This window comes from Mesorhizobium sp. CA6 (assembly GCF_020165035.1).
In the GTDB taxonomy this organism is placed as follows: Bacteria; Pseudomonadota; Alphaproteobacteria; order Rhizobiales; family Rhizobiaceae; genus Mesorhizobium.
This window is the reverse complement of record NZ_JAIUHI010000003.1, coordinates 398,068-453,127: the sequence shown is the minus strand read 5'-3', so window position 1 is coordinate 453,127 and position 55,060 is coordinate 398,068. Positions and strand designations below refer to the sequence as shown.

Here is a 55,060-nt window from a genome sequence, read left to right as displayed (position 1 = left end):
GCCGGACTTCGATACGCCCGACAACATCAAGAACGCGGCGATCGAGGCGATCCGCCGCGGCGAGACCAAATATCCGCCGGTTTCCGGCATCGTGCCGTTGCGCGAGGCGATCGCGAAAAAATTCAAGCGGGAGAACAATCTCGACTACCGGCCGGAGCAGACCATCGTCGGCACCGGCGGCAAGCAGATCCTGTTCAACGCCTTCATGGCGACGCTGAACCCGGGCGACGAGGTCGTCATCCCGCGCCCCTACTGGGTGAGCTATCCCGAAATGGTGGCGATCTGCGGCGGCACCTCGGTGTTCGCCGACACCTCGATCGACAACGGCTTCAAGCTCACGCCGCAAGTGCTGGAAAAGGCGATCACGCCGAAGACCAAATGGCTGCTGATGAACTCGCCGTCGAACCCGTCGGGCGCCGCCTACACGGAGGCCGAGCTGCGGGCGCTGGCCGACGTGCTGCTCAAGCATCCGCATGTCTGGACCTTGACCGACGACATGTATGAGCACCTGACCTATGGCGATTTCGTCTTCAAGACCATCGCCGAGGTCGAGCCGAACCTCTATGAGCGCACGCTGACCATGAACGGCGTGTCGAAAGCCTACGCCATGACCGGCTGGCGCATCGGCTACGCCGCCGGCCCGGTGCCGCTGATCAAGGCGATGGACATGATCCAGGGCCAGCAGACCTCGGGCGCCTGCACCATCGCGCAATGGGCTTCGGTCGAGGCGCTCAACGGGCCGCAGGATTTCATCGCCAGGAACAAGGCGATCTTCCAGGGCCGGCGCGACCTCGTGGTCTCGATGCTCAACCAGGCGCGGGGCATCTCCTGCCCGTCGCCGGAAGGCGCCTTCTATGTCTATCCGTCCTGCGCCCAGCTGATCGGCAAGAAGACCAAGACGGGCAAGGTGATCGACAATGACGAGGCCTTCTGCTCCGAACTGCTGGAGGCCGAAGGTGTCGCGGTGGTGTTCGGCTCGGCCTTCGGCCTCGGACCGAACTTCCGCATTTCCTACGCCACGTCGGACGCCTTGCTGGAAGAAGCCTGCACGCGCATCCAGCGCTTCACCGCGTCGCTGACCTGATCGGCCAGCCGGCAAGAAGAACCCGGCGCCGCGCCGGGTTTTTCTTGGACGCCGATCAGCCGCCATATTGCTCCTCGGAAACCTGCTCCAGCCAGTCGGCGTGGACGCCGTCCAGCGCCTCCTGCATGGCGATGTGTGTCATGGCGGTTTTCCGGCCGGCGCCATGCCAGTGTTTTTCGCCCGGCGCGAAGGAAACGACATCCCCTGCCCTGATCTCCTGCACGGGGCCGCCCCAGCTTTGCGCCAGGCCGGCGCCGGCGGTGACATAGAGTGTCTGTCCAAGCGGATGCGTGTGCCAATGGGTGCGCGCGCCGGGCTCGAAGCTGACCAGCGTCGCCCTGAGCCGCGCCGGCGCCTCTTTCTCGATGATCGGCGTCTGCAGCACCCGCCCGGTGAAATATGTCTCCGGCGCGATGATCGTCGGCACGCTGCCGCACGCAATGAGCTTCATCGTTCAGATCCTCTCGAACAAAGCGCCCCGCGCGGCGTCTCACGCGGTAGTTTCACCTCGTCGGGAGACCGTTGCAACTGGCTTTGAGCCGTTACCGGGCGGCAACCTCGATTTCTCATTCGCGCAGCGGGCGGATTGCAGCATTAGAATGTCAGAGAACCGTCACAAATAGTTGCTTTTTAACCATAAAATCGCGATCTCCACTCAGAAGCAAAGGAATAGATCCAGGCAGCGGCCAAGCTCAGCGTTTCTTAACGGCTGAGGTCCTAGCCATGTCGCGTGCTGTGGGGGCGCGGACATGAGTATCTTGGCGACAATCAAAGATCACAGCGGCCGTATCTATCGCGGCATCCAGGCGTTGCTCGTGATGAGCATCGCCACCACCGGGCTTGCGGCTTTCGCGCTGACGGAGAACGCCTCCCGCGCCGGCGCGCTCGCGGTGTCGGTGACTTCGACCTTATTGGCGCTTCTGGTGTTGATGTATATGCGCTCGAACGTCGTCCAGCGCCTGCAATCGGCGGCGGACGCCGAGGCCGAGAAGCATCGCTTCCTCACTGTCGATGCCATGACAGGCGCCATGACCCGGCGCTACTTCATCGAAGCGTTGGGCGATTGGCTGAGCGGCTCGCGCAATCGCCGCCAGGCAAGCGTGCTTTTGATCGACCTCGATCATTTCAAGCAGCTCAACGATACATTCGGCCATCAGTTCGGCGATCTGGCGCTGGCGCATCTGGTCGCGGAAGCGCAGCGCATCTTCGAGGACGGCGTCATCGGCCGGCTCGGCGGCGACGAGTTCGGCATCATGGTTCCGCATGGCGACGTCGCCAGTATCGGCAAGGACGCGCGCCGGCTGCTGCATGCGATGCGGGCCGGCAAGAGACATGAAGGCAAGATCATTCCCCTGTCGATCTCGGTGGGCGTCGCGCTCGCGCCGTTGCACGCTTCGAACGGCACTGAATTGATGCTGCTGGCCGATCTCGCGCTCTACGAGAGCAAGGCGGGCGGCCGCGGCCGCGTCACCGTTTTCGACGAGGAGATGCTGTCTGACAAACGCTATCGCCGGCTGGTGGAACGCGAGCTGCGCGCCGCAATCTATCTCGGCGAATTGGAACTGCACTACCAGCCGATCGTCGATCCCGACGGCTCGGTCGACGCACTGGAAGGATTGATCCGCTGGCGTCATCCCGTGCGCAGCTTGATCTCGCCGTCGGAATTCATCCCGATCGCCGAGCGTTCGACGCTGATCGACATGATCGGCGAATGGGTCTTCAAGCGGGCCTGCGCCGATATCGGGCATTTTCCCGGACGGCGCATCTCGATCAACGTCTCCGGCGAGCAGCTGAAGCGCGACGAGATCGTGACGATGTGCGACCGGGTCCTGCGCGAGACCGGCCGGTCCGCGTCGCAGTTCATCATCGAGATCACCGAGACGGTGGCGACGGCCGCGACGCCCGAGGTTCTCAGGCGCCTCGAGGCACTGCGCGGCCTCGGCTTCCACATCGCCCTCGACGACTTCGGCACCGGCCATTGCGGCTTCAACTACCTGAAGTCGCTGCCCATCGACAGCGTCAAGATCGATCGCTCCTATATCCGCAGCCTCGCCCACGACCAGGTGGCGCAGATCTTCGTGTCTGCGCTTGCGCAGATCGCCCGCATCCAGGACATCGCCATCGTCGCGGAAGGCGTCGAAACCGCGGAGGAATTCGCGCTTGCCCGGACGGCCGGCTGCAGCCGCTTCCAGGGCTATTTCTTCGGCAGGCCGGCGCCGCGCGACAAGGCAAGCGCGTTATGTGCCGCCGCCCGCGAACCGCTCGCCCTCACAGCCTGACAAGCAAAAATGGCGGCCTGCTGAACCCAAGCCGGCGAACGTCCTATTTTTCTTGCCCTCCCGACAAACCCGCGTGACGATGGCTTTGGGAAGAGGTGAAACCCTGAAAAATGCCGGTCGTGACGCGATCGGCCTCGGCGCCGGCGAGCCGGACTTCGATACGCCCGACAACATCAAGAACGCGGCGATCGAGGCGATCCGCCGCGGCGAGACGAAATACCCGCCGGTCTCCGGCATCACTTGTCGGCTACCACCCCAGCCGCGGCCAGAACAGGCCGGCTCGACCGCGATAGGCCTGGTAATCGCCCGCCAATGGCGTCCGCGAAAATTTCTTTTCTTCGCCCAGCGCCGCAACCACATAGAGGACGGCGATCCCGGCGACCGGCACCACCGCCCAGATCGACCAGGTCGCGATCCCCCATCCAATCCAGAAGATGATGTATGACGAGTAGAAAGGGTGGCGGATGTAGCGATAGGGGCCACCGGTCAGCAAGCTGTGCGGATTGTCGGGCGCGAAGGCGAAGTGCAGCCGCGCCTTCCGCGAGGTGACGATCGCCCACCAGAAGAGGGCAGAGCTTGCCAGTTCGACGGCGAGCCCGGCGAGCTTTGCCGGAACCGGCTGCGATTGGATCCACAGGATGGCGAGAAAGAAAAAAGTCGTAGCAATCACCGCTGCCGAAATCACCATGGCGCCTGGAAACATGGCCTGCAATTGGAAATGCGCCCGCATCGACCAGACATATTGGCCAATGGTCGCGATGCTGCAAATCGAGACAAGAAGATCGAGGAGTGGTTCCATCGTAGGGGTTTCCGCCGGTGCTGCCATCCAGCCGGTAGCCACGCCGGCCGCTTATTTCCAGGAACCCTCTCTTAACCACATGCTTAAAGAAGATATAGAGCCCCGGATGCGATGTTGGCCACCAGCCACATCCGAGGATCTAATCCAGCATGAGCGTCACTGACCGCACGACCCGTACGCCGCAGGCCGATTTGCGCCTCAGCCAGTCGTCTGGTTCCGGCATGCCCATCGTCATGATCCACGGCTCGGGCAGTTCGCGCGCCGTCTTTGCGCGTCAGTTCGACAGTCCGCTCGCCGATGCCCACCGGCTGATCGCTTTCGACCTTCCCGGCCATGGCGACTCCTCCGATGCTCGCGACCCGGCCGCAACCTATACGATCACCGGCCTAGCCCAGACCACAGCCCGCCTTCTCGATGCCCTCAACATCGGCCACGCCATCATCTTCGGCTGGTCGCTTGGCGGCCATGTAGCGATTGAACTTGCCAGCTTCCATCACGCGGTGAACGGTCTGGTGTTGACCGGGGCGCCGCCGGTGTCGAGGGGGCCGCTCGGCATGCTGCGTGGCTTTCATGCCAACTGGGACATGCTGCTCACCTCCAAGAAAGTTTACTCCGAACGCGACATCGAGCGCTTTGAGGCGTTTTGCTTCGGCGGCAGCGCAAGTCCGTCTTTCCGCGAGGCCATAAGGCGCACCGACGGCAGGCTGCGCTCGGGCGTGGCGTTCGGCATGTTTGCCGGCAAGGGCGCCGACCAGAAGCAGGTGGTCGAGAATGCCCCCTTCCCGGTCGCGGTGATCAATGGAGAGCATGACCCGCTCGTGCGGCTGAGCTACTTCGAGACAGTGGCCTACGCCTCGCTGTGGGAACGGTGCCATGTCATATCCGGCGCCGGCCATGCACCTTTCTGGGAAAAGCCGGACCTATTCAATCCGCTGCTGTCACGCTTTGCCGAGAAGGTAGTGAAGCAGAGCGCAGTCATGCCGGTGCGCCGAACCGAGGCCGGCTGAGCCTTTATTGACATCTTCCGATTCCGGCTTCTCGCGGACGGCCCAATTGGCAGGTGCCGGCTTGGCTTTTAACGGCTGCGGTCTTGCCCTCACGGGCTGACGAACAGGAAATCGCGACCTGACGAAACCCAAGCCGGCGAACGTCCTATTTTTCTTGCCCTCCCGATAAACCCGTGTGACGATGGTTTTGGGAAGAGGTGAAAACCCGCCCGCGACGGCCGAACAGGCCGGCCGCCGCTCTGCATAGGGTGCGATCGGACGCAAACCGGTTTCCACTTTTGCTGATCGCTCTCTTGGGAAACGCCTGAGTGGAGGTTCAGCCATGGGTACTCGCGCCGGAGGACGACGCACGGGACCGAAATGCATTGCCATAGTCGGTCCCTTCGCAAGCGGTAAGACGACACTTCTCGAAGCCATCCTCGCCCGCACGGGCGCCATTCCCCGCCAGTCACCAGTTTCATCGGGCAACACCGTTTCCGACCATTCGCCGGAGGCACGCGCCCACGCCATGAGCGTCGAGGCGACCTTCGCCACCACCGATTTCATGGGCGAGCAGATCACTTTCGTCGACTGTCCCGGCTCCATCGAATTCGCCTTCGAGGCCGAACCCGTGCTTGCCGCTTGCGACCTCGCGGTCGTCGTCGCCGAGGCCGATGAGAAGAAGATCCCGGCGCTGCAGCTCATCATGCGCAAGCTCGACGATCTCGCCATTCCGCGCATCCTGTTCCTCAACAAGGTCGACAAGGCGGTCGCGGGCGTGCGCGAGACGCTGAAGATGCTGCAGCCGGCAAGCACGGTACCGCTGCTGCTGCGCCAGATTCCGGTGCGCAAGGACGGCATCGTCATCGGCTCGATCGATCTGGCGCTGGAACGCGCCTACATCTATCGCGAATACGCCGAGAGCCAGGTTGCCGAGATCCCGAACGACGACAAGGCGCGCGAGCTGGAAGCCCGTTTCTCCATGCTGGAGACGCTCGCCGATCATGACGATCACCTGATGGAGCAGTTGCTGGAGGAGATCGAGCCGCCGAAGGACGCTATCTTCGACGATCTCTCGGCCGATCTGCGCGTCGGCGCGGTGACGCCGGTGCTGATCGGCACGGCCGAGAAGGGCAACGGCGTGCTGCGCCTGTTGAAAGCCATCCGCCATGACGCGCCGGATGTCGAGGCGACGCGGACGCGCCTTGGCGCGCCGGACGGCCAGACGGTAGTGCAGGTGATGAAGACCATTCACACCGCGCATGGCGGCAAGCTTTCGGTGTCGCGCGTGCTCTCGGGCCAACTGGCCGACGCAGCCGAGCTCTTCCTTTCCAACGGCGACACGGCGAAGGTTTCCGGCATCTACAGGATGCTCGGCAAGGACCAGTCGAAGCTGACATCCGCCAAGGCGGGCGACACGGTTGCGCTTGGCAAGCTCGACAACGTCAAGACCGGCCAGACGCTGAGCTCGGCCAAGGGCGGCATCCGGCCATTGGTCACGCTGGAGCCGCCGCAGCCGGTCTTCGCCTTCGCGCTTCGCCCCAAGGAGCGCAAGGACGAGGTCAAGATGTCGGCGGCGATCCAGCGGCTTGCCGAAGAAGATCCATCGCTCAGCCTGCGCCACAACCAGGACTCCGCCGAAACCGTCCTGTCGGGTCACGGCGAGATGCATCTGCGCGTGGTGCGCGAGCGCCTCGAAGGCAAGAACCAGATCCCGATCGAGGGCCATACCCCGGCGGTGCCTTACCGGGAGACGATCCGCAAATCGGCGCAACAGCGCGGCCGCCACAAGAAGCAGTCCGGCGGCCACGGCCAGTTCGGCGACGTGGTGATCGAGATCAAGCCGCTACCGCGCGGGTCCGGCTTCCAGTTCTCCGACACCATCACCGGCGGCGTGGTGCCGAAAACCTACATCCAATCGGTGGAGACCGGCATTCGCGACTATCTGAAGACAGGCCCGCTCGGCTTTCCGGTCGTCGATGTCGCCGTCAATCTGTCGGATGGTTCCTACCACGCGGTCGATTCCTCCGACATGGCCTTCCAGATGGCGGCGAAGCTCGCGATGAAGGAAGGGATGGCCGCCTGTTCGCCGGTCCTGCTTGAGCCGATCATGAAGGTCGAGATCGTCACGCCCTCCGACGCGACCTCCAAGATCATCGCGCTGATCCCGCAGCGGCGCGGCCAGATCCTCGGCTATGACGCAAGGCCCGACTGGCCCGGCTGGGACGTCGTCGAGGCGACCATGCCGCAGGCCGAAATCGGCGATCTGATCATCGAGCTGCGCTCGGCGACCGCCGGCGTCGCCAGCTACAAGGCCACTTTCGATCACATGGCCGAGCTCACCGGCCGGCTGGCCGACGAAGCGATGAACGCCAACGGTAAAGCGGCCTAGAGCAATTCCGGGAAAAGTGTGAGCGGTTTTCCGTCCGGAATTGCGTAAGAACAAGGAGATAGTGCGGTTCGCCATTTCCGTGAAACGGTGAAACGCACGAGCAGGTCGACCTGCTGGCAGGCTTCTGTTGGAGATATGAAAGCGGCGTCCGGATGATCCGGACGCCGTTCCTATTGCGGACCGTTCTCCTGGGAGGCAACGGCTGGTCCGCCGCATCCGTAAAAAGGTTCGGACGCGGTGCTTGCCTGAGCCCGGTCTTTCGAGTGATGCCCCCATCTCCCGAACCGACCAACCGCGTCCTATCGTCTACTTAAACGATAGAGTGGGTCTGCGACATGTTACCCGATGTTACATGTCACTGTTACGCGGTGGATTCAGTCGTTTTCTTGCCAGCTCGAAGGCATGCGGGCAACAAAAAAGCCGGATCAATAAAGATCCGGCTGAGTTTGATTGGAAGTGCCGATTAAGGCTAACCTCCAGAGGGGAACACTCGAGGGCGCTAATGGGAGGAGAACGCGCCCCGGAGATGCGACTATATATGTGCTCATCATGCCCAAGAAACAAGCATCTATTTTGCAACACACGCATGCAAAAAGACGCAGGCTGTGGTCCAACCTGTTCCTCGAAGCCATAGGACCAGAAAAGTCGCCGATTCCGACGCGTTTCCGGCGCTAAAGCGACTGCTTAAAAGCAAACCGAGCCGATTTTGCTCAGAAATATGCGAGTCGGCGAAATGATGTCGATTTCGGCAGGCCGAGTTTATTTTTACGGCAGGAGACTGATGATGCGAACTTTTTCAGCAATCGCCGGCAGCGCGCTGTTCCTGGTCGCAGCGCCGGGCGTCGTCGCCGGCTTGGCGCCGTGGCTGCTGACCGACCATTATCGCAAACCTCTGTCGGCCCTGCCGGGCTTCGTGGCTGTGGGCTCGATTCTTGTGATCGGAGCGGCCGCCATCCTGCTTCATGCCTTCGCCCGCTTTGCCCTCGAGGGCCTGGGCACGCCCGCTCCCGTGGCTCCGACCGAGAAACTGGTCGTCGGCGGCGTCTACCGCCATGTGCGCAATCCCATGTATGTGGCGGTGTTGTCGATCATCCTTGGCCAGGCGCTGATCTTTTCGAGTTGGGCGGTGCTGGTCTACGGCCTCATCGCCGCGGCGGCGATGATCTCCTTCGTCAAGCTCTATGAAGAGCCGACGCTCGCCAACCGCTATGGCGAAGAATACGAGGTCTACCGCCGCGCCGTGCCCGGCTGGCTGCCGCGCCTGAAACCCTGGCGCGGATAAGCCGCCCTTTCCGAGAGGGGTGCCGATATTCAGGTCAGGCCGAGTCGAGAACGGTAGGCTCCGAGAACCGGAACGGAGCGTACTTCAGTACGTGAGTACCGGAAGCGCAGGAGCCTGCCGTTCGCAGGCCGGCCTCACCTGAATATTCAGTAAGACCAGCTGCGCGCCTTGGCGATGATAAAGTCGCGAAACACGTGCAGCTTCGCCTGGTTCTTCATCGCGTCGGGATAGGCGAAATAGGTGTCGAAGGACGGCACCTCGGTCTCCGGCAGCAGCTGCACCAGGTTCGTGTCCTTGTTGATCACGTAGTCCGGCAGCATGGCGATGCCGGCGCCGCCCTGCACTGCCCGCTTGATCGACAGGATGTCGTTGATCTGCAGCGTCGGCACCCGCTGCCCGCCCTCGAAATCGCCGACCGTCTCCAGCCAGTTCAGCTCCGACAGATGCGAGGGCACCGGCAGGCCGAAAGTGACGATGCGGTGGTTCCTGAGCTCGGCGATCGAGGCCGGCCTGCCGAACTTGGCGATATAGGACGGCGCCGCATAGAGGTGGAAATGCACCGTGAACAGCCGGCGCTGGATAAGGTCGGGCTGCTGTGGCTGGCGCAGCCGGATCGCGCAATCGGCCTGGCGCATGGTGAGATCGAGCTCCTCATTGGCCAGGATCAGCTGCAGGCTGATCTCGGGATAGAGCTCAATGAATTCCTGCACGCGCTCGGTCAGCCAGCCGGCGCCCAGGCCGACCGTGGTCGTCACCCTGAGCACGCCCGACGGCCGATCCTTGGTTTCGGTCAGCCGCGTCTTGATGGTTTCCAGCTTCATCAGCACGTCATGCGCCGTGCGGAACAGCATCTCGCCCTGCTCGGTCAGCACCAGGCCGCGCGCATGGCGGTGGAACAGTGCAACGCCGACGTCGTGCTCAAGCGCGCTGACCTGCCGCGAAATGGCCGATTGCGACAGATGCAGCGTCTCGGCGGCATGGGTGAACGACCCAGCCTCCGCCGCTGCGTGAAAAACGCGTAGCTTGTCCCAGTCCAGCGCCATGATTCCCCTCGCGTTGCCTTTGGCGTCTGAATGAAAAATCAGGCTTTTAAACGGCTCTTTCAGCCGATTGTCATTCCGCCGCTTCGCGGTGAACCTCGATGCCCGCCAGATATTTTTCCGCCTCGAGCGCCGCCATGCAGCCAAGCCCGGCCGCCGTCACCGCCTGCCGGTAGACGTCGTCGGTGACGTCGCCGGCGGCGAACACGCCGGGCACGTCGGTGCGGGTGGAATCAGGCGCCGTCCACAGGTAGCCGTTCGGCTTCTGCTTCAGCTTGCCCGCGAAGAGCTCGACCGCCGGCGCATGGCCGATCGCAACGAACACGCCGTCGACCGGCAGCTTCGATTCCTCGCCGGTCACCACGTTGCGCAGCGTCAGGCCCTCGACTGAGGGCGGCAGCGGCGCCTTGCCCGGCCGTCCGGTGATCTCGTCGACGACCGTGTCCCAGATGACGCGGACATTGTCCTTCTTGAGCAGTCGCTCGCGCAGGATGCGCTCGGCGCGGAAATCGCCGCGCCGGTGGATGACGGTGACGCTCTTGGCGAGGTTCGACAGATAGAGCGCCTCCTCGACCGCCGAATTGCCGCCGCCAACCACCGCGACGTCCTTGCCGCGATAGAAGAAGCCGTCGCAGGTGGCGCAGGCCGAAACGCCGAACCCCATGAAGGTCTGCTCCGACGGGATGCCCAGCCATTTCGCCTGCGCGCCGGTGGCGATGATCAAGGCGTCCGCGGTGTAGACGGTGCCGGAATCGCCTGTGGCGCGGAACGGCCGCACATTGAGATCGACCTCGGTGATGATGTCGTTGATGATGTCGGTGCCGACATGCTCGGCCTGCTTGAGCATCTGCTCCATCAGCCAGGGACCCTGGATCGGATCGGCGAAGCCCGGATAGTTTTCCACGTCGGTGGTGATCATCAATTGGCCGCCCTGCTGCAGGCCGGCGACCAGCATCGGCTTCAGCATGGCGCGCGCGGCATAGACCGCCGCCGTGTAGCCGGCCGGGCCGGAACCGATGATGAGAACGGGCGCATGTTTGGTGTTCATGAAAGTCCCCTGCGGCGCGCAGCCGTGGTTTGTCGCGGCTAATGTAAGTGTTGCCCGTGAGACCAGCAAGGCAAGTTGGCTTTCGTCCCCGGAAAGCTTCGTTCCTCGCATATCGGGCATATCGCCGCCCCTCACCGATGCATGTAATCCGGAGGTATGCGCGGCTCTGGCATCACCGCATGCATCAAAAGAAGGAGAAAATCATCGTAAAGGGATGGCCTCCCAGGCGAAACCAAATTACAAAATCGCGAAAGATTCTTGCGCGAAAGCCGTCCATGCCGCTCAAAGCCGATCTCGATGCCATCGACTGGAAGATCCTGCGCGAGCTGCAGGGTGACGGCCGCATGACCAATGTCGAATTGTCCAACCGGGTCGGCATTTCGGCGCCGCCCTGCCTGCGCCGTGTCAGGCGGCTGGAAGAGGCCGGCTTCATCCGCGGCTACCGCGCCCTCCTGAATGCGCCGGCGCTCGGCATGGATGTCGTCGCCTTCTGCCTGATCGGCTTGCATCATCAGGCCGATGCCGAGCTGAAGACCTTCGCCGAGCGCACGCGCGGCTGGCCGATCGTGCGCGACGCCTGGATGGTTTCGGGCGAATCCGATTTCCTGCTGCATTGCGTGGCGAGCGACCTCGGCACCTTCCAGACCTTCGTCATCGAGGAACTGGCTTCGGCCCCGAATGTGGACACCGTGCGTACGGCCTTGACCATCCGCCGCGTCAAGGATGAAGGGCTGGTGGCTTTTCCAACTTAATGTGCCGGCTTCCAGAAATTCGCCCGCGCGAACAAGGCCTTAGCACCGGGTTTTGAATCAATCCGCGATCAGAGCGACCGTATCGCGGCAAGCAGTCCCTCAAGGTCCGTGGTGTCGCGGAACCGCGAAACCGAAAGCCCGCTTATCATCGAGGCTTCGCCGTCGACGAGCCAGCCACGTATGAGGCCGGCGCGCCGACCAGCTTCCATGTCGGCCGGCTTGTCGCCGACGATCAGCGATCGCTTTAGGTCGAGGCCGAGGCGGCGCCCCGCCTCGAGCAGCATGCCCGGATTGGGCTTGCGCATCGGGTGATCGGTAATGGCGAGAGGACCTGAACCGGCTTCGTGGTAGGCGCAAGCCAGCACCATGTCGACAAACGCGTTTTGCTCGGCCAGCAGCTCGAGCACGCGCCCGTTGACCCGCGCGAACGCGTCCCAGCCGAAATAGCCGCGCGCGATGCCGGACTGGTTGGTGACGACAACGACCGGAATACCGTGCTCGTTCGCGGCCTCGATGACCGGCGCGATGCCGTCGCGCAGCACCATGGTCGCCGGAACGTCTGGATAGCCGGTATCGACATTGATGGTGCCGTCGCGATCGAGGAACAGCGCCGGCCGGCCGGCCGGAAACGTCCTGTCACCGACCCGCTCGACCCAAAGGCCCGGCCCGGCCAGTGGAAAGCCGTCGCTTTCAGCCATTGCTGAGACGCGCTTCGACAGCCTCGCACAGATGGTGATAGAGGCACAAATGCCCCTGCTGAATGATCGGCGTCGAGGTCGACGGCACGTTGAGCAGGATATCCGTCAGCGGCTTGAGCTTGCCGCCGGTCTCGCCGGTGAGGCTGATAACCGTCATGCCCATCGCCCGCGCCTGCTCGGCGGCGGCAAGGATGCTCGGCGAATTGCCGCTGGTGGAAATGGCGAGCAGCACCGCGCCTTCCGATCCATGCGCCTCGACCTGGCGCGAGAACACGGTGTCGAAGCCGTAGTCGTTGCCCCAGGCGGTCAGCACCGCGGCGTTGGCCGGCAGCGCGATGACGTTATAGGCCTTGCGCTCCTTCAGGAAGCGGCCGACCAGCTCGCCGGCGATGTGGATGGCGTCGCTGGCCGAGCCGCCATTGCCGCAGATCAGCAGCGCCTTGCCTTGCGACAGCGCCGTCACCACGGTGCTCACCGCGCGTTCCATCTCGTCGGTGAGGTCGCGCTCGACCATCGCCGATATCGCCGCCGCGGAGCGGACCAGGTAGTCGTTCAAATCTGACATGAGATCCTCAGTTTGCGGCACGCAGCTTGCCGATCGTGTTCGTCGTGCTCTTGCCGGCGACGAGATCGACCAGCACCACGCGCCCGCCCGCCTTCTGCACCACGTCGGCGCCGACCACGGTCTCGACCGTGTAATCCGCGCCCTTGACCAGAATGTCCGGCAAAAGCGCCTCGATGAGCTTCAGCGGCGTGTCCTCCTCGAAGACGACGACGGCGTCGACAGAGGCAAGTGCCGCCAGCACGCAGGCGCGGTCATGCTGGTTGTTGACCGGGCGCCCCGGCCCTTTCAGCCGGTGCACCGAGGCGTCGCTGTTGAGACCGAGCACCAGCCGGTCGCACTGGCTGCGCGCGGCATGCAGCAGGCTGACATGGCCGGCATGCAGGATGTCGAAGCAGCCATTGGTGAAGCCGACGGTCAGCCCCTCTTCCTTCCAGGCAGCGACCATCCTGGCCGCGGCATTGAAATCGAGGATGGCATCGGTATGAGCCGTCGGCCCGTGCGAGCGGAACAGCGCGCCGGATAGCTCCTCGACGTTGAGCCGCGCCGTGCCGCGCTTGCCGACCACGACACCGCCGGCCGCGTTGGCGATGACCGCCGCATGCACCCGGTCGGCGCCGGCGGCGAGCGACAGCGCGAAACTCGCGATGACCGTGTCGCCGGCACCGGAGACGTCGAAGACTTCGCGCGCCTGGGTGGAGATGTGGCGGGCGTCCTCGGCGGAGACCACGCTCATGCCCTTCTCGCTGCGCGTGGCGACGATGAACTCGAAATCATGCGTGGCGATCAGGTCGCGCGCCGCCGCCACGATCTCGTCATCGCCGAAGACCTTGCGCCCGACCGCCTCGCCAAGCTCCTTGCGGTTCGGCGTCACAGCCGTGGCGCCGGCATAGCGCGCATAGTCGCGTCCCTTCGGATCGACCAGCACCGGCTTGCCGGCATCGCGGCAGATTGCGATCAGCTCGCCGGCGACGCCGTCGAGCAGGATGCCCTTGCCGTAATCGGAGAGGATGACGATGTCGGCGCGGCCAAACGCCGCCTGGAAATGATCGATGAGCTTCGCCCGCTCGGCCCCGGTGAGCGGCTTGATCTCTTCCTCGTCGAACCGCAGCACCTGCTGGTTGAGCGCGCTGAAGCGGCTTTTCGACGAGGTCATGCGGTCCTGGCGCTGCAGGAGCCCGTCGGTATCGACGCCGATCTCGCTGAGCATGCGCATCAGATTGTCGCCGGCCTGGTCGGCACCGATCACCGAAACGGGAATGGCGGCCGCGCCCAACGAAACGATGTTGGAGACGACATTGCCGGCGCCGCCGATGTTCAACGCCTCGCCCTTTCCACGCAGCACGGGAATGGGAGCTTCCGGCGAGATGCGCTCGATCACCCCGCTGACGAAACGGTCCAGGATGAAATCGCCCACCACCAGCACGGTGACGTCGCCGAACCGGGCGATGGTGCGATGCAAAGGTTCCGGAGAAGGCAGATGGTGCTTGATCATCTCGCTCGAGCTATGCCTGAAGACGGCCGGACTTGATTAGATTTCAGCGCCGGAATTGTGGCGCGGGCTGTTCAAAGCGATGCCGATATACCGCAATTCGGGCGAGCGCAACGGCAGCCCGGCGCGGACCTTAGCCGGAGCCGGGTTGGCAATCAGCTTCTCTGCAGGGCGACGTGGACGCCGAGGCCGACCAGCACGGCGCCGCCCGCGCGCTGCATCAGGCGCTGCGCGCGGCCCGAGCGCCGCAACCGGGCGATCATCGCGCCGGCAAGGAATACGCACATGACGTCGGCGGAGGAGAACATCAGGTTGACGATGGTTCCAAGCACGACGAACTGCAGCCAGACCGGAAACGCCGCCGAAGCATCGATGAATTGCGGCAGGAACGCCATGAAGAAGATCGCCGTTTTCGGATTGAGCACCTCGACGGTGATGCTTTCGAAGAAAGCGCGACGGGCCGATTTCCGCTCGATCAAGGGCAATTCCGTCTCGCCGTCCGCGCGCTTGCGGAAGAGAGACACGCCGAGCCAGATCAGATAGAGCGCGCCGACGAGCTTGACCGCAAGATAGAGCGGCGGCACCGCGTGAAACAGGACGGACAGTCCTGCGGCGGCCGCGAAGACATGCACATAGCCGCCGAGATGGATGCCGAGAGCCGCCGTCAGCCCCGACCAGCGGCCGCGCGCCATTGTCTGCGCAGCGGCGTAGAGCATGGCGGGGCCAGGGATATAGGCGAAGACCGCGGTGGTGGCGAAAAAAGCGATGAGCAGTTCGGTCGACGGCATCTTGTCCCTCATGATCCGGTCGCAGCCTGTTCAGTCCGCACGCGGGATGGCTTTGGATTGACCTTTGCGGACAACCGCAATGAAAGCAGCCATGACTTTCTTGTGGAATGACGGACTGAACGCGCCGATGCGCGCGCCCGGCTCGAAATAGGCTGACGATTCCAGGATATCGTGATTGTATTCGTCGACTATGACCCAAAGAGGAATAGGGTCAAGGCCGGCGCGGCGGCGTTCGATTTCCGGAACGGAAACGGCAACACGATCGCGACCCGGTTGCGTAGAGGTGATTGCGAGGATGAAGAGGTTCGTGCCGCCGGCTTTCCCGGGAAGGACGGCCACGAAGGCAACGGGCCGTCTCTTGCGGCCTTCGGTCTCGCCGTCTCCATGCTGCCGATACCAAAGATATGGATATCGCCAGACGTCGGCGGCAGCCGGCTTAATCACGATCCAACTCCGCAGCGTACTCCTCAAGCATCTCGACATGGTCTGACGGAGCATCCTTGGCAGCGTAAGCGCGACGGCTGTCGTTGGCAAAGCGAGCCTCGTAGGCCTCGATGCTCATTAGGACATATCTCGGCTTGTTGTGACGGGTAATGGAGACAGGCTGCTGGCTCGCGGCCGCAAGCACGTCACCGAGATTTTGTTTCAGATCAGTAGACGGGTATTGCTTCATGAAGTCCTCCATCTTGTACAAAATAGGCAAAACAGACGAAATAGACAAGCTCAACGACCTAAGACGGGACGATGCCTGCTTTGTCGACAGCCCGACTGGCCTCCCCTATAAGAGCCGGAATCGCAAGCAGCAGAGGCCATCATGATCATCGTCACGGGCGGCGCCGGCATGATCGGCTCCAACATCGTCGCCGCTCTCAATGCCGAGGGCCATGACGACATCGTCGTCGTCGACGATCTCACCGACGGCCACAAGATCGCCAACCTTGCCGACCTTCGCATCGCCGACTATTTCGACAAGGACGATTTTCTCGCCCGGCTCGAGGACGGCGCGCTCGGTCGCATCGAAGCCGTCTTCCATCAAGGCGCCTGCTCGACCACCACAGAGTGGAACGGCAAGTTCATGATGGAGGTGAACTACGCCTATTCGAAACGGCTGCTGCATGCCTGCCTGAAGCTGCGCGTGCCCTTCCTCTACGCCTCGTCGGCTTCGGTCTATGGCGGCGGCAGCGAGTTTCGCGAAGAGCCCGAGTTCGAGCGTCCCCTCAACGTCTATGCCTATTCGAAGAAGTTGTTCGACGACTACGTCCGCCGCAACGTCTTCGATACCGATCATTCGCAAGTGGCGGGCCTGCGCTATTTCAATGTCTATGGGCCGCGCGAGGCGCATAAGGGCGCCATGGCCTCGGTCGCCTTCCATCTGTTCAACCAGGTCGAGCGTGGCGAAAACCCGAAGCTGTTCGGCGCCTATGGCGACTTCGGACCCGGCGAGCAGAGCCGCGACTTCATTCATGTCGGCGATGTGGCCGACGTCAATCTGTGGCTGTGGAAGCGCGGCGCGAGCGGCATCTTCAATTGCGGCACCGGCCGCGCCCAGCCGTTCCGGGCGATTGCCGAGACGGTGATCGACACCCTGGGCAAGGGCGAGATTGAATTCATCCCCTTCCCCGACCATCTCAAGGGCAGCTACCAGAGTTTCACGCAGGCTGATATGTCCCGCTTGCGCGCGGCCGGCTACAATGGCCAATTCCGCACAGTCGAAACCGGCGTCAGGGACTATGTCGAATGGCTGAAGGCCCAACGATCCTCGTGATCGGCCCACGCTGGGTGGGCGACATGGTCATGGCGCAGTGCCTGTTTGCGGCGCTGAAGGAAAAACATCCGAACGCGGCCATCGACGTGCTGGCGCCGGCATGGGCGGCCCCGCTGGTCAAGCGCATGCCCGAGATACGCAGCCAGATCGACTTTCCGTTGATGCCGGGAGCGCTCGAGTTCCGCAGCCGCAGGCGCTTCGGCCGCCTGCTGCGCGGCCGCTACGACATGGCCTATGTGCTGCCGGGGAGCTGGAAATCGGCGCTGATCCCGTTCTTCGCCCGCATCCCACATCGCGTCGGCAATCTGCGCGAGATGCGCTACGGCCTGCTGACGGATGTCGTGCCGCTGCCGGAAGCGCTAAAACGGCGCACCGCACGCGCCTATTTCGGCCTCGCGCGCGGCGGCACTTTTCGCGCGCCGCGTCTTACCGTCGACAAGGCCAATCAGGCCGATCTGCTGGCGCGCCTCGGGCTGACCGGGAAGAAATTCGTGGCGCTCATGCCCGGCGCCGAATTCGGCCCGGCAAAACGCTGGCCGAGCGATCGCTATGCTGGGCTGGCCCGGGACATGATGGCCAAGGGTTTGAGCGTCGCGCTGCTCGGCTCGAAGAACGATGCCGACGTGACCGGCGAGATTGCAGCCCTTGCGCCAGGCGCAATCGACCTTGCCGGCAAGACGCGGCTGGAGGATGCCATCGACCTGATCGCAGCGGCGAAGCTTGCGGTCTCGAACGACAGCGGGCTGATGCATGTCGCCGCCGCCGTCGGCACGCCGATCGTTGCCGTCTATGGTTCGACCTCGCCGGAAAACACGCCGCCGCTCAGCGAGCGCTCCGAGCTGATCTGGCTGCATCTGTCCTGCTCGCCCTGCCATAAGAAGGTCTGCCCGCTTGGCCATCTCAACTGCCTGAACACGCTCGATGTCGCGCGCGTCACCGCCGCGGCCGACCGCTTGCTCAAGGTTCCGGCAGCGGCATGAAAGTGCTGATCGTCAAGACATCGTCAATGGGCGATGTCATCCACACTTTTCCCGCCATCGAGGACGCGGTGCGCCATCGTCCTGATGTCAGTTTCGATTGGTGCGTGGAGGAGCCGTTTGTCGGTATCGTGGCTCTGCATCCGGCGATCGGCACCATTCACAAGGTGGCGGTCCGGCGCTGGCGCAAGCGGCTTCTCGACGGAGCCACGTGGCGCGAGATGACCGGACTGCGCGGAGCGCTCCGCGCCTCCCGCTACGATCTGGTCATCGATGCGCAGGGCTTATTGAAATCGGCCTTGGTCGCGATCCAGGCCGGCGCGCCGATTGCCGGCTTCGATCGGGCGAGCGCCCGCGAGCCGTCGGCGACGCTGTTTTATCGACACAGATATGCGGTGCCGCGCGACCTGCACGCCATCGAGCGCACCAGACGGCTGTTCGGGCTGGCGCTTGGCTATCAGCCCGACCTGTCGACGCTTCGCTCAGGCATCGTGCCGCCGGCGGGCAATCTCCCTAGCATCAAAGGCAGAGCCGCCTTCCTGCTGCACGGCACCAGCCGCGAGGACAAGAAATGGCCGATCGAGGACTGGATCGAAACCGCGCGCCGATTGACCGACCGGCAGTTCACACCAGTGGTCACTTGGTCGAATGAGGCGGAAAAGAATGTGGCGGAAGCCGTTGCCAGTGCGGTGCGAGGGACGGTGCTGGTTGCGAAATCGCCGCTCGCGGATGTCGCCGCGATCCTTGGCCGCGCGGCGCTGGTCATCGGCGCCGACACCGGCCTCACCCACCTCGCCAGCGCCTTCGGCCGGCCGACGGTCGCCATTTTCCTGGCGACGGAGCCAGGTCTCACCGGCCCGCGCGGGCCTTTCGCATCGACCTTGCTTGCGCCTGCGGGCGGCAGGGTCACGCCGGCTGAGGTGATGGTGGAGGCTGAGCGGCTGCTGGCGCTCAGTTCAAAGGCGCCAGCGTGAGGACTTTTTCAGAATTCGCTCTGGCGAGTCGAATGGCGTAGTTTTCGAGAACCGGAGCGGAGCGTACTTAAAGTACGTGAGCACCGGAAGCGCAGAAAACTACGCTAGTCGGCCGCCAGAGTAGAATTATCAAAAGGTCCTCAGATAAACTGCACCTGGACGATCTCGTACCCTCGGGCGCCGCCCGGAGCATTGACCTCGATCGCGTCGCCGACTTCTTTGCCGATCAGCGCACGCGCGATCGGCGATGAAATCGAGATACGGCCCGACTTCACGTCCGCTTCCTGGTCGCCGACGATCTGATAGGTCTTCTTTTCCTCGGTGTCCTCGTCGACGAGCACGACGGTCGCGCCGAACTTGACCTTGTCGCCGCTGAGCTTGGAGACGTCGATGACCTCGGCACGCGCGATCAGATCCTCGAGCTCGTTGATACGGCCTTCATTGAGGCTCTGCGACTCTTTCGCCGCGTGATACTCGGCATTTTCGGACAGGTCGCCATGCGAGCGCGCTTCGGAAATCGCCTCGATGATGCGAGGCCGTTCCTCCTGCTGGCGCCAGCGAAGCTCTTCCTTCAATGACGCGAACCCCTCGCCTGTCATCGGGACCTTGATCATAGCCTGACCTTTCTGCCGCCACCCCCGTTTTCGGGAGGGACCTTGTCAATAGGTACAAAAAGAAAACGGTCCGGCAGCCTCGGGCTAACGGAACCGTCTCACCACAATTTCCCTGAATATAGCGATCTTTGCGCGATTTTCACGCCCAAAAATTGAAGTTCGGCAAAATGATCACCGCTTTCGCGGGTCCGGGCTGACGGCGAGCAATAAAAAACCGGCTGCGATTGCCCGCAGCCGGTTCGAGAGGCTTCGAGCCCTGTTCAGCTCCTCAGGAAATGATCGATCTGCTCGGACAGCATGCCGTATTCGCGCGAGCCCTTGCCGGTCCGCTTTTCGATTTCCTGGAGCTGCTGCTGCGCGCCGGCGAGATCGCCGATCTGCAGATGCGCCTCGCCGAGATATTCGCGCACCAGCGTGTAATTCGGGTCGATCCGCAGCGCTTCCTCGTAATAGCCGAGGCCGACCGTGACGCGGCCCGAATGGCGGTGCGAATAGCCGAGATAATTGAGGATGCGCGGATCCTGCTTGTTGGCGGCGAGCGTCAGCACCGAAATCGCTTCGTCATAGCGTCCGGCCATCGCCAGATCGTGACCGGCCTCGTAGATGCTGTCGTCGTCCAGCATGCCATATTGCGGCTTTACGCATTTGTTCTTCTTCTTGTCCCAGACCTCGCCCTTCTTGCAGGTGGTGGTCGTCTGGCCACCGCTACTGCCGCCTTCACCAGCCGCAAAAGCCGGCGCAACGAACAGCGGCAGCGCCGCAATAGCCATGACCTGAACAAGCAAACGTCTGCGCATCGAAGCCTCCGTGAGTGTGACAATGCCAGATTAACGCCGCCTTGGCGCGGTTTCATCCCGAAATGCGGGCGACTACCGAACTATTTTGAACGGGCCGGACAGAAGCCGATAGCTGCGGACGTGACGCGCGCTTTAATTCCGCTATCATCGGACCAAGCGCATCACGTGGAGAAGGACCGTGCAGCAGCGCCTCGAGAAGGAGTGGGAACTTTCGATCGATCCGGACACGGTGCGCCTGTTCATCCTCAAGGCGAAGGCGCTGAGTGCTGCCGTCAACGAGGACTATGATGACGGCGCTGAGCACGAGGTCGAGTTCGACGGCGACACACATGACAGCCACCATCATGACGGCCTTGTCGAGGAAGCCTCGGAAGACCTGACCGGGGAAGAATTGCGCGAGCTGATCAACGATCTCAATATCGACGAAGCGGCCGAGCTCATCGCGCTCGCCTGGGTCGGGCGCGGTGACTATGAGGCATCCGAATGGACGGACGCGGTGGCCGCCGCCAGGGAGCGCCCCAGGAAGCGCGTGGCCAAATATCTGCTCGGGCTGCCGATGCTTGCCGACTGGCTGGAGGAAGGCCTTGAAGCCATCGGCGCGTAACGCGCCGGTAACCGATTGTGATCGGCAAGGCAGCCGATACAGGCAACTTCGCACCGCGACCGCCGTTTCCGGGCGATGGCAACGCTGAGCCTTTCACGACTTTGCAGATTGGCGCTGCCTGTGGCGGCTGCGATGTTGCTGGTTACGCCGGCCATAGCCAAGCATCATCATCGGCATAAAAGACACCTGCCGCCGGCCAGCCAGAGCGCCGCTCCGGCTCCGGAAACGCCGCCGGCGACCCCGGTTCCAGGGTCGCGTCCGCAAGACCTGGAGAACGGCACTGAGAAGTCCGGGCAAGGCAAGCCGCGCGCGGACGGCAGCGACGACTTCCTCAACCAGCAGAAATCGCATCCGAAATGGGACGCCCGTCCGCCGCGTTCGAAGAGCGCTCAATCCGCGCCGCGAACGGAAGCCGAGCCGCAGACGCCGGATGTTATGCCGACGCCCCCGCAGAAGCCCACCGAACTGGAGCCGGAGCCGCCCGAAACCGCGCCGCAGCCAGCGGAGAAACCCGAACCGCCGGGCGAGGAAAAGATGCTTCCCGATCCGCGCTCGGCCGACATGCCGGCCGAAACGATGCCGGCGGAAGAAACCGCGTGCCGCGAGCGGCTGAAGGTGCTGGGCGTCGAGTTCGAGGAGCACAAGGCCGAGCACGATGCGGAAATCGGCTGCTCGATCCCCTATCCGATAATTCTGAAAACGCTCGGCAAGTCCATCGGCATCAGTCCCGGCACCGAGCTCAACTGCCAGATGGCCGAGGCGGCGGCGCGCTTCATGGCCGAAATCGTCCAGCCCACGGCAAAGGCCGAGCTCGGCGCCGATTTGAAGTCGATCGACCAGGGCTCGGCCTTTGTCTGCCGGCCGCGCAACGGCACCCGCAAACTGTCCGAACACGCCTTCGGCAACGCGCTCGATATCGCCAGCTTCACCTTGTCGGACGGGAGGAAGATCGAGGTCGGGCCGACGCCGCCGGAGAAGGACGCAAAATTCCTCGACGCGGTGCGCAAGGCTGCCTGCGGGCCGTTCAAGACGGTGCTCGGACCAGGCGCCGATCCCGACCACGCGCTGCATTTCCATCTGGACCTGGAACCGCGCCGCCACGGCGGAACCTTCTGCCAGTAGGTGAATTCCGGAAGTCTTGCCCGTGCCAAGCCAAGCACAGCGCCGCAATTCCGCCCCATGCGTGAATGCCGGCGCTGATCTTTCCTTTACTGTTGGCGGTTAATCTTGTGCCATTCGGGGACAAGGACGCCTTTCAATGGCTCGAAGACTTGGCGCTATGCTGGCAGCGGCGCGACGGAGCAAGCGTGCGCGCATCACGATCGCCGGGCTGGCCGCGGGCGTCGCCATGGCGGCGATATCGGCCTGCACGACCGGCGACGTCTTTGCGCTGCAGCCGGCCGTCGATGTCGGCAGCCAGACGGCAGCCGTGCCGCAGCCCGATGCGCCGCAATATTCCGGCATGCAGCGTCTTGTTCCGTCCAACCCCTATATGACGCAGGCCGCCTATCCGCGCATGGACGAGCCGATGTCGTCTCTCGAGCAGATGCCGGCCAGCGAGATCGACTGCCGCAACGAGCTGAAGCGGATGGGTGTCGTCTATCAGGATGTCCAGCCTATCCATGAGGGCCAGTGCGGCATCGATTATCCGGTAAAAATCTCGGCCATCGGCAATGTCGCCATGACGCCCGCGGCGACGCTGACCTGCAACATGGCCGCAACCTTTGCCGCCTGGACGAAGAACGAGCTGCAGCCTGCTGCCCGCTGGCGCTATTTCTCCGGCGTCAAGGCGATCCACCAGGGTTCCAGCTATTCCTGCCGCAACATCGCCGGCGAAGGCGTGCTGTCCGAGCACGGCAAGGGCAACGCCCTCGACGTCATGAGCATCGAGCTCAACAATGGCGACGACATCGACGTCCGCAAGCCCGGCCTGTTCGCCTTCCGCACGCGCGGCTTCCTCAACAATGTGCGCGCCGACGGTTGCGAGTATTTCACCACGGTGCTCGGCCCCGGCTACAATTACGACCACCGCAACCATTTCCATTTCGACATCAAGAACCGCAAAAGCGGTTACCGCGCCTGCCGCTAGTCTAGATTAGCCTTGGGCTTCGGTGGCAGCGATGATCTGCCGGGCGACCAGATCCTGGATATGCCAAAGATTTCTGTCGCGGATCCCGCTTTCCTCCAGCTTGGCGACCGTCCGGAAAAGATATTGCGCCGAGGAGCCCCAATGCCCGGCGGCGCGCGCCAGCGTGTGCGCAACCTGCTCCAACGCCAGCCTGCCGGCATAAGCCCTGCCCTCGGGCGCGGCGACAAAAGCCAGCGCACGCAATGGCCCGTCCCTGGTCCGGAGCTTGATCCAGCATGGCACGTTGGTCGGCGGGTTCGCATCTATTTCGCGACGAAGCAGATGGACGATCTGCCCCTGATGGTCCTCCGCCGGCAGCCGATAGGCGATGCCGTTGCAGCTGCCTCCCCGGTCGAGCGCCATCATCAGCGCCGGCAATTCACGCGTTCCGCGCCAGCGTGTCAGCTTCAGGCAAAATGAACGGTGCCAACCCAGTGCCGTCGCCTGACGCTGCTCTTCATAGATGAACTCTGGATTCCAGATCAGCGAGCCATAGGCAAAGACCCAAAGCGTCTCAGGCCGATATTGCGCAAGCAGCTGTTCGGCCAGACCGTCAAATTCAGCGTCGCTATGCTCGCTTGTTCCGGGCTCGGGACCGGGATCCGGCTCCATGCGCTCGACCCTCGCGACAAGCTCGGCAGTCAGCGCCATTTTCCCGCGGCCTGTCTTTGTCGGTTCCATTCGCTGCACCCCGGTCAAGCGATAATCGATGGTAGACGGTCTCCAGATCGCTGGCCATTGATTTCCCGTGATTGTCGCGCAACACATGCCACACGGGATCGAGCGGCGTTCATGAGCCACAGAAGTTTGAGACGACGCGCGGTGATCTGGATCGCGGCTTTCTGCGCCTTCTACGTGATGCTCGCCTATCTCGCCGCGCCGGAATTCTGGACCTGGCGGGAGCGCGGCTTCCGTACCCGGCCCTTCGAGATGGTGACGCATACGCCGCAGGGCATTCCCGGCGATCCGATCAATGTCGGCCTGATCGGCACCGAGAAGGAAGTTGTCCACGCCTTCGCGGTCGCGGGCTGGGACACGGCCGATGCCGTGACGCTGCGGACCGCGATCGACATCGGCGAAAGCGTCTTGTTTTCCCGCCCCTACCCCGATGCGCCGATGAGCCGCCTTCTGTTCGAGGGCCGAGCCCAGGACCTGGCCTTCGAGAAGCCGGTCGGCGACAGCGCCGACCGGCGCCACCACGTCCGCTTCTGGCAGACTGACACGGTGGGCGACGGCCGCCCGCTCTGGCTGGGCGCCGCGAGCTTCGACCGCGGCGTCGGCCTCAGCCACGATACCGGCGCCGTCACCCACCATATCGGCCCCGACATCGACGCGGAGCGCGACTTCCTGATCGGCGATCTGAAGGCCGCCGACCTGCTGGCCTCCACCAGCGAGATATCCGGGATCGGCGCCACCAAGGCCGGACGCAATGGCGGCGGCGATCCCTATTTCACCGACGGCATGGCCATTATCGGCGTTCTGAAGACGCAGCAGTGACGGCGCACCCGTCCCGCGCGCGCTGACGCCGAAGGTGCGCGTCGTGGTCGACGCGCTTGTCGGGCATTTTTCGTCGCCGCTTTGGGATGCCGCCTGAACAGCGCGCCTGTCATGTTCCAAAAATACCAGCGGGCTATTTTCGAACGCACTGCAGCAATGCTATTGACCGCCCATGCTATATGTTGAAATCGCCGTCGTGGCCGTCCTCATTCTGGTGAACGGCCTCTTGTCGATGTCGGAGCTAGCCATCGTCTCGTCGCGGCCCGCCCGCCTCAAGGCGATGATCGACCGCAACGTCAGGGGCGCCGGCCGCGCGCTGGCGCTCGGCTCTAACCCCGGCAAATTCCTGTCCTCGGTGCAGATCGGCATCACCCTGGTCGGCGTTCTCTCCGGCGCCTTTTCGGGCGCCACGCTCGGCGAAAGGCTGGCGCAATATCTGGCGTCGACCGGCATCCGCGAAAACATCGCCGATCCTGTCGGCGTCGGCATCGTCGTCGCCTTGATCACCTATGCCTCGCTCATCGTCGGCGAGCTGGTGCCGAAGCAGATCGCGCTCAAGGATCCGGAGCGCGTCGCCGTCAGAGCCGCGCCGGCAATGACCATCCTCGCCACCTTCTCGGCGCCGCTCGTCTTCCTGCTCGACCTCTCGGGCCGCGCGGTGCTTTGGCTGCTTGGGCAGGCCGGCGAGACCGAAGAGAAGGTCACCGACGAGGAGATCAAGATGCTGGTCGCCGAGGCCGAGCATCACGGCACCATCGAATCCGATGAGCGCCGCATGATCGCAGGCGTCATGCGCCTCGGCGACCGCGCCGTGCGCGCCGTCATGACGCCGCGCACCGAGGTCGACTGGCTGAACCTGCAGTCAGACGACACGGCGGTCAAAAAACTTCTGATGGATACCCAGCACTCGCGGCTGCCCGTCGGCGACGGCAATGTCGACGCCATGGTCGGCGTCATCCAGACGCGCGACGTGCTGGCCGCCCTTCTGGCCGGCAGGGTGCTGGATCCGCGCCAGCATGTGCGCGCCGCCCCCATCGTGCATGATCAGGCCGACGCGCTCGATGTCCTGCAGAAGCTGAGGGAATCGGACGTGCCGATGGCCCTCGTTCACGACGAATACGGCCATTTCGAAGGCATCGTCACCCCGGCCGACATCCTGGAAGCCATCACCGGCGTGTTCCGCTCCGACCTCGAAGCCGGCGAGGAGGAAAACGCCGTCAAGCGCGAGGACGGCTCCTGGCTGCTCGCCGGCTACATGCAGGCCGACGAGATGGCCGAGGTGCTTGGCATCGACCTTCCCGAAAACCGCGACTACGAAACCGTCGCCGGCTATGTGCTGTCGCATCTGCATCATCTGCCGACCACCGGCGAATGCGTCGACGCGCAAGGCTGGCGTTTCGAGGTGGTCGACCTCGACGGCCGCCGCATCGACAAGCTGATCGCCACCCGCCTGCCCGAGGGCCACCGCCCTGTGGCGCGCTGAGGACGAAATTTATGTGGTAACCAACTCGCCGTCAGCTTTGCGGCGGGAGGCGCCCAGTCTGCTTTTCGGCAGGCCCACCAACAAGCTGCCGCCCCCGACCGTACAGGGTCGCCGGATAGAGAAGGCGCAGATAGCGTTTCGATCATTCCGTCTCATCCGCCGATATAGGCCGCCAATTCGTCAGGGGTTCCCTTGGGAAAGGCCTGCTTCAAATAGTCGAGGAACGCCGATACGCGGACGCTGAGCAAGCGTCGGGACGGATAGAGCGTCCATAGGGCGATGTCCGGGCCGTCGACATCGCCCCAATGCACCAGCGTTCCAGCAGCCAGATCGTGACTTACGAGCGAGATCGGCAAACGTCCGGCGCCGACGCCCGCCCGGACGGCATCGCGGAACATCAGGAGCGACGAAAGGCGAAGGACTGGCTCAATCGCGATGCGTGATCGTCCGGTCGGCGTCACGATGTCCCAGGCGGCAACGCGCTCGCCGGATTCCCGCACGACGGCCGGAACGGCGAGATCGTCGGTCGGTCTGGCGAGGCCCGGACTCGCGACCACCACCAGCCGGTCGCGCAGGAACACCCGTCCGACAAGACTTTCATCGGGCTCAGGATTGACCCGGATCACCAGATCGTACCCCTCCTCGATCATATCGACGGCCCGGTCTTCCGTCGTGACCTCGAGCCGGATTTCCGGATATTTCAGCGCGAACCCGGCGGCCAGCTTCCCCATCGCAGTTTGGGAGAAGAGCAGCGGTGCGCTGATCCGCAGCCTGCCCCGCGGCGTGTGTCCGCCCGAAGCGATCGCCGTCGCGGTTTCGTCCAGTTCGGTCAGCAACGCTCCCGTCCGCTCGAAGAGCGCCCGTCCTTCCTCGGTGAGCTTCAGCGCGCGCGCCCCGCGCTCGAACAGACGCAAGTCGAGGGCGGCCTCCAGTTCCGCGACCCGGCGAGACAGGGTCGCCTTCGGGCGCCCCGCGGCGCGCGCCGCCCTTCCAAACCCTCCGTGCCGGGCAACCAGATTGAAATCAGCGAGGGCGAGAAGGTCCATCTGTTCCAACATTGAGACGCTGTGTCCAAATATAGCGCCTATCGGTTCGAATGTGGATCACTCATTTACGGGATGTCCTTTGACCCAAACCCGGAGTGAACCCCATGACCATTCTCGTTACCGGCGCGACCGGCAATGTCGGCAGCCAAGTCGTCAACCAACTCGTCAAGCGCGGCGCCGATGTCCGTGCGCTTGTCCGCGACCCTTCGAAGGCGAACTTCCCTGCGAACGTCGCCGTGGTGCAGGGCGACCTGATCGACGTCGATTCCCTGCGCAGCGCCTTCTCGGGCGTTTCCACCCTATTTCTGCTCAATGCCGTGGTGCCCGACGAATTCACCCAGGCGCTGATCGCGCTCAACTTGGCCCGCGAGGCAGGCATCGAACGCATCGTCTACCTGTCGGTGATCCACGGTGAGCTTTACGCGAACGTGCCGCACTTCGCCGGCAAGCTCGCGGTCGAGCGGATGATCGAGCAGATGGGCGTCAACGCCACCATCCTTCGTCCGGCCTATTTCATGAACAACGAGTTCATGATCAAGGACGTGATCCTCAGCTATGGCGTCTATCCGATGCCGATCGGCAGCAAAGGCTTGGCAATGGTCGACGCGCGCGACATAGCCGAGGTCGCGGCGATCGAGTTGCTTCGCCGCGAGCAGACCGAAATTGCCCTCCCGCTCGACCGGATCAACCTCGTCGGTCCCAACACCCTGACCGGCACGGATGTCGCCGGCATCTGGACCGAGGTCCTGGGCCGCCAGATCGCCTATCCCGGCGAAGACCTGGCAGGCTTCGAACAGAACCTGCGGCAGTTCATGCCGGGTTGGATGGCATTCGACATGCGCCTGATGGGCGAGCGCTTCATCAGCGAGGGCATGATTCCCGACGCTGGCGACGTCGACCGCCTGACCAAGCTGCTGGGCCGTCCGCTACGCACCTATCGCGACTTCGCCGCAGAAATCGCTGCCTCGGCCTGACGCCGGCGGCAGCCTGCCACCCCAACATCAATCCCAAGGACACCATTATGATCTACTCAACCGCCACCGTCCCGGTGAACCCGGAAGGCGCGACCAGGCTGACCCGTGCACAAGCCTGGGCTGGCCTGGAGCTCAAGGCCCGCGACGCCCGCGAATTCCTGCCGCCCGGCCTCTGCACCCGCTGCGATGTCGTGGAAGAAAGCGAGACGCATTTCGTGCGCGAAGCAACCATCGCGGGTGCAGATCTGCGCGAGATCATCACGCTTGAACCGGAGAGCAAAGTCACATTCTTCCAGGCCACCGGGCCGCGCGAGGGCGCGATCATCAACGAACTGTTCGAGGGCGCCGACGGCACGCTCCATCTGCGCTTCTACTGCTATCTCGGCCGGCGCGGCAAAGAGCCGAACGGCCCAGAGGAGCAGGCCGAACAGGCGCAGTTCGACGGCGACCAGGGCTACAAGGCTGCCCTGCTGTCCACACTGAAGCGCACCCGCGAGTTGCTCATGGAGGGCCGGCTCTGACCATCACCCATGAACATCAACCAGGGACCTTCTCTCGTCGGCTTGGCTATTCTCGGACGAAGGTGTCGAGGCTGATGCCGAAGGCACGCCAGGTTCCTATCTGCTTGCGGGAAGCGGTTTCGCCCTCCTTGCCGGTGATGGTGCTGCCGGCCACTGTCAGCCACATCGTCTCCAGCTTGCCGTCCCGCAAAATGCCGGTGTAGCTCACGGCGGCGGGGCCGGCCGTACCCTCGCCGGCGGCCGTTACTCCAATCACGTCGCCATGCGCGATGCCGGATATCGGCACGGTCTGTCCATAGAAGCTGCTGTCTTCGAGCGCCGTGCGAAACGTGCCTTCAATCCGGCCGCCGTCCTCGCCGGTGATGTCGAGGACGGACCCATACTGATTGCGCCATCTGCCAAGCCAAGGCATTCCGCCCCTCCCACGACTGTGCTGTCTTTTTCTTCGGTGGATTCGGGCCTGCATCTAACGCGCCGTTCCGAGCGGTCAACAGTGCGGCGGCAAAGGGATCAGCCTGGGATCCAGAAGACAGACAGCTCCGCAAATCGAAAGGGGCAGCGCTGGCGCCGCCCCTTTCCCATTGGGAGGACAATGTCGATCGACCGCTCAGGCGGCCTGGGCTTCGCCGGCGATCGCATCGGCGGCGCGAGCCGCTTTCAGCACCCTTGCCCACCAGGCGACGTCGTTGACCAGGGCGGCGGCGGACTGGTTCAGGTGCTCGAGATCTTCGAGCTTCTTCTCGCCCTGGCGAACCGCAAGGAAATCGCCCCAGGCGATGTGCACCGCCGACTTGACCGGCGCCATCTGCAGCTCGACGGCGATCAGCCGAAGGTGCTCGATCGCGCGCGAGCCGCCGACGCTGCCATAGCCGACAAAGCCGGCCGGCTTCTTGTTCCACTCATTGGCGGCGTAATCGATGGCGTTCTTCAGCACAGCGGTCGGGGCGTGATTGTATTCGGCGGCGGTGAAGATGAAGCCGTCGAACTCGGCGACCTTCTTCTGCCAGCGCTGCGCCACTTCATTCTGCGACGGCGCCCAGGCGGAGGAAGCGACCTCGTCGAAGAAAGGCAGCGGCCAGTCGCGCAGATCGACGATCTCGACATCGATATCGGCGTGCGACTTGGCGATCTTGGCGATCCACTGCGTCGGCACGTCGGCGAAGCGGGCGGCGCGCGTCGAACCGACGACAATGGCGATTTTGGGCTTGGACATAAGGGGCTCTCCTTGCGGGAATTTCTGGTATCGTTTGGATACCGGCGCTATATGTGATACTGACAAATCGGCGCGCAAGGAGGCACTTCTTTGTTACTGAGGCACCCGCACAACACCGAGGACTGCCGGGCCGTGTCGGAAATCCTGCAACGGGTCGGCGACAAATGGACGGTGCTCGTGGTCGGCAAGCTCGGCGGCGGACCAATGCGCTTCAACGAATTGCGCGCCGCCGTTGGCGGAATTTCGCAAAAGATGCTGACCACCACCTTGCGCGGTTTGGAGCGTGACGGCTTCGTCACGCGCAAAGTGTTTCCGACCATTCCGCCGCGTGTCGATTACGAGCTCACCCAACTCGGTCACGAGCTGCTCGTGCCGGTCGGCGCGCTCGGCGAATGGGCGCGCAAGAACACCAATCGGGTCCGCGAAGCACGCGCGAAATTTGACGGCCTAGAGGCCTGAAACCCTTGAAGTTCAAGGATTTCTGAACCATTGGATGAGCCATGCGGCTGGGCGCAGGGCCCGTCCCACCTTCCGGTTTAATGGATCCGCTGCGGCCCCGCAGTCAGCCTCGCCGGCGTCTCCGCGCAACCGGCTCGCCAAAGAGATCCGTCTTTAGCCGGCAACGGATCAGGCGCTTGGGGCAGTGCTGTCGCAGCACGCGGTCGAGCAGCTCTCCCGCTGCGCGGCCTTCTTGTCGATCGCCTTCGGGCCCCGCATGCAGGCGACGTGTGGAAGGCCTTTGCTGACCTCCACATAGGCAGTTATCCCGAGCAGGCAGACCAAGGCAATAAGAGCTGCCACGAGCCAGCCGTTCAGCATATGTTGACGCATTGTCTTTCCCTCGCGCCTACAAGGTGGGGGGTGAAGGCAACCATTGGATGTCGCGAAGCGAATCTCCCGAGCAGGCGTTGTTACAAAGCGGCAAGTCTGGGGAGAATCAGTATCCCGCCGGAGCGTCAGCTCTCGGCCAGAACCGGCTTCGGCTTGCCCTCGCCGTCGAGCGCCACCATGACGAAATCGGCATGGGTGACCTTCTCCATCAAGTCGGAAAGGTAGCGCTGCGCCCAGGCTTCGACCTTGAGCACCATCGAGGTGCGGCCGACGCGCTCGACATGGGTGTAGATGCAGAGCGTGTCGCCGATCTTCATCGGCTTGGCGAAGGACATCTCCTTGACTGCGGCGGTGACCACGCGGCCCTTGGCGCGCTCGGCGGCGCGGATGCCGCAGGCAAGGTCCATCTGCGCCATCACCCAGCCGCCGAAGATGTCGCCGGCCGCATTGGCGTCGGACGGCATGGCGAGCGTGCGCAAGGTCAGATCGCCAATGGGTTTTCCGTCCGCGTAATGCACCATGGCAAAATCCTCAAAGGGCAGCTTATGTTGCGTATCAATGCGACCACCATGTCGCAAGCTCTGGTAAAAGCGAAATGTGCCCCACTGCGCCGGTCGCTTTTTTCACAAGCCATGCCGGAAGCCACGGCGACGCCGCAAGCCCGCAATGTCTAGGGTAAGCCCAATGTTGCGGAGCCCGCTTTTCCATCATGCAGACTTATGATTTCATCGTCGTCGGCTCGGGTTCGGCCGGCTCGGTCGTTGCCGACAAATTGTCGGCGTCGGGCCGCTTCTCCGTGTTGGTGCTGGAGGCCGGCGGAACCGACCGGCGCTTCTATGTCCAGATGCCGCTCGGCTACGGCAAGACCTTCTTCGACCCGGCTGTCAACTGGAACTACAAGGCCGATCCGGATCCGGGTCTCAGCAACAATGCCGACCATTGGCCACGCGGCAAGCTGCTTGGCGGCTCGAGCTCGATCAACGCCATGGTCTATATCAGGGGCGCGCGCGAGGATTTCGATGCCTGGGCCGCCGCAGGCAATCCCGGCTGGGCCTATGACGACCTCCTGCCATCCTTCAAGGCGCTGGAAGACAATGCGGCGGGCGCCGACCAGTGGCGCGGCGTCGGTGGCCCCTTGCACATCACCGACTGCACGAACGCGGTGCATCCGCTGACCAAGCGCTATCTTGCCGCCGCACAGCAGGCCGGGCTGCCGCTCAATCCGGACTTCAACGGCGCCTCCCAGGAAGGCGTCGGCGTCTATCAGATCACGACGAAGAACGGACGCCGCATGTCGGCCGCCCGCGCCTTCCTGCGGCCGGCGATGAAACGCGGCAATGTCCGTGTCGAAACCAACGCCCTGGCGACGAAAATCCTGTTCGAGGGCAAACGCGCCGTCGGCATCGAATACGAGCAGAACGGGCAGAAGAAGACGGCTCGCGCGGGCCGCGAGGTGATCCTGTCGGGCGGCTCGATCAACTCGCCGCAGTTGCTGCAGCTGTCCGGTATCGGCCCTGCGGCATTGCTGGCCGACCTCGGCATCCCGGTCGTCCATGCCAACGACAATATCGGCGCCAATCTGCAGGACCATGTCGGCATCAACTACACCTTCAAGGGCAAGCTGCCGACGCTCAACCAGATCCTGCGCCCGTGGTGGGGCAAGCTGCTGGTCGGCATGCAATACATCCTCTTGTGCTCCGGTCCGCTGTCGCTGTCGATGAACAATGCCGGCGGCTTCTTCCGCACCGACCCGTCGATGACGCGGCCGAACATGCAGCTCTATTTCCAGGCCTTCTCCACCGTCATCCCGAAGAGCGGCGAGCGCCCCATCCTGACGCCCGACCCCTGGCCGGGCTTCTCGATCGGCCTGTCCAATTGCCGGCCCTCGAGCCGCGGCGAGATCATGATCCGCTCGAAGGATCCGCGCGACTATCCAAGGATCACGCCGAACGCCTATTCGACCAATGCCGATGTCGACGAGATGCTGGCGGCGGTGAAGTTCGTGCGCAAGATCGCCTCGATGCCGGCCATGGCCGAGATCATCGAGGAAGAGGTGCTGCCCGGCCCCTCGATCCAGTCGGACGCCGACCTGATCCAGGATTTCAGGAAACGCTCCGGCACCGTCTATCACCCGGTCTCGACCTGCCGCATGGGACCGGACCCCGCGCGCGCCGTCGTCGACCCGCGGCTTCGGGTGCATGGGTTGGACGGCCTGCGCGTCATCGACGCTTCGATTTTCCCCGACAACATCACGGGCAACACCAACGCCGCCGCGATCCTGACCGGATGGAAAGGCGCCGACCTGGTTCTGGAGGATCACAAATGAAAATCACCGACGTGAAGACCTGGGTTGTCGGCAACCCGCCGCCCGGCATCGGCGGCAAGTATTTCATCTTCGTCAAGCTCACCACCGATGGCGGCGTGGTCGGCTATGGCGAGGCTTACAACGCCACCTTCTCCGCGCATGTCACCGCGACGATGATCGAGGACATGGCCGAGCGCTATCTCGTCGGCCGCGATCCGCACGACATCGAGAATTTCTTCCGCCGCGCCTATTCCTCCGGCTTCACCCAGCGCCCCGACGTTTCCGGCATGGGCTGCTTCTCGGCGCTCGAAATGGCCTGCTGGGACATCGTCGGCAAGGAGGCCGGCAAGCCGGTCTACAAGCTGCTCGGCGGCCAGGTGCACGAGACCCTGCGCTCCTACACCTACCTCTATCCGCACACCGGCAGCGTCCATTCGGAAGATGCGCGCGGCAAGAACGTCTACAATGACCCCGATATGGCGGCCGCCTGTGCGCTCGAATATGTCGAGCAGGGTTTTAATGCCGTGAAGCTCGATCCGGCCGGCCCCTACACCGCCTATGACGGCCATCAGCCGCGCTTGATCGACATCGACCTGTCGGCGCGCATGGTCAAGGCGATCCGCGAAGCAGTCGGTAACAGGGCGGATATCCTGTTTGGCACGCATGGCCAGTTCACCGCCTCGGGCGCGCTGCGCCTCGCCCGCGCCATCGAGCCCTACGATCCGCTGTGGTTCGAGGAGCCGGTGCCGCCTGATATGCCCGAGGTGATGGCGCAAGTCGCCCGCCAGACCTCCATCCCGATAGCAACCGGCGAGCGGCTGACGACGAAGTTCGAGTTCGCCCGCGTCATCGAGAACCGCGCCGCGACCATCCTGCAGCCGGATCTCGGCCGCTCCGGCGGCATTCTCGAGACGAAGAAGATCGCCGCCATGGCCGAGGCCTACCACATCCAGGTCGCGCCGCACTGCTACTGCGGCCCGATCGTCGGCGCCGCCAACATCCAGCTCGCGGTGACGCTGCCCAACTTCCTCATCCTGGAATCGCTCAAGCAGTGGGACGGTTTCCACGCCACGCTGCTCAAAAAGAAAATCGAATGGCAGGACGGCAACGTCATCCCCTCGAAAGAGCCCGGCCTCGGCGTCGAGCTCGACGAGGCGGTCTGCGAGGCCCATCCCTATAGCGGCAAGGAGCTGCATCTGCAGATGATGCAGACGCCGCTGATGCCGTGACCCTCGCTTACGCCTTCGTCGGCCTTGGCCATCTCGGCGGCAACCTTGCCGCCAGCCTGCTGCGCAACGGCTTTGCCGTCACCGTCTTCGACCGCGACCCGGGGGCGGTCGAGCGCCTTGTCGCGCTCGGCGCCACGGCGGCGGCGAGTCCGGCGGAAGCCGCTGCCCGCGCCGGCAACGCGATCACCTGCCTGCCCTCGCCGAAGGTCAGCGAAACTGTGCTCGCCGGCCCCGACGGATTGCTCCAGGGCCTGCCCGCGGGCGGCACCTGGATCGAGATGTCGACCAATGGCCGTGACGAGATTTTACGACTCGCCGCGCTGGCATCGGCACAAGGCATCGAGACGCTCGAATGCCCGGTGACCGGCGGCGTGCATCTGGCCGCAGTGGGCAGGATCACGGCGCTCGTCGGCGGCGATGCGGCGCTCTACGAACGCCATCGTCCGGCCATCGAGGCGATGTGCGCGAAATCCTTCCTGATGGGCCCGGTCGGCTCGGCGGCGGTGATCAAGGTCATCACCAATATGCTCGCCTTCATTCATCTCGTCGCTGCCGGCGAAGCGTTGATGCTGGCGAAGCAGGGCGGGCTCGATCTCGCCCAGGCCTACCACGCCATCGTCGCCTCTTCCGGTAACAGCTTCGTCCACGAAACCGAAAGCCAGCTCGTGCTCAACGGCTCCTACGACATCGGCTTCACCATGGACCTGGCACTGAAGGACCTCGGCTTCGCGCTTGCCATGGCCAGGGATTTCGGCGCGCCGCTCGATCTTGCCACCCGCGTCCACGCGATTTTCGAAGAGGGTAAGCGCGCCTATGGCGGTGGTGCCTGGTCGACACAGATCGTCAAGCTGCTTGAGGATGAAGTCGGCGTGGAGCTTCGCGCGCCGGGCTTTCCGGCGAAGCTCGAACTGTAACCCGGCAGAAATTAGCCAGCTGTTTCAATTGCCTGACCGCACCGGCTGAATCGGCCCCTTAGCCGGCTGATTCAACCTCTCAGCGTCAGCGCGCCGGGCAGGATCTCGAACGTCGCCGGAATTCGGCCTGGCGACTCGCCGTCTATGTCGACCAGCGCGCCGTTGTTCTCGGCATCGCCGAGCGGCTCGACCAGCACCTTGCGGCCACGCAGGATGGTGATTGCCGGATGGTTGCGGTGGCGCCCGCCGTAGAGCAGGCGGAGGTCGCGGATCAGCCCAAGCTTGCCGACGGCCCGCAGGATGATGATATCGAACTGGCCGTCGGCGAGCTCGGCGTCCGGCGCTATCATCATGCCGCCGCCGAAGAATTTGCCGTTGGCCACCGCCACCAGCGCCATGCGCGCCTCGACCGGCTCGCCGTCGTCGATGGTGATCCTGACATCCTGAAAACGGTAGCGGATGAACTCCAGCACGGTGCGCCAGAAGAACAGCGCCTTGGCCGAGACCCTGCCCTTGCGCTTGTCCGCATTGACGGCGCGATCCGTCGCGCCGGACAGGCCGAGGCTGGCGATGTTGATGAAGTGGCGGCTGGCCAGCGCGCCGTGGTCGTCGATGTAGCAGATGCGGCCGGCGTCGATTTTTCGCGCATTGGAATCGGCGATCCGCTTCAGCGCGGCATCGATGCCGCGCGGCAAGTCGAGCCCGCGCGCGAAGTCGATGCCGGTACCACAGGGCAGAAGGCCAAGCGCGGCTTCCTGGCCGGTCTCATCTTGTGCCTGCAGCAACCCGTCGGCCACCTCGCTTGCGGTGCCGTCGCCGCCTGCCGCGATCACCAGGTCGCACCCGCTGGCGGCGAGATCGATCGCCAGCCGCTCTGCGTCGCCGCTGGCCTGAGTTTCCCGCAAGTCGAAATCGCCGAAATTCCTGTTGAGCGATGCCGCGGCCTCCGCCCAATGCCGCTTGAGCCTGCCGCCGCCGGCAATCGGATTGAGAACCACCCCGACTTTCAAGTCGACCTCCCCCGAGGCAAGTCGCGCAACTAGTACCCAAAGTCTTTTGCCGACATTGAAACGCGGACCGGGCGCCGGAGCAAGGCTCCAACGTCGAGCGGTCACAGAAAAGCGGGGCAGGCTGTCTAAGCGGTTCGGCCGCCGGATTCCGCGGCTTTTGCCATTGGTCCCCGATAATCCCGCTATCCACAGGCGCGCCGGCATTCCCTGGAACCCTTGCCCGGCGTACATTCAACCCATCTCAGGCGGCTACCGAACGCCCAGCCGAAAGGCAAAAGCGCAAGGCGGATTTCCTGAGGCCCGTACGGCCCAGAACGAGAGCAGGCTCGCCTGTTTGAGGGACGGATGCCGAGACCTACGGGTGCCGCGGAAAGCGTGCCAACGCCGACGGCGGACCGATGCTGCCATGAAGGCCGGTGAAAACCTTCGATGGCACGCTGGGCGAAGCCCGCAAGGGTGGAGATCGGCGTGGTCTGGAACGGGAGCTGCCCTTCGGGCGGCGACTGGCAGGACCGTCAAAATCAAGGCTGGCCTGGCGCGACGACTTTACGGAAGTTGCTGCCTTGACTGGTTCCTGATCTGACAGGGAGGCGCTGGGAGAAATCCCAGCGCCGACTGTCTTTTTGGCCCGCCGCACAGGCTACCGCGCCTCCCGGGCCGTCCGCCGCGGATGCTTTCCGGCCATAGTCGCCGGCCAAGCAACCTTCCGTAACGCATCGACACGCACAATCCACAATCGCGGCCAAATCCCGCCTTGTTCCCGGGCGATTGATCGGTTTGGGAACATTTAAAGGGACAAGACCGTGATCAAGACCGCCCTTGTCGCCATGACCATTGTCGGCTGCGACTGCGACGCCAAGCTCTGCGAATATATCGGCGAGACGCCGGCCAAGTGGGCGACGCTCGCCGACTGCGAAGCGGCGATGAAGAGCCAGATGCTGCACCAGCGCAATTTCGACTATCCGCTGGTTTCAGGCATCTGCCGCGTCAAGGGCTCGGCCGCTTCCTCCGAGCTTGCCGAGAAAGCTTCCAGGCCGGATCTGAAACCCAGGAACCGCGTTGTCGAAACCATCGCCCCGCTGCCGCCCGAGCTCGACCATCGCCCGAGCGCTCCGGTCGGCGGAACGGTGACCGCCAGCGAAACGGAATCGGCAAAGCCCGTGGCCTTCGACGGGTCGGTCGATGGCGGCCGCGCCGTGCTTTACCGCACCAAGGCCGGCTATGCCGTGGTCAAGACCGACCTCAGCCGCGCTGCCGGCGCAACGGTGGACGTGGCGAAGCGCTCGGCAAGCTGGCTGGCCGGATTGACCGGGCTGTAAGTCTGCCCAAGGTTCAGGTCGGCCCGAACAGCCATTCCCTTATCATTGCCCGATGACAATAGGGCCGCTTCGCAACCGCAGACCGGATTGATCAAGCCGACACATTGCCCGAAGATAACGCACAGGATATTGGCCTTCACCGGGGGGTGTCATGACAATTGCCGTTCGTATCGCGTTATCCCTGCTGCTGGCGCTCGCTCCCTTGCATGCCAGGGCGGAAGGCGACGACAAGGCTATGGTGATCGCATCCGACGACGCCGAGATGGCGGCGGCGGTCGAGAAGGCGCGATCCAGCCTGGATGAATTCCTGAACCTGTCCGACGCTCCGCCGCCGGGAACCGACAGGTTCAAGCTGAAGGTGATGATCGTCGACGGCAAGGCGACGGAGCATTTCTGGGTCATTCCCTTCAAGCGGACGGCCAACGGCTTCGTCGGGATATTGGCGAACGAGCCGGAAATCGTCCGCAACGTCGTCCTTGGCCAGAACATCGAATTCACCAGGGACGACATCTCCGACTGGGGCTACACCAGGAACGGCCGCCAGGTCGGCAGCTTCACCGTCTGCGTGATGCTCAAGAAGATGTCGAAGAAGGAGGCCGAGTACATGCGCGCCCAATACGGCTTCGATTGCTGAGGTCTATCGCCCACTTCCCGCCATGGGAAAAATCGCCACCAGTCGGGCCGCGACCCGCTGCTTGAGCACTCCATCCAGAACTTCGATCGGCAGCAGCCGCTCATGGTTGCCTGCACGCAGCCGCACGAAGAAATGCAGCCTATAGGCAGCGATCCTACCCCGCGTGGCCGGATCGGCGCTGACATCGACGACGAATATCGAGCCGATGCGTGCCGGCCATGGCAGTCTGGCGAGCGCAGTGCCGAGGAAATCGCCAAGGCCGTAGGCGATCACGCTGTCGCCGATGCGCTCGATGGGCTGCACGACATGCGCGTGATGCCCCGCGATCAGCCGGACGCCGCGATCCGCCAGCCGTCTCGCCAGCGCCCGCGTCGCAGGTCGTGGAAAATGCCGGAACTCCCAGTCCCAGTGCGGCACGGCGCAGATGAGATCGATGCCGGATGCAGCGTCGCTCGGCCATTCGGCGGCATGCATCGAGATGCGTTCTTCGAACGGCGCGGCATCCGTGTTGCGCCAGAGCGTGAAAGCCGCAAAGCCGATCGTCAGCGGTCCGGCCGCATGACGCTGGAGGGGCCCGCCGGCAACCGTGCCGATGGTCCGGACCCCGAGCCGGTTCAGCGCAGCGAGCGTTTCGTCGAAACCGGCGATGCCCTGATCGAGCACGTGGTTGTTGGCCAGGGACAGAACGAGCCTGTCGCGCGCGATGCCGGCGGCTGCGAGCGCATCGGCCAGGAAATGCTCGCTCATCGCATGATGCGTGCCGAGCCGCGTGCCTATGACCGCGCGTGCTCGTTCGACGATCGGACTTTCGCAATTGCCGATCACGAGGTCGGCGGATGAAAGCAGCGTCGTGATTGCCGGATCGCAATCCGGCGCATCGCGATTGGCGACTGCCGAAATATCGCCGACGAACGCCAGCCGCACCTTCCGTGTGGGCTGCGGATCGAGCAACGTCGCCGCGGGCGCCGCGAAGCCGCTTCTGTCGCCGGCAAGCGACGGTCTCAGCAGGCGCGGCAGCCATGACAGTTTATAGGCAAGCGGATAGTTCGACACGGGCCCATCCAGTTTCGCCCTGTGTAGACTGTCTGATGGATCGGTTGAAGCGGGTTGCTGGCGATCCCGCGGCGGGCATCTCGGACTGACCGAAATCCGTGTATGCTCACGACGTGGAGCAGTGGAGAGCGATGACGATGCGTAGAGTGATCCTTGCAGCAGCCTTGTTTGCATTCCTGCCGGCGTCCGTTGCCTGGGCGGAGATGCCGGACGCGGCCAAGTCCATGTTCGAGGCCAAGAGCGTGAGCGACCGGAACACGGCGCTGTCGACGTTGGAGGCGGCAGCGGCCAAGGACCCAGCCTCAGCCTATGCGGCCGGCGCCGGCGAATTCTTCACTGCGCTCGAGCTCCTCGCCGGCGGCCTGCATCGCCACGGTTTCGAGAGCCCGAGATCCTTCATGCTGCCGCTGATGCGGTTGCCGGTGCCCGACAATCCCCACCCGCAGCCGCTGACCTACGAAGAATTCCGCGCCATCCTGGTCGCCTTCCGTGACCGGCTGGAGAAATCCGCCGTCACGCTTGGCTCCGTGCCAAAGGATGCCGATATCGGCATGATTGTCGACCTCACCCATGTCGGCATCGACCTCAATGAAGATGGCAAGCTCGCGCCCGACGAAAGCATCACCGCCATCATGGCGTCGCTCTCACGCGGCAGCGTCGAACCGAGCGATGCCGCGCCTTCGCTCACCTTCCGCTTCGACCGCGCCGACGGTTTTTGGCTGCAAGGCTATGCCGAGTTCCTGATGGCGCAGGCCGATTTCTGGCTGGCGCATGATTTCCGCAATGCCTTTGACGGCTCGTTCCACATGCTGTTCCCGCGCGCGAAACTGCCATTGCAGGATACGCTCGTGCCGCTGGACGGCGGCATGAGCGGCAACATGTTCGCCTCGGAATGGCGCTTCGCCGACTTCATCTCGCTGGTGCATCTCGTCAACTGGCCGGTGGTCGAGCCGGAACGTCGGCAAGCCGCGCGGCGCCACCTGCTGGAGATGATCCAGCTGTCGCGCGAGGACTGGAAATCGATCCTGGCCGAGACCGACAATGACCGTGAATGGCTGCCGGGACCGCAGCAGAAGGGCGTCAACCCGCTGACCGGCCTCGAGGTCGGCGAGGAACAGGTGCAGGCCTGGCTCGCCACGCTGACGATAGCCGAGGATCTTCTCGAAGGCCGCGCGCTGCTGCCGCATTTCCGCATTACCGGGAAGGGCATCAACATGAAGCGCTTCTTCGACGAGCCAAAACCTTTTGACCTGGTTCTTTCGATCACCGGTCCCGGCATCGCGCCCTATCTCGAAAGCGGCAAGATCCTCACCAGCGACGATTTCGACCAGATCCAGCGCCAGTTCAGCGGCGCCGGTTTTTTGACCTTTGCGCTGTGGTTCAATTGAGGCCCGCGGTCTTAGGTTCCTCGCCCCCATGAAATGGGGGAGAGGTGGCTCGGCGAAGCCGAGACGGAGAGGGGGGCGCCGGTCCGGGCGGCGAAAAGCGCTTTGAAAAGAAGGCCTTGCGCCTTACGAAACCCCTCTCCGTCCGCTTCGCGGACACCTCTCCCCCGCCTCTGGCGGGGGCGAGGAACCGAACCTTCGAGGTCGACGCCGTCCCCCCGGCTATCGTCAGAAAATTGCGCCCTGATAAAGCACCGCTTGCGCCTCTTCCGGCGCGAAGCGCCGCGCCAGGGTGCGGAAGGCGCTGTGGACGCCGTCGCGGTCGAGGTTGCAGCTTCTGAGATGGCGGACGGCCAGTGTCGGATCGAATTCGGTGCGCCCGTGCAGGACCCGCTGATTATCGAAGACCAGCACCTCGCCGGGCTGCAGTTGATGCCGGAACTGGTTCGCCGGATCGCAGATCAGCCGGGTCAGCTCGGCAAGCGCCTCGATCAGCCCGTCGATCTCATCGACAGCGCCCGTCTGCGGCGCCAGGCAGCGATCGTTGAAGCGTATGCCGGTGACGGCGCCGCTCGCGTCGAGGCTGATGACATGCGCCTCGGCGCTGAAGAACACGTCGCCGGCATGCTCGCGATGGAATATCACGCCATGCCGCGCGAGCAGGTCGAACAGATCCGGACTGTTTGTGCGCATCCGTCCGGCAATTTGAAAACCGTCGACCATCAACGAGGTGCCGCCGCTGCCGACGCCGGTCCTGATGGCATGGAAGAAGATGAAGCCCGGCGGCGAATAGCGGAACGGCTCGTCCGTGTGCGGAATTTGCGCGCGCGCCGTTTCTCCGGCCACCCGCGCGTCGGGCCGCGAGATCAGATCGAAAACCTTGCCGTAGCTGGTCTCGCGCACCGGCCCGTAGCGGCCGGCGACGCGCAGCGTCGCCTCCGGCTCGGCCGGGACGCCGGTTAGCATGGCGATACCATGGTCGCGCAAGGCGCGCAGCGACTGGAAAAGCGCCGCGTCATCCTCCACCACGGCGTCGAAGGCGAAGCGCCCAAGCCGCGCGCCGAGATCGCTATTCCACAGTTCCGGCTGAAAGCGTGGAGCGCCGAAGTCGCCGCCGCGTCCGGCATGGGCCGCCAGAAAGTCCGCCGCGAAGCGCGAGACATGGCCGTCCTGCCAGACCATGTCCATCGTCCCATCCGTCGAGATCTCGATCGAGGTCGCGCGGGTATCGGCCGGAACATCGGCAGGCGTCAGCCAGCGCTTTCCGGAAGCGGTGTCGCCGCATATCCCGCATTCGCAGGCAAGCCGCAGCCAGCGCATCGACAGCCGGCCGGCGCTGCCGTCATCGAATTCCACGGCCATGCGCGGTCCTTCATTGCGCATCGACCGCAAGGAGCGCGTCGCGAGTGCCTGGCCGGCGGGGACGGACTGAGTCTGCATATCGAGCATGGCGACGGCTTTCCTGGATTGAGTTGGCTTCAACAACGGTAGGGCGCTCGCGGCTTTTCTTGCAAACGAGTTTGTTTTCGCAAGTTTTGAGCTATTCTCAATCCATGGCGTTTCTTCGCGACCTCCCGCTGTCGGCCTTGCGTGCGCTTGCAGCCGCCGCGCGCACAGGCAGCCTGACGCGCGCCGCCGACGAGCTCGGCGTCACGCCGGGCGCCGTCGGCCATCAGTTGCGGCAGCTGGAGGACCGGCTTGGCGTCAAGCTGGTCAGGCGCGAGGGCAACGGCATCGCGCTCACACGCATCGCCGAGACGGCGCTGCCAGACATCGACCGCGGCTTCGACGCGCTGGCCTCCGGACTGCGGCGGCTGCGTTTCGAGCGCCGTGCCGATACCTTCACCATCGCCGCCGATCCGTCCTTCGCCTCGCTTTGGCTGGCGCCGCGCCTTGGCAATGTCCGCGCGGCTCTCGGCAGACTGGACGTGCGCATCGTCGTGTCGATCGCGTTGGATTCGATGCTGGAGAAAGGCATCGACCTCGCCATCAGTTACCGCAACAGCACGGCCAGGGATCTCGCATCGGCCGATCTTTTCACCGAAAGGGTGGTCCCGGCCTGTGCCCCGGCGCTGATCCGCAACCGCACAGATCAAGACAGCGCCGAAGTGCTCGACCGCCTGCCCCTCCTCCACATCGACCAGACGATGGGCGACGACGTCTACCCCACATGGGCAAACTGGTTCGCCGCCGCCCGCCGCCAACGCAAGAACATCGACCACGGACCGCGATTCCCCTTGACCGTGCTGGCCGCGCATGCCGCGATTTCCGGCATGGGCGCGCTGCTTGCCAGCGAACTGGTGCTGAGGGAGCATTTCCGCTCCGGCCAGCTCGTCGAGATTGCCCGCGAGGTTCCGGCATTGACCATCAAGCGCCGCCTGGTCTGGCCGGTTGACGGGCCGAAGGCCCACCGCGCCGCCGCCGTCGCCGCGGCGCTTGCCGCAATCGCAGACGCTCCCAGGCCAATCGGATCATGACCCCTTTCCTGACAGCCTTCTGTCAGCAGCGTCCGCGCTCGGCCGGAGCCCTTTCACTCCGCTCTTTCCATTTCGGCCGAGTCCTCCCATATTCGGGCCATGGCCAGACATCCTGACAAGAAGACGCCTTCGCAAGACGGCGCGCCGAAGCGGCGCAGCCCGCTGACCGAATTCCTCGATGCCGCCGAGCCGCTGGAGCCCGGCGGCTTCGCGGAAGCGCCGCAGGCCGACTTTTCCGGCGCGCCGCTGACCGGCTCGATCTCCGATTGGGCCGGGCAGATCGAACGTGAAGCTGAAAAGCAGCCGAAGGCAAAAGCGCCGAAGAAGATACCCGAGCGCTCGTCGGCGCCCGGCCGCACCGCGCGCGGCACCTCGATGGGCGGCGCTGCCTCGGCGAAGGAGCGCGCGGCCGCTGGCCTCAACCCTGTGGCCGGCCTCGACATCAGCCTGGAGGATGCCGAGTCGGTTTCGTCCGGCGGCGTCACCGCGACGGTCGCGGCGCTGTCGGCGCTGATCGAATCCGGCAATCCGCTGCACAAGGACGGCCAGCTGTGGACGCCGCACCGTCCGGCCCGCCCGGAAAAGTCTGAGGGCGGCATCGCCATCAAGATGGTCTCGGATTTCGAGCCCGCCGGAGATCAGCCGACAGCCATCAAGGACCTCGTCGAAGGCGTCGAGCGGAACGACCGCACCCAGGTGCTGCTCGGCGTCACCGGCTCGGGCAAGACCTTCACCATGGCCAAGGTGATCGAGGAGACGCAGCGCCCTGCTTTGATCCTGGCGCCGAACAAGACGCTTGCCGCGCAGCTCTATGCCGAGTTCAAAAAATTCTTCCCCGAGAACGCGGTCGAGTATTTCGTCTCCTATTACGACTATTACCAGCCGGAAGCCTACGTCCCGCGCACGGACACCTATATCGAGAAGGAATCCTCGATCAACGAACAGATCGACCGCATGCGCCACTCGGCGACCCGCTCGCTGTTGGAACGCGACGACGTTATCATCGTCGCCTCGGTGTCCTGCATCTATGGTATCGGCTCGGTCGAGACCTACACGGCGATGACGTTCCAGATGCAGGTCGGCGACCGGCTCGACCAGCGCTCGCTTCTCGCCGACCTCGTCGCCCAGCAGTACAAGCGCCAGGACATCAACTTCGTGCGCGGCTCGTTTCGCGTGCGCGGCGACACCATCGAGATCTTCCCCGCCCACCTGGAAGACCGCGCCTGGCGCATCTCGATGTTCGGCGACGAGATCGAACAGATCACCGAGTTCGATCCGCTCACCGGCCAGAAGACCGGCGAGCTGAAGAGCGTCAAGATCTACGCCAACTCGCACTATGTGACGCCGCGCCCGACCTTGAATCAAGCCATCAAGTCGATCAAGGAGGAGCTCAAGCATCGCCTGCAAGAGCTTGAAAAGGCTGGCCGTTTGCTGGAGGCGCAGCGGCTGGAGCAGCGCACGCGCTTCGATCTGGAGATGCTGGAGGCGACCGGCTCCTGCGCCGGCATCGAGAACTATTCGCGTTACCTGACCGGACGCCAGCCCGGCGATCCGCCGCCGACCTTGTTTGAATATGTGCCCGACAATGCGCTGATCTTCATCGACGAAAGCCATGTCACCGTGCCGCAGATCGGCGGCATGTATCGCGGCGACTTCCGCCGCAAGGCGACGCTGGCCGAGTATGGTTTCCGCCTGCCGTCCTGCATGGACAACCGGCCGCTGCGCTTCGAGGAATGGGACGCCATGCGCCCGCTGTCGGTGGCGGTTTCGGCGACACCCGGCGCCTGGGAACTCGAGCAGTCCGGCGGCGTCTTCGCCGAGCAGGTCATCCGCCCGACTGGCCTGATCGATCCGCCGGTCGAGGTGCGCCCGGCCAAGAGCCAGGTCGACGATGTTGTCGGCGAGATCCGCGACACGACCCGGGCCGGCTATCGCACGCTGGTCACCGTACTGACCAAGCGCATGGCCGAGGACCTCACCGAATATTTGCATGAGAACGGCATCCGCGTCCGCTACATGCATTCTGACATCGACACGTTGGAGCGCATCGAGATCCTGCGCGATTTGCGCCTCGGCGCCTTCGACGTGCTGGTCGGCATCAACCTATTGCGCGAGGGCCTCGACATTCCCGAATGCGGCTTCGTCGCCATTCTCGATGCCGACAAGGAAGGTTTCCTGCGTTCGGAAACCTCGCTGATCCAGACCATTGGCCGCGCCGCCCGCAACGTCGACGGCAAGGTCATCCTCTACGCCGACCAGATCACCGGCTCGATGGAACGGGCGATGGCCGAGACCAACCGCCGCCGCGAGAAGCAGATGGAGTGGAACGCCGCCAACGGCATCACACCGGAATCGGTCAAGTCGCGCATCGCCGACATCCTCGACTCGGTCTACGAGAAGGACCATGTCCGCGCCGACATCTCGCAGTTCACCGACGACGCCGGGGCGATGATCGGCAACAATCTGAAGACGCACCTCGAGGCGCTGGACAAGCAGATGCGCGACGCCGCCGCCAATCTCGATTTCGAGAAGGCGGCTCGCGTCCGCGACGAGATCAAGCGGCTGCGCGAGATGGAGCTTGCCATCTCCGACGACCCGCTGGCGCGCGAGGTGGAAGGCCAAAGCCCTGCCTCAGGCCGCGAAAAGGGCAAGCACAATAAGGGCGTGGCCAAGCATCGCACGGTCGAGGAACAGGAGCGCTTCCGCAAGCTCGATGAGGCACGTGCCGCCGAGGAGGCGGCAAAGGCTGCCCGGCCCAACCTCTTCCGCAAGCCGCATCTGGACGAGATGGGCGCGGATGGCGCCGTGCCGGTGAAGAAGCCGCTCTTCGCCAAGCCGTCGATCGACGACATGGGGCCCGGCACCGACATGACGACCCCGGCCGGCGCAGTGTCGCGTTCGCTGTTCAAGAAGCAGAGCGCGCAGGAAGCGCACGGTTCCGATTTCGGCATTCCCGGCGAGCCGACAAAGCCCCTGTTCAGGAAGAACTCGCTCGACGAGATGACCGTGCGCCGCACGGAGAAACCGGTCGAGGGCAAGAAGCCGGCGAAGCCGCAGCCAACGCCTCCTCCGGCGGGGGAGATGTCCGGCAGGACGGGCGCGAAGGAACGAGACGACAAGCCGATCGTCCGCCAGCGAGCCGGCATCGGCTCCTACGAGGACCCTGGCGACGAGCGGCGTCAAAAACGCCGGCCGGGCAAGACCGGCCGGCCGGGGCAGTAGCATCTTTTCCTTCTCCCCTTGTGGAAGAAGGTGTCGCCGAATGCGACGGATGAGGGGTGCTCCAGCTTGGCGACACCGTTTGTCCAGCGAAGAGGTCGCGGCCGTCTCACTCCGCTGGAACACCCCCTCATCCGTCTCGGCGCTACGCGCCGATCCACCTTCTCCCACAAAGGGGAGAAGGGAAGTGCGGACCACTTGCCTCCGCCCCTCCCCCGGTGTACCCAATTCTCAACTCGAACATCTGGAAAGGAGGGCTGCGTGAACTACTGCCACCACCGTCAGCGCGGCCCTGTCTGTGCCCTGCGAGCTCGCTTGCAGGGCTGACCAGGACGGTCCGGGTTTTCCCGCTTCGATTTTTGGTCTGCCCTTCGTGGTGCCGCTGAACCTGGCCTGATGGCCTAGGGGCGCACCGTCAAAGTGCATTGAGCCGGATTTTCCGGACAGACCAGAGAAATCGACATGGCCCTGATCAGCCTCAAATCCCTCGGCGTCACCATGAGTGCGCCGCTCTTCTCCAACCTCGACCTCATCATCGGCTCCGGCGACCGGCTCGGCATCGTCGCGGCCAATGGCCGTGGCAAATCCACACTTCTCAAATGCCTGGCCGGCGCGTTCGAACCCACCACCGGCGACATCACCTGGTCGCGCGGCCTGCGCGTCGGCCATGTCGAGCAATCCATCCCTGACGCATTCCTCGGCCGCAGCTTCCATGACGTCGTCGCCGATGCCTTGCCGCCCGAACAGCGCGACAGCGAGTTCTGGCGCGTCGACGTCGTGCTGGATTCGCTCGAGGTGCCGGAAGACATGCGCGGCCGGCCGATGCGCGCTCTGAGCGGCGGCTGGCAGCGTCTGGCGCTGATCGCCCGCGTCTGGGTCACCGATCCCGACGTGCTTCTGCTCGACGAGCCGACCAATCATCTCGACCTCGCCAGGATCAGCCAGCTGGAAACATGGCTCAATGCGCTGCCACGCGATGTGCCGGTCATCATCGCCAGCCACGACCGTGCCTTCCTCGACGCGGCCATCAACCGTACCCTGTTCCTGCGCCCGGAAGAATCGCCGGTGTTCGCGCTGCCTTATTCGCGCGCCAGGCAGGCGCTCGACGAGCTCGATGCCTCGACGGCGCGCAAGTTCGGGCGCGACATGAAGATCGCCCAGCAGTTGCGCAAGCAGGCCGCCAAGTTGAACAATATCGGCATCAATTCCGGCAGCGACCTTTTGACGGTGAAGACCAGGCAGCTCAAGGAACGTGCCGAGAAGCTGGAGGACGCCGCCATACAAGCGCATCGCGAGCGTTCGGCCGGCGCGATCAAGCTGGCCAACCGCGGCACCCACGCCAAGGTGCTGATCACGCTGGAGGACGCGGCGGTCGAAACCCCTGACGGCACGCTGTTGTTCAGGACCGGCAAGCGCCACATCTGCCAAGGCGATCGCATCGTGCTGCTTGGCCGCAACGGCGTCGGCAAAACGCGCTTCATCGCAATGATCCGCGGCGCCATCGCCGAGCCGGGATCGGTCGCGAACATCAAGGTGACGCCGTCGACCGTGCTCGGTTACAGCGATCAGGCGCTGTCGGGCATCGATGGCGACGACACGCCGCTGGCGATGGTCTCGCGCCGCTTCGAGGTCGGCGAGCAGCGCGCCCGCTCGCTGCTCGCCGGCGCCGGCGTCGCGATCGAGATGCAGGAGAGGAACATCGGCGCTCTGTCCGGCGGACAGAGATCGAGGCTGATGATGCTGGTGCTCAGGCTCATCCATCCCAATTTCTATCTGCTCGACGAGCCGACCAACCATCTCGACATCGACGGCCAGGAAGCATTGGAGGACGAATTGTTGAAGCATCAGGCGAGCTGCCTGCTTGCCTCGCATGATCGCTCCTTCATCCGCGCCGTCGGCAATCGCTTCTGGCTGATCGACAAGCGGCGGCTGACCGAGGTCGACGACCCGGAAGCCTTCTTCCGCTTGGTCGCCGAGATGCCGAGCTGAGACGATACCTCTGTTGGGCCGGCGCTGCCGGCCCGACAGGCGTTGCTGCCGGCTCGGCGATACTTTTCCACCTGCTAAAAAAAGCGCATGCTGAACTGCTTAGCCATGGAGGGAATGGGCCATGCGTGCAGTGGAAATCGTCAGCAATCTCTATCAGGCCTATGTGGATCGCGACATCGAGGGCGCCTTGTCTCGGTGCGCTGAAGATGTCGTGTTCCGCTGGATTGCCGATCCCCGGCAATCGCGTCATGCCGGCACCGCGCACGGCAAGCAGGAATTCCTCGCCAGGCTGCTGGCGCTCGATGACGACTTCGAGTACCGGCATTTTGTCCCGGTCGAGCTCATCGACGGCGGCGACAAGGTGGCCGCGCAGGTCGAGATCCACATGACGCGCCGCGCCACCGGCGAGGAGCTCATCATGCGCACCGCCAATTTCTGGACGGTCCGCGACGGCGAGATCATCGAGATGGTGGAATATTACGACACCGCGCTGGCCGCGTCGGTGCTCTGAAAAAAAAATCGAGGGCGACCTGTCGGATCGCCGATTGCCGCCTCGTCCTTGGGATGCCGACACGATGATGCCGGCATCAACCAGGGAGAGACATCATGTCGGTACTGTCATCCATCGGCCGTCTTGCCAACCGCTACGTCCAGGCGCGCGCCCGTCATCGCAGCGAGCGCATCCTGCTGTCGCTGCCGGCCGAGCTGCGCAAGGACATCGGCTTTCCGGAGATTTTCGAAACGCGCGAAAGCCGCCGCGCCGCCACCTTCTCGGCGAAGGTCATATAAGTCGCTTTCGATGCGATCGTTTTGCAGCCGCGCTTGTCGCCCGAGCTGTTTGGGCCAGCTACTCAAAAAAATAATTCGCGGGCCATGTAGGATCGCCGCCGCCTCATCCGTCCTGGGGTCGCAAAACCGGATCAACCCGTGAAGAGGAACACGAGAATGAACGACCAGACCCCGCCCCGCGCCAAGGTCCTTGGCGGATTGACTCCCTACCTGCAGGTCGACGGCGCTATCAAGGCCGCCGAGTTCTACAAGAAGGCTTTCGGCGCGGAGGAAGTGTTCGCCTATCCGCCTGACGACAAGGGCCGCACCATGCACATCCATCTCTACGTCAACGGCTCGACGCTGATGCTGGGCGATGCCTATCCCGAGCACGGTCATCCGCACCAGGCGGCGCAAGGCTATACGCTGCAGTTGCATCTCGGCAGCGACGACATCGATGCCTGGTGGCAGCGCGCGGTGGATGCCGGCTGCGAGGTCGTCACGCCGCTGCAGGTGATGTTCTGGGGCGACCGCTGGGGCCAGGTGAAAGACCCCTTCGGCGTCGCCTGGGCGATGAACGCGCCGGTGAAGTGAGCCCGTCTACCTCCCCCCTTGTGGGAGAGGTTGGATTGCCCCGAATTGCCCTTCGCAAATCGACTGGCGATCCGGGTGAGGGTAGTTAGCGCCAAGCTGGAGCACCCCTCATCCGTCTCGGCGCTGCGCGCCGATCCACCTTCTCCCACAGGGGAAGAGACGCCACAAAGAGGAGTTCAGCATGTCCTATGTCGATGGTTTCGTGCTTGCCGTGCCGAAGGCAAATCTCGATGCGTACAAGAAGATGGCCGAGAACGCCGGCGCCATCTGGATGGAGCACGGCGCGCTCGCCTATGTCGAATGCGTCGGCGACGACGTCCCCTATGGCGAGCTGACCTCGTTCCCGCGCGCCGTGCAGGCGAAGGACGACGAGGTCGTCATCTTCTCCTGGGTCGTCTACGAGTCCAGGCAGAGCCGCGACGCGGTCATGGCCAAGGTGATGGCCGATGAGCGTCTCAAGATGGACTGGTCCGCCATGCCGTTCGACGGCAAGCGCATGATCTTCGGCGGCTTCCAGCCATTCATCCAGCTTTGAGGAGCGACGGAACGCCAGTGTCGGCTGATCGCAATCCGTTGCGATTGGCCGAGACGCTCGTCAGGTCGTCATCCACGGGCGGAGCAAGGAGCGAAGCGACGCGACGCAGACCCGAGGATCCATTCCGTTACCTATGAGCTTTGCAGCGAAGCAAAACGACCTCTGTTCTGCGCCGCCTTTAACCTTCGCGCGAGGTCACGGAATGGATCCTCGGGTCTACGCGTCCGCTTCGCTCCCGCTCCGCCCGAGGATGACGAAGTTCGGGCGCTTCGGCCAATCGCTAACGCGTGTGCTAGTTCAGCCGATCAAGCAGCGGCTTCAGCCGCTCCCCATACCTCTTCCACAGATCGACCGAGCCCTGATACATCGGCTGGCGCACCTGCGCGGCGGAAGCGGTGCGCACCGGCCGGTCCGTCTCGTGGAAGGACAGCACCTTGTCGTCCCAGGGCAGGCCGAGATACGCCATCAGCGCCCGCGACTGCCCTTCCTGGTCGGCGACGAAATCCTCATAGCGCACATCATGCACGACGCCTGGCAGCACCTTGTGCCAATGCGCCATGATATCGGTGTAGAGGTTATGGAAATCGGCGAGCTCGCCGAGGTCGTAGCCGTAGCGGTGGCTGTCGCCGCGGAAATGCACCTTGAAGATTGACAGGCACGTGGCCGCCGCATCGCGCGCGCAATGGACGATCTTGGCCTTCGGCAGCATCATGTGCAGGAAGCCGACCAGCAGGAAGTTGCCCGGCATCTTGTCGGTGACATGGCGGTAGCCCGGATAGCGGCTATGCAGCATGTCGAGATAGGCCTGGCCGGCCTCGGCGAAGGCCTTGTCGGGCATATCGGCGATACCAGCGGGGAAGCCGCCCGGCATGCTCATCGGAAACTGCTTGCCGACGGCCGTCTTCAGGATGTTCAACTCGCCCGCGCCAAAGACCGTCGGGTGGCTGGCGATGATCTGCTCGACCAGCGTGGTGCCGGAGCGCGGCATGCCGACGACGAAAATCGGCGTGTCGTCGGAAATGCCGCTTGGCCTGCGCTTCTCGAAGAAGGCTGTGTCGAAGGCCGCCTTCATCGCCTCGAATTCGCCGCGCGTGCGCGCGGGATCGTAGTCGATCGCCTTGCGGCGGATGGCATTGCCCTCGGCGAAATAGTCGAAGGCGCGACCGTAATCCTTGAGGTCGTCATTGACCTTGCCCAGGCCGAAGGAGAGCTGCATGCGCGCGAGGCTGCCTTGCGGCGCCTTGGCGTGCTCGGCCTCCATGCCGGAAAGCTCCTTGTCGCGCTCGGTCTGGCGCTTGACCTGCGAGAGCAGCAGCCAGGCTTTCGACATGTTCGGGGCGATCGCCAACGCCTGGCGGGCGAAATCGGCCGCCTCGCCGAGCTTGCCCTTCTCCATCATCGCGACGCCAAGCCCGTAGAGCAACTCGGCGTCCTTCGGCCGGATCGACAGCGCCTCGCTAAACAGCTTGATCGCCTCATCCAGCCGACCGGCCTCCTGCATCGTCTCGGCAAGGCCGATGCGCGCGCGGACATGGAACGGGTTGCGGCCGATGGTGCCGCGATAGATCTCCTCAGCCGCGTCGAGCTGTCCGAGCTGCTTCAGCGACGAGCCGAGATTGTCGCGCGCGGCCAGTTGGTCCGGCCGGATATCCACCGCGCCGCGGAAGAAATCGATCGCGGCGGCGACGCGCCCGAGATCGCGCATGACCGTGCCCATATTGTTGAGGAAGTCGGCATTCTGGGGCTGCAGCGTCACCGACTGCTCGATGAGATCGAGCCCTTCCTCGCTCCTGCCGGTCTGGTGCAGCAGCAGCCCGAGGAAATGCAGCGCGGCGGCATGGTTCGGCTGCTGCCCCAAGACCTGCCGGTAGAGGCCCTCAGCCTCCTGGCGCCGGCCGGCCTGGTGCAGTTGCAGCGCCTTTTGCACATAAGGATCGAGCAGGCTCGCCGAGCCACCTGGCCTGCCACCGGCGTTTGCCGCTCTTCTGCGATCTTTGTTAATGGGAAACCTGCCGTATTTGTTGGTCCGCCGGACCTAAGCCATGCGGGCAAGAGATTCAAGACAAACGTCAGCGCGCCTCGCGGTGTCTATCTTGCGAATGGACACGGCGGTCTGCTCAGCACGGCCCGTCGCCGACGATGCGATAGTCCGCCGCGCGCGCCTCGCAGGCGTTCGGGAAGGTGCGCATCTGCCCATGGCGTCTGGCGCAGACCGGCGCGTATTCGCGCGTGCAGAAGGCTTGTTCGCCACCACCGCCACCGCCGTCGAGGCAAGGACCGCCCCGCACGATGCGGTAGCCTTCCCTTTCAGCCAGGCAGGCATTGGCAAAGGTCTGCCGGTCGCCGCCGCGCCGGGCGCAGACCGGTTGGTACTGCATGGTGCAGAGCTGCGGATGCGGCCGGGACGGCAGCGGGCGCGGCCCATCGTCGACGACGACGGTGCAGGCTGCCAGCAGCGCCGACAGCGTGAAAACGACAACGCCCTGCCATGACACCGCAAGAAGCCGCATATACCCCTCCTCCATCCCGACGCGTGATGCCGGCTCGCGGTATCCTCGCATCCTGCGCGTTAAACGCAACCATCGTTTGTGGAGCCACGGAACGGTCGTCGCCACCTACATTCTGGCCCATGCTTGGCCCGCCTCTGGCCGATGACCGGTGATAGGGCCGGGTCTATCGAGGCCTAGCGTTGGACGCGCCGCTGGCCGCCCGCGAGCGTCGTCTTGCAACCATCACGTTTCCGTGTAATAAAAATCATGTTCGGGCATTTGCGACCCGGAGAGCGGAACGTTTTGGACGACCTTTCCCCGATAAGTGTGAATCTCTGACAACCCCGTTTTTCGGCGGGGGGTTTGACCATGCGCGAATGCATGACCGCCGAAGCAACCACCGGGATTTGCCCAAGGCGCGAGGCAGCGGGCAAACCACCAAGACTGACACGGGTGAAGGAGTTTTCCCCAATGGCCCAGACCGGTACTGTAAAGTTCTTCAATGCCACCAAAGGCTTCGGCTTTATCACGCCGGATGGTGGCGCCAAGGACGTGTTCGTCCACATTTCCGCGATCGAGGCCTCTGGCCTGCGCACGCTGGTCGACGGCCAGAAGGTCACCTTCGACGTCGAGCCGGACCGCATGGGCAAGGGCCCGAAGGCGGTCAACCTGCGCGCCGCCTGATCCGCCGAAACAGCCTATCGTTGCGGATGCAATGGTGCGGCAGGATCATGAACCGGCTTCAGGACAGGCTTGAATTTGCGAAGGCGCGACCGAAAAGGTTGCGCCTTTTTTGCGCGCAAATGCTTGGATCGGCAGGCGAAAACTTTCTCTTGCCGATAGCGCTAAAATAAAGGACAAATTTCCTCTCGGGCAGTTTGCCGGCCCGAGACTTGACTTGATGGGATCAAAGGAGTTTCCCATGCCGCAGACCGGCACCGTCAAATTCTTCAACCATGCCAAGGGCTTCGGCTTCATCACGCCCGATGATGGCGCGAAGGATGTCTTCGTCCACATCTCGGCTGTGCAGGCGTCGGGCCTTCCCGGTCTTGAGGATGGGCAGAAAGTGACATTCGACACCGAGCCGGACAAGCGCGGCAAGGGTCCGAAGGCCGTCAATCTGTCGGTCGGCTAAGCCGGCTCGCGACGGATCCGACGGAAGCTTTTCAGGCGGGACCGCTCCCGCCCCGGAACGGATTGTGCCCAGGTCCGGAAACGTCGCCGGCTTCGAAAATCGCCAAGCCTCGCAAACCGCCGAGGCTCGAAAAATCCCCAGGCCTCGAAAAATCGTTTACGCCGATTTCCGTTCAGCCTCCGTTCAGCCACGGTCTTCTATTAACCTTTGCTAAAGCCGGTCCGTATCCCCCGAAAAACGCGCGGGCCGGCGCGAAGGAGACCGAAAATGAACCGTTTTCTCAGGACCGCCATCCTCAGTGTTGGCATTGCCGCGACCACCTTGGCCACCTTCTCGGCGGCCAATGCGGACGACTGGCGCTGGCACCATCATCGTCATCATGGCGGTGACGCCCTCGCCGCCGGCGTTGTCGGCCTCGCGGCCGGCGCTCTGATCGGCAGCGCGCTCAGCAACCCCGGGCCGCGCTATTACGAACCGGCCTATGGTGACGATTATTATGTCTACCGGCCGGTGCGCCGCTACTATGTTCAGCAGCCGCGCGTCGTCTATGCCGACCGCTACGCCGAGCCGTGGACCCGCGGCTGGTACGAGTATTGCTCGGACCGCTACCGCAGCTTCAATTCGCGGACCGGCACTTTCACCGGCAGTGACGGCGCTCAGCATTTCTGCGTAGCCAACTGACCGATCGAACATCGCCTGGGTTCCCTGCCCAAGAAAAGCGCCGCTCCCCGCGGCGCTTTTCTTTTGAAGGTCAGGTCAGAAACGGATTGGTCCGCCGCTCGTCGCCAAGGCGGCTACCCGGGCCATGGCCGCAGATGAAACCTATGTCGTCGCCTAGCGGCAGAAGCTTGTCCTTGATTGAGGCGATCAGCGCTGCGTGGTCGCCGCCGGGCAGATCGGTGCGCCCGATCGAGCCGCGGAACAGCACGTCGCCGACATGCGCGAATTTGGCTGCCCGGTTGTAGTAGACGACATGGCCCGGCGCATGTCCCGGGCAATGCAGCACTTCGAACACATGGTTGCCGAACGACACCGTTTCGCCTTCGGTGAGAAAACGGTCCGGCACGCAATTGCGCACCGGATCGGTGAGGCCGAAACGTTTGGCCTGGTTCTCGAGATTGGCAAGCAGCGGCTTGTCGGCCTCATGTGGGCCGATAATGTCGATGCCCAGCGCGTCCTTCAGGTCCATCGCGCCGCCGGCATGGTCGATATGACCATGCGTGATCCAAATTGCGCCGGCGGTGATGGCATTGTCCTTCAGCGCCGACAGTATCTGGTCGACATCGCCGCCGGGATCGACCACGACGCCCGACCTGTCGTCCATGTCGAAGAGAATGGTGCAGTTCTGCTGGAAGGGCGTGACCGGCACGATACCGGCA

Annotated in this window: 57 protein-coding genes and 1 pseudogene (2 of these 58 running past the window's edge); 34 read left to right on the top strand and 24 right to left on the bottom strand. The window is 63.9% G+C overall.

All coding sequences use genetic code 11. From position 1 onward, the window contains the following. Positions 1-1,084: the 3' portion of a pyridoxal phosphate-dependent aminotransferase gene (locus tag LB526_RS06640; protein WP_140838564.1), read on the top strand. 119 nt of this gene lie to the left of the window's left edge; only the last 1,084 of its 1,203 coding nucleotides appear in the window; the start codon falls outside the window, past its left edge; the stop codon is at positions 1,082-1,084. Between the two features lie 55 nt (positions 1,085-1,139). Here LB526_RS06640 and LB526_RS06635 read toward each other — a convergent pair whose 3' ends face one another. Then, the gene (locus LB526_RS06635; RefSeq protein ID WP_224531327.1) at positions 1,140-1,535 is read right to left on the bottom strand and encodes a cupin domain-containing protein; all 396 of its coding nucleotides are present in this window, start codon (positions 1,533-1,535) and stop codon (positions 1,140-1,142) included. A 298-nt stretch (positions 1,536-1,833) separates the two neighbouring features. On the opposite strand from LB526_RS06635, the gene LB526_RS06630 reads away from it, so the two are divergent. Further along, complete coding sequence (locus LB526_RS06630; RefSeq protein ID WP_224626903.1) at positions 1,834-3,363, top strand: putative bifunctional diguanylate cyclase/phosphodiesterase; 1,530 nt, start codon at positions 1,834-1,836, stop codon at positions 3,361-3,363. A gap of 79 nt (positions 3,364-3,442) precedes the next feature. Next, positions 3,443-3,601: pseudogene (locus LB526_RS06625) on the top strand (aspartate transaminase); the annotation flags it as partial. 9 nt (positions 3,602-3,610) lie between these two features. On the opposite strand, the gene LB526_RS06620 reads toward LB526_RS06625, so the two are convergent. Next, positions 3,611-4,189, bottom strand: coding sequence for a methyltransferase family protein (locus LB526_RS06620; RefSeq protein WP_224551624.1), 579 nt, complete (start codon positions 4,187-4,189; stop codon positions 3,611-3,613). A 122-nt stretch (positions 4,190-4,311) separates the two neighbouring features. Between LB526_RS06620 and LB526_RS06615 the strand changes: the two genes are divergently transcribed. The 3 genes from LB526_RS06615 (at position 4,312) to LB526_RS06605 (ending at position 8,822) form a co-directional block, all read left to right on the top strand. Further along, entirely contained in the window at positions 4,312-5,169 is an 858-nt protein-coding gene (locus tag LB526_RS06615; RefSeq protein WP_224626902.1) for an alpha/beta fold hydrolase, read from the top strand. Positions 5,170-5,491: 322 nt separating this feature from the next. After that, on the top strand, positions 5,492-7,540 hold the full coding sequence (locus LB526_RS06610) for an elongation factor G (RefSeq protein ID WP_224626900.1): 2,049 nt from the start codon (positions 5,492-5,494) through the stop codon (positions 7,538-7,540). Positions 7,541-8,324: 784 nt separating this feature from the next. After that, positions 8,325-8,822 carry a methyltransferase family protein gene (locus tag LB526_RS06605; RefSeq protein WP_224626898.1) on the top strand — a complete coding sequence of 166 codons (498 nt, stop codon included), beginning with the start codon at positions 8,325-8,327 and terminating at the stop codon, positions 8,820-8,822. 146 nt (positions 8,823-8,968) lie between these two features. On the opposite strand, the gene LB526_RS06600 is transcribed toward LB526_RS06605, so the two are convergent. After that, entirely contained in the window at positions 8,969-9,865 is an 897-nt protein-coding gene (locus LB526_RS06600; RefSeq protein ID WP_095766582.1) for a LysR family transcriptional regulator, read from the bottom strand. Between the two features lie 70 nt (positions 9,866-9,935). After that, a complete protein-coding gene (gene trxB, locus LB526_RS06595; protein ID WP_224626895.1) occupies positions 9,936-10,910 on the bottom strand; it encodes a thioredoxin-disulfide reductase in 975 nt (324 codons plus the stop codon). Between the two features lie 275 nt (positions 10,911-11,185). Here trxB and LB526_RS06590 point away from each other — a divergent pair, with 275 nt between their 5' ends. Beyond that, positions 11,186-11,662, top strand: coding sequence for an Lrp/AsnC family transcriptional regulator (locus LB526_RS06590; RefSeq protein ID WP_224626892.1), 477 nt, complete (start codon positions 11,186-11,188; stop codon positions 11,660-11,662). 68 nt (positions 11,663-11,730) lie between these two features. On the opposite strand, the gene LB526_RS06585 is transcribed toward LB526_RS06590, so the two are convergent. The 6 genes from LB526_RS06585 to LB526_RS06560 form a co-directional block, all read right to left on the bottom strand. Beyond that, positions 11,731-12,360, bottom strand: a complete 630-nt coding sequence (locus LB526_RS06585) for a D-glycero-alpha-D-manno-heptose-1,7-bisphosphate 7-phosphatase (protein WP_224626890.1) — start codon at positions 12,358-12,360, stop codon at positions 11,731-11,733. After that, positions 12,353-12,925, bottom strand: coding sequence for an SIS domain-containing protein (locus LB526_RS06580; protein WP_224543137.1), 573 nt, complete (start codon positions 12,923-12,925; stop codon positions 12,353-12,355). The genes LB526_RS06585 and LB526_RS06580 overlap by 8 nt, the downstream gene beginning before the upstream one ends. A 7-nt stretch (positions 12,926-12,932) precedes the next feature. After that, the gene (gene rfaE1 / locus LB526_RS06575) at positions 12,933-14,417 is read right to left on the bottom strand and encodes a D-glycero-beta-D-manno-heptose-7-phosphate kinase (protein WP_224626889.1); all 1,485 of its coding nucleotides are present in this window, start codon (positions 14,415-14,417) and stop codon (positions 12,933-12,935) included. A 152-nt stretch (positions 14,418-14,569) separates the two neighbouring features. Continuing rightward, entirely contained in the window at positions 14,570-15,202 is a 633-nt protein-coding gene (locus LB526_RS06570; RefSeq protein ID WP_224626945.1) for a LysE family translocator, read from the bottom strand. 30 nt (positions 15,203-15,232) lie between these two features. Continuing rightward, the gene (locus LB526_RS06565) at positions 15,233-15,646 is read right to left on the bottom strand and encodes a hypothetical protein (RefSeq protein ID WP_318012559.1); all 414 of its coding nucleotides are present in this window, start codon (positions 15,644-15,646) and stop codon (positions 15,233-15,235) included. After that, complete coding sequence (locus LB526_RS06560) at positions 15,639-15,875, bottom strand: type II toxin-antitoxin system Phd/YefM family antitoxin (RefSeq protein ID WP_217575619.1); 237 nt, start codon at positions 15,873-15,875, stop codon at positions 15,639-15,641. The genes LB526_RS06565 and LB526_RS06560 overlap by 8 nt, the downstream gene beginning before the upstream one ends. A 141-nt stretch (positions 15,876-16,016) precedes the next feature. Between LB526_RS06560 and rfaD the strand changes: the two genes are divergently transcribed. The 3 genes from rfaD to waaC are packed head-to-tail and all read left to right on the top strand — an operon-like array spanning position 16,017 to position 18,918. Further along, positions 16,017-16,967, top strand: a complete 951-nt coding sequence (gene rfaD, locus LB526_RS06555) for an ADP-glyceromanno-heptose 6-epimerase (RefSeq protein ID WP_224626885.1) — start codon at positions 16,017-16,019, stop codon at positions 16,965-16,967. Then, complete coding sequence (gene waaF, locus LB526_RS06550; RefSeq protein ID WP_224626883.1) at positions 16,940-17,947, top strand: lipopolysaccharide heptosyltransferase II; 1,008 nt, start codon at positions 16,940-16,942, stop codon at positions 17,945-17,947. The genes rfaD and waaF overlap by 28 nt, the downstream gene beginning before the upstream one ends. Then, on the top strand, positions 17,944-18,918 hold the full coding sequence (gene waaC, locus LB526_RS06545) for a lipopolysaccharide heptosyltransferase I (RefSeq protein WP_224626881.1): 975 nt from the start codon (positions 17,944-17,946) through the stop codon (positions 18,916-18,918). Before waaF ends, waaC begins: the two co-directional genes overlap by 4 nt. 140 nt (positions 18,919-19,058) lie before the next feature. Here the strand turns inward: waaC and greA are convergent, their stop codons facing one another. Together greA and LB526_RS06535 are read right to left on the bottom strand one after the other, a co-directional pair. Further along, a complete protein-coding gene (gene greA / locus LB526_RS06540; RefSeq protein ID WP_095766573.1) occupies positions 19,059-19,532 on the bottom strand; it encodes a transcription elongation factor GreA in 474 nt (157 codons plus the stop codon). Between the two features lie 260 nt (positions 19,533-19,792). Further along, complete coding sequence (locus LB526_RS06535) at positions 19,793-20,329, bottom strand: tetratricopeptide repeat protein (RefSeq protein WP_095766572.1); 537 nt, start codon at positions 20,327-20,329, stop codon at positions 19,793-19,795. A gap of 178 nt (positions 20,330-20,507) precedes the next feature. Between LB526_RS06535 and LB526_RS06530 the strand changes: the two genes are divergently transcribed. From LB526_RS06530 to LB526_RS06520, 3 genes are all read left to right on the top strand, one after another. Then, entirely contained in the window at positions 20,508-20,933 is a 426-nt protein-coding gene (locus tag LB526_RS06530) for a DUF3775 domain-containing protein (protein ID WP_095766571.1), read from the top strand. Between the two features lie 132 nt (positions 20,934-21,065). Next, the gene (locus tag LB526_RS06525; RefSeq protein ID WP_224626879.1) at positions 21,066-22,055 is read left to right on the top strand and encodes an extensin family protein; all 990 of its coding nucleotides are present in this window, start codon (positions 21,066-21,068) and stop codon (positions 22,053-22,055) included. 136 nt (positions 22,056-22,191) lie between these two features. After that, complete coding sequence (locus LB526_RS06520) at positions 22,192-23,022, top strand: extensin family protein (protein WP_224626877.1); 831 nt, start codon at positions 22,192-22,194, stop codon at positions 23,020-23,022. 6 nt (positions 23,023-23,028) lie between these two features. Here the strand turns inward: LB526_RS06520 and LB526_RS06515 are convergent, their stop codons facing one another. Beyond that, positions 23,029-23,712 (bottom strand): gamma-glutamylcyclotransferase, encoded by a 684-nt coding sequence (locus LB526_RS06515; RefSeq protein WP_224626876.1) that lies wholly within the window; start codon positions 23,710-23,712, stop codon positions 23,029-23,031. A 141-nt stretch (positions 23,713-23,853) separates the two neighbouring features. On the opposite strand from LB526_RS06515, the gene LB526_RS06510 reads away from it, so the two are divergent. After that, positions 23,854-24,558, top strand: coding sequence for an LssY C-terminal domain-containing protein (locus LB526_RS06510; RefSeq protein WP_224626873.1), 705 nt, complete (start codon positions 23,854-23,856; stop codon positions 24,556-24,558). A 172-nt stretch (positions 24,559-24,730) separates the two neighbouring features. Further along, the gene (locus LB526_RS06505; RefSeq protein ID WP_224626871.1) at positions 24,731-26,041 is read left to right on the top strand and encodes a hemolysin family protein; all 1,311 of its coding nucleotides are present in this window, start codon (positions 24,731-24,733) and stop codon (positions 26,039-26,041) included. Between the two features lie 152 nt (positions 26,042-26,193). Here LB526_RS06505 and LB526_RS06500 read toward each other — a convergent pair whose 3' ends face one another. Continuing rightward, positions 26,194-27,087 (bottom strand): LysR family transcriptional regulator, encoded by an 894-nt coding sequence (locus LB526_RS06500; RefSeq protein WP_224531371.1) that lies wholly within the window; start codon positions 27,085-27,087, stop codon positions 26,194-26,196. Between the two features lie 104 nt (positions 27,088-27,191). On the opposite strand from LB526_RS06500, the gene LB526_RS06495 reads away from it, so the two are divergent. Continuing rightward, positions 27,192-28,061: an SDR family oxidoreductase gene (locus LB526_RS06495; protein WP_224626869.1), complete on the top strand. Its 870-nt coding sequence runs from the start codon at positions 27,192-27,194 to the stop codon at positions 28,059-28,061. Positions 28,062-28,108: 47 nt separating this feature from the next. Continuing rightward, positions 28,109-28,582: an SRPBCC family protein gene (locus LB526_RS06490; protein ID WP_224543151.1), complete on the top strand. Its 474-nt coding sequence runs from the start codon at positions 28,109-28,111 to the stop codon at positions 28,580-28,582. Between the two features lie 46 nt (positions 28,583-28,628). On the opposite strand, the gene LB526_RS06485 is transcribed toward LB526_RS06490, so the two are convergent. Together LB526_RS06485 and LB526_RS06480 are read right to left on the bottom strand one after the other, a co-directional pair. Further along, positions 28,629-28,994 carry an avidin/streptavidin family protein gene (locus tag LB526_RS06485; RefSeq protein WP_224543152.1) on the bottom strand — a complete coding sequence of 122 codons (366 nt, stop codon included), beginning with the start codon at positions 28,992-28,994 and terminating at the stop codon, positions 28,629-28,631. Positions 28,995-29,189: 195 nt separating this feature from the next. After that, positions 29,190-29,795, bottom strand: coding sequence for an NADPH-dependent FMN reductase (locus LB526_RS06480; protein WP_095766563.1), 606 nt, complete (start codon positions 29,793-29,795; stop codon positions 29,190-29,192). A 90-nt stretch (positions 29,796-29,885) separates the two neighbouring features. Here LB526_RS06480 and LB526_RS06475 point away from each other — a divergent pair, with 90 nt between their 5' ends. Beyond that, complete coding sequence (locus LB526_RS06475; RefSeq protein WP_095766562.1) at positions 29,886-30,254, top strand: winged helix-turn-helix transcriptional regulator; 369 nt, start codon at positions 29,886-29,888, stop codon at positions 30,252-30,254. A gap of 168 nt (positions 30,255-30,422) precedes the next feature. Here LB526_RS06475 and LB526_RS06470 read toward each other — a convergent pair whose 3' ends face one another. Continuing rightward, positions 30,423-30,626, bottom strand: coding sequence for a hypothetical protein (locus LB526_RS06470; protein ID WP_224626867.1), 204 nt, complete (start codon positions 30,624-30,626; stop codon positions 30,423-30,425). A gap of 125 nt (positions 30,627-30,751) precedes the next feature. Continuing rightward, positions 30,752-31,147, bottom strand: a complete 396-nt coding sequence (locus tag LB526_RS06465) for an acyl-CoA thioesterase (protein WP_224626865.1) — start codon at positions 31,145-31,147, stop codon at positions 30,752-30,754. Positions 31,148-31,335: 188 nt separating this feature from the next. On the opposite strand from LB526_RS06465, the gene LB526_RS06460 reads away from it, so the two are divergent. Genes LB526_RS06460 through LB526_RS06450 form a run of 3 tightly spaced genes read left to right on the top strand, consistent with a single transcriptional unit; the run spans position 31,336 to position 35,074 of the window. Beyond that, entirely contained in the window at positions 31,336-32,952 is a 1,617-nt protein-coding gene (locus tag LB526_RS06460; RefSeq protein WP_224626863.1) for a GMC family oxidoreductase, read from the top strand. Continuing rightward, on the top strand, positions 32,949-34,160 hold the full coding sequence (locus LB526_RS06455) for a mandelate racemase/muconate lactonizing enzyme family protein (RefSeq protein ID WP_224531240.1): 1,212 nt from the start codon (positions 32,949-32,951) through the stop codon (positions 34,158-34,160). The genes LB526_RS06460 and LB526_RS06455 overlap by 4 nt, the downstream gene beginning before the upstream one ends. After that, positions 34,157-35,074, top strand: a complete 918-nt coding sequence (locus LB526_RS06450) for an NAD(P)-dependent oxidoreductase (protein ID WP_224626862.1) — start codon at positions 34,157-34,159, stop codon at positions 35,072-35,074. The genes LB526_RS06455 and LB526_RS06450 overlap by 4 nt, the downstream gene beginning before the upstream one ends. A 71-nt stretch (positions 35,075-35,145) precedes the next feature. On the opposite strand, the gene LB526_RS06445 is transcribed toward LB526_RS06450, so the two are convergent. Further along, positions 35,146-36,084: a diacylglycerol/lipid kinase family protein gene (locus LB526_RS06445; protein ID WP_224626859.1), complete on the bottom strand. Its 939-nt coding sequence runs from the start codon at positions 36,082-36,084 to the stop codon at positions 35,146-35,148. A gap of 803 nt (positions 36,085-36,887) precedes the next feature. On the opposite strand from LB526_RS06445, the gene LB526_RS06440 reads away from it, so the two are divergent. Together LB526_RS06440 and LB526_RS06435 are read left to right on the top strand one after the other, a co-directional pair. Next, positions 36,888-37,403, top strand: coding sequence for a hypothetical protein (locus LB526_RS06440; RefSeq protein ID WP_224626856.1), 516 nt, complete (start codon positions 36,888-36,890; stop codon positions 37,401-37,403). Positions 37,404-37,554: 151 nt separating this feature from the next. Further along, on the top strand, positions 37,555-38,037 hold the full coding sequence (locus LB526_RS06435; RefSeq protein WP_224531227.1) for a YegJ family protein: 483 nt from the start codon (positions 37,555-37,557) through the stop codon (positions 38,035-38,037). Positions 38,038-38,040: 3 nt separating this feature from the next. On the opposite strand, the gene LB526_RS06430 is transcribed toward LB526_RS06435, so the two are convergent. Next, positions 38,041-39,090 (bottom strand): CapA family protein, encoded by a 1,050-nt coding sequence (locus tag LB526_RS06430; protein WP_224626853.1) that lies wholly within the window; start codon positions 39,088-39,090, stop codon positions 38,041-38,043. Positions 39,091-39,227: 137 nt separating this feature from the next. On the opposite strand from LB526_RS06430, the gene LB526_RS06425 reads away from it, so the two are divergent. Further along, entirely contained in the window at positions 39,228-40,478 is a 1,251-nt protein-coding gene (locus LB526_RS06425) for a hypothetical protein (protein ID WP_411967198.1), read from the top strand. Between the two features lie 225 nt (positions 40,479-40,703). Here LB526_RS06425 and LB526_RS06420 read toward each other — a convergent pair whose 3' ends face one another. Then, the gene (locus LB526_RS06420; RefSeq protein WP_224626848.1) at positions 40,704-41,924 is read right to left on the bottom strand and encodes a clavaminate synthase family protein; all 1,221 of its coding nucleotides are present in this window, start codon (positions 41,922-41,924) and stop codon (positions 40,704-40,706) included. 104 nt (positions 41,925-42,028) lie between these two features. Between LB526_RS06420 and LB526_RS06415 the strand changes: the two genes are divergently transcribed. The 7 genes from LB526_RS06415 to LB526_RS06385 all read left to right on the top strand — a co-directional run bounded on the left by LB526_RS06415 (position 42,029) and on the right by LB526_RS06385 (position 50,057). Beyond that, positions 42,029-42,952, top strand: a complete 924-nt coding sequence (locus LB526_RS06415; protein ID WP_224626845.1) for a LysR substrate-binding domain-containing protein — start codon at positions 42,029-42,031, stop codon at positions 42,950-42,952. 99 nt (positions 42,953-43,051) lie between these two features. Beyond that, complete coding sequence (gene uvrB, locus LB526_RS06410) at positions 43,052-46,174, top strand: excinuclease ABC subunit UvrB (protein ID WP_318013250.1); 3,123 nt, start codon at positions 43,052-43,054, stop codon at positions 46,172-46,174. A gap of 459 nt (positions 46,175-46,633) precedes the next feature. Continuing rightward, entirely contained in the window at positions 46,634-48,160 is a 1,527-nt protein-coding gene (locus LB526_RS06405) for an ABC-F family ATP-binding cassette domain-containing protein (RefSeq protein WP_224626843.1), read from the top strand. 121 nt (positions 48,161-48,281) lie between these two features. Then, complete coding sequence (locus LB526_RS06400; protein WP_224626841.1) at positions 48,282-48,671, top strand: nuclear transport factor 2 family protein; 390 nt, start codon at positions 48,282-48,284, stop codon at positions 48,669-48,671. Between the two features lie 95 nt (positions 48,672-48,766). After that, positions 48,767-48,949, top strand: a complete 183-nt coding sequence (locus LB526_RS06395) for a hypothetical protein (RefSeq protein ID WP_095766547.1) — start codon at positions 48,767-48,769, stop codon at positions 48,947-48,949. 156 nt (positions 48,950-49,105) lie between these two features. Further along, entirely contained in the window at positions 49,106-49,522 is a 417-nt protein-coding gene (locus LB526_RS06390) for a VOC family protein (protein WP_095766546.1), read from the top strand. A 181-nt stretch (positions 49,523-49,703) separates the two neighbouring features. After that, positions 49,704-50,057 (top strand): DUF1428 domain-containing protein, encoded by a 354-nt coding sequence (locus LB526_RS06385; RefSeq protein WP_224626838.1) that lies wholly within the window; start codon positions 49,704-49,706, stop codon positions 50,055-50,057. Between the two features lie 292 nt (positions 50,058-50,349). On the opposite strand, the gene LB526_RS06380 is transcribed toward LB526_RS06385, so the two are convergent. Both LB526_RS06380 and LB526_RS06375 read right to left on the bottom strand, forming a co-directional pair. After that, positions 50,350-51,984, bottom strand: coding sequence for a tetratricopeptide repeat-containing sulfotransferase family protein (locus LB526_RS06380; RefSeq protein ID WP_224626836.1), 1,635 nt, complete (start codon positions 51,982-51,984; stop codon positions 50,350-50,352). 190 nt (positions 51,985-52,174) lie between these two features. Then, on the bottom strand, positions 52,175-52,567 hold the full coding sequence (locus tag LB526_RS06375; RefSeq protein ID WP_224626834.1) for a Kazal-type serine protease inhibitor domain-containing protein: 393 nt from the start codon (positions 52,565-52,567) through the stop codon (positions 52,175-52,177). A gap of 450 nt (positions 52,568-53,017) precedes the next feature. On the opposite strand from LB526_RS06375, the gene LB526_RS06370 reads away from it, so the two are divergent. From LB526_RS06370 to LB526_RS06360, 3 genes are all read left to right on the top strand, one after another. Further along, positions 53,018-53,230 carry a cold-shock protein gene (locus LB526_RS06370; RefSeq protein ID WP_006202520.1) on the top strand — a complete coding sequence of 71 codons (213 nt, stop codon included), beginning with the start codon at positions 53,018-53,020 and terminating at the stop codon, positions 53,228-53,230. 238 nt (positions 53,231-53,468) lie between these two features. After that, a complete protein-coding gene (locus tag LB526_RS06365; protein WP_008877668.1) occupies positions 53,469-53,681 on the top strand; it encodes a cold-shock protein in 213 nt (70 codons plus the stop codon). Between the two features lie 267 nt (positions 53,682-53,948). Next, a complete protein-coding gene (locus tag LB526_RS06360; RefSeq protein WP_095766542.1) occupies positions 53,949-54,362 on the top strand; it encodes a BA14K family protein in 414 nt (137 codons plus the stop codon). Between the two features lie 70 nt (positions 54,363-54,432). Here the strand turns inward: LB526_RS06360 and LB526_RS06355 are convergent, their stop codons facing one another. After that, positions 54,433-55,060 carry the 3' portion of an MBL fold metallo-hydrolase gene (locus LB526_RS06355; RefSeq protein WP_140838645.1) on the bottom strand. It continues 14 nt past the right edge of the window, so the window shows 628 of its 642 coding nt (coding positions 15-642); its start codon lies beyond the right edge, outside the window; its stop codon occupies positions 54,433-54,435.

Excerpts from the sequence above, each read along its gene's own strand:
- LB526_RS06600 (WP_095766582.1), bottom strand. The coding sequence starts at position 9,865 with ATGGCGCTGGACTGGGACAAGCTACGCGTTTTTCACGCAGCGGCGGAG.
- LB526_RS06460 (WP_224626863.1), top strand. The coding sequence starts at position 31,336 with ATGCAGACTTATGATTTCATCGTCGTCGGCTCGGGTTCGGCCGGCTCG.
- LB526_RS06500 (WP_224531371.1), bottom strand. The coding sequence starts at position 27,087 with ATGGACCTTCTCGCCCTCGCTGATTTCAATCTGGTTGCCCGGCACGGA.
- LB526_RS06470 (WP_224626867.1), bottom strand. The coding sequence starts at position 30,626 with ATGCGTCAACATATGCTGAACGGCTGGCTCGTGGCAGCTCTTATTGCC.
- LB526_RS06385 (WP_224626838.1), top strand. The coding sequence starts at position 49,704 with ATGTCCTATGTCGATGGTTTCGTGCTTGCCGTGCCGAAGGCAAATCTC.
- LB526_RS06365 (WP_008877668.1), top strand. The coding sequence starts at position 53,469 with ATGCCGCAGACCGGCACCGTCAAATTCTTCAACCATGCCAAGGGCTTC.
- LB526_RS06525 (WP_224626879.1), top strand. The coding sequence starts at position 21,066 with ATGTTGCTGGTTACGCCGGCCATAGCCAAGCATCATCATCGGCATAAA.
- LB526_RS06570 (WP_224626945.1), bottom strand. The coding sequence starts at position 15,202 with ATGCCGTCGACCGAACTGCTCATCGCTTTTTTCGCCACCACCGCGGTC.
- LB526_RS06415 (WP_224626845.1), top strand. The coding sequence starts at position 42,029 with ATGGCGTTTCTTCGCGACCTCCCGCTGTCGGCCTTGCGTGCGCTTGCA.
- LB526_RS06375 (WP_224626834.1), bottom strand. The coding sequence starts at position 52,567 with ATGCGGCTTCTTGCGGTGTCATGGCAGGGCGTTGTCGTTTTCACGCTG.
- LB526_RS06585 (WP_224626890.1), bottom strand. The coding sequence starts at position 12,360 with ATGGCTGAAAGCGACGGCTTTCCACTGGCCGGGCCGGGCCTTTGGGTC.
- LB526_RS06370 (WP_006202520.1), top strand. The coding sequence starts at position 53,018 with ATGGCCCAGACCGGTACTGTAAAGTTCTTCAATGCCACCAAAGGCTTC.
- LB526_RS06495 (WP_224626869.1), top strand. The coding sequence starts at position 27,192 with ATGACCATTCTCGTTACCGGCGCGACCGGCAATGTCGGCAGCCAAGTC.
- LB526_RS06425 (WP_411967198.1), top strand. The coding sequence starts at position 39,228 with ATGCGTAGAGTGATCCTTGCAGCAGCCTTGTTTGCATTCCTGCCGGCG.
- LB526_RS06405 (WP_224626843.1), top strand. The coding sequence starts at position 46,634 with ATGGCCCTGATCAGCCTCAAATCCCTCGGCGTCACCATGAGTGCGCCG.
- LB526_RS06455 (WP_224531240.1), top strand. The coding sequence starts at position 32,949 with ATGAAAATCACCGACGTGAAGACCTGGGTTGTCGGCAACCCGCCGCCC.
- LB526_RS06505 (WP_224626871.1), top strand. The coding sequence starts at position 24,731 with ATGCTATATGTTGAAATCGCCGTCGTGGCCGTCCTCATTCTGGTGAAC.
- rfaE1 (WP_224626889.1), bottom strand. The coding sequence starts at position 14,417 with ATGATCAAGCACCATCTGCCTTCTCCGGAACCTTTGCATCGCACCATC.
- LB526_RS06490 (WP_224543151.1), top strand. The coding sequence starts at position 28,109 with ATGATCTACTCAACCGCCACCGTCCCGGTGAACCCGGAAGGCGCGACC.
- LB526_RS06480 (WP_095766563.1), bottom strand. The coding sequence starts at position 29,795 with ATGTCCAAGCCCAAAATCGCCATTGTCGTCGGTTCGACGCGCGCCGCC.
- LB526_RS06620 (WP_224551624.1), bottom strand. The coding sequence starts at position 4,189 with ATGGCAGCACCGGCGGAAACCCCTACGATGGAACCACTCCTCGATCTT.
- LB526_RS06630 (WP_224626903.1), top strand. The coding sequence starts at position 1,834 with ATGAGTATCTTGGCGACAATCAAAGATCACAGCGGCCGTATCTATCGC.
- LB526_RS06590 (WP_224626892.1), top strand. The coding sequence starts at position 11,186 with ATGCCGCTCAAAGCCGATCTCGATGCCATCGACTGGAAGATCCTGCGC.
- LB526_RS06605 (WP_224626898.1), top strand. The coding sequence starts at position 8,325 with ATGCGAACTTTTTCAGCAATCGCCGGCAGCGCGCTGTTCCTGGTCGCA.
- waaF (WP_224626883.1), top strand. The coding sequence starts at position 16,940 with ATGGCTGAAGGCCCAACGATCCTCGTGATCGGCCCACGCTGGGTGGGC.
- LB526_RS06390 (WP_095766546.1), top strand. The coding sequence starts at position 49,106 with ATGAACGACCAGACCCCGCCCCGCGCCAAGGTCCTTGGCGGATTGACT.
- rfaD (WP_224626885.1), top strand. The coding sequence starts at position 16,017 with ATGATCATCGTCACGGGCGGCGCCGGCATGATCGGCTCCAACATCGTC.
- LB526_RS06580 (WP_224543137.1), bottom strand. The coding sequence starts at position 12,925 with ATGTCAGATTTGAACGACTACCTGGTCCGCTCCGCGGCGGCGATATCG.
- LB526_RS06465 (WP_224626865.1), bottom strand. The coding sequence starts at position 31,147 with ATGGTGCATTACGCGGACGGAAAACCCATTGGCGATCTGACCTTGCGC.
- LB526_RS06515 (WP_224626876.1), bottom strand. The coding sequence starts at position 23,712 with ATGGCGCTGACTGCCGAGCTTGTCGCGAGGGTCGAGCGCATGGAGCCG.
- LB526_RS06395 (WP_095766547.1), top strand. The coding sequence starts at position 48,767 with ATGTCGGTACTGTCATCCATCGGCCGTCTTGCCAACCGCTACGTCCAG.
- LB526_RS06400 (WP_224626841.1), top strand. The coding sequence starts at position 48,282 with ATGCGTGCAGTGGAAATCGTCAGCAATCTCTATCAGGCCTATGTGGAT.
- LB526_RS06435 (WP_224531227.1), top strand. The coding sequence starts at position 37,555 with ATGACAATTGCCGTTCGTATCGCGTTATCCCTGCTGCTGGCGCTCGCT.
- LB526_RS06485 (WP_224543152.1), bottom strand. The coding sequence starts at position 28,994 with ATGCCTTGGCTTGGCAGATGGCGCAATCAGTATGGGTCCGTCCTCGAC.
- LB526_RS06360 (WP_095766542.1), top strand. The coding sequence starts at position 53,949 with ATGAACCGTTTTCTCAGGACCGCCATCCTCAGTGTTGGCATTGCCGCG.
- LB526_RS06420 (WP_224626848.1), bottom strand. The coding sequence starts at position 41,924 with ATGCTCGATATGCAGACTCAGTCCGTCCCCGCCGGCCAGGCACTCGCG.
- uvrB (WP_318013250.1), top strand. The coding sequence starts at position 43,052 with ATGGCCAGACATCCTGACAAGAAGACGCCTTCGCAAGACGGCGCGCCG.
- LB526_RS06520 (WP_224626877.1), top strand. The coding sequence starts at position 22,192 with ATGGCTCGAAGACTTGGCGCTATGCTGGCAGCGGCGCGACGGAGCAAG.
- trxB (WP_224626895.1), bottom strand. The coding sequence starts at position 10,910 with ATGAACACCAAACATGCGCCCGTTCTCATCATCGGTTCCGGCCCGGCC.
- LB526_RS06615 (WP_224626902.1), top strand. The coding sequence starts at position 4,312 with ATGAGCGTCACTGACCGCACGACCCGTACGCCGCAGGCCGATTTGCGC.
- LB526_RS06535 (WP_095766572.1), bottom strand. The coding sequence starts at position 20,329 with ATGCGCAGACGTTTGCTTGTTCAGGTCATGGCTATTGCGGCGCTGCCG.
- greA (WP_095766573.1), bottom strand. The coding sequence starts at position 19,532 with ATGATCAAGGTCCCGATGACAGGCGAGGGGTTCGCGTCATTGAAGGAA.
- LB526_RS06510 (WP_224626873.1), top strand. The coding sequence starts at position 23,854 with ATGAGCCACAGAAGTTTGAGACGACGCGCGGTGATCTGGATCGCGGCT.
- LB526_RS06560 (WP_217575619.1), bottom strand. The coding sequence starts at position 15,875 with ATGAAGCAATACCCGTCTACTGATCTGAAACAAAATCTCGGTGACGTG.
- LB526_RS06610 (WP_224626900.1), top strand. The coding sequence starts at position 5,492 with ATGGGTACTCGCGCCGGAGGACGACGCACGGGACCGAAATGCATTGCC.
- LB526_RS06635 (WP_224531327.1), bottom strand. The coding sequence starts at position 1,535 with ATGAAGCTCATTGCGTGCGGCAGCGTGCCGACGATCATCGCGCCGGAG.
- waaC (WP_224626881.1), top strand. The coding sequence starts at position 17,944 with ATGAAAGTGCTGATCGTCAAGACATCGTCAATGGGCGATGTCATCCAC.